Source organism: Protofrankia sp. Cas3 (assembly GCF_963555955.1).
In the GTDB taxonomy this organism is placed as follows: domain Bacteria; phylum Actinomycetota; class Actinomycetes; order Frankiales; family Frankiaceae; genus Protofrankia.
The window spans coordinates 1,158-48,698 of sequence record NZ_CAUVXP010000024.1 but is presented as its reverse complement, the minus strand read 5'-3'; the positions used below and the strand labels follow the sequence as shown (position 1 = coordinate 48,698).

General features: G+C 67.4%; 37 protein-coding genes and 2 pseudogenes. 29 read left to right on the top strand and 10 right to left on the bottom strand.

The window, feature by feature from the left end; genetic code table 11:
• Both U9983_RS07240 and U9983_RS07235 read left to right on the top strand, forming a co-directional pair.
• Positions 1–1,924: RHS repeat-associated core domain-containing protein (locus U9983_RS07240; RefSeq protein ID WP_322753279.1), on the top strand; the 1,924-nt coding region annotated here is incomplete at its 5' end.
• A complete protein-coding gene (locus U9983_RS07235) occupies positions 1,924–2,376 on the top strand; it encodes a hypothetical protein (RefSeq protein ID WP_322753278.1) in 453 nt (150 codons plus the stop codon). The genes U9983_RS07240 and U9983_RS07235, both read left to right, overlap by 1 nt.
• A gap of 463 nt (positions 2,377–2,839) precedes the next feature.
• On the opposite strand, the gene U9983_RS07230 is transcribed toward U9983_RS07235, so the two are convergent.
• Positions 2,840–3,118: a hypothetical protein gene (locus U9983_RS07230; RefSeq protein ID WP_322753277.1), complete on the bottom strand. Its 279-nt coding sequence runs from the start codon at positions 3,116–3,118 to the stop codon at positions 2,840–2,842.
• 714 nt (positions 3,119–3,832) lie between these two features.
• Positions 3,833–5,311, bottom strand: coding sequence for an ATP-binding protein (locus U9983_RS07225; protein WP_322753276.1), 1,479 nt, complete (start codon positions 5,309–5,311; stop codon positions 3,833–3,835).
• A 193-nt stretch (positions 5,312–5,504) separates the two neighbouring features.
• On the opposite strand from U9983_RS07225, the gene U9983_RS07220 reads away from it, so the two are divergent.
• From U9983_RS07220 to U9983_RS07170, 11 genes are all read left to right on the top strand, one after another.
• On the top strand, positions 5,505–7,112 hold the full coding sequence (locus U9983_RS07220; protein ID WP_322753275.1) for a phage tail sheath family protein: 1,608 nt from the start codon (positions 5,505–5,507) through the stop codon (positions 7,110–7,112).
• 114 nt (positions 7,113–7,226) lie between these two features.
• Entirely contained in the window at positions 7,227–7,667 is a 441-nt protein-coding gene (locus tag U9983_RS07215) for a phage tail protein (protein ID WP_322749273.1), read from the top strand.
• The gene (locus U9983_RS07210; RefSeq protein WP_322749274.1) at positions 7,664–8,068 is read left to right on the top strand and encodes a hypothetical protein; all 405 of its coding nucleotides are present in this window, start codon (positions 7,664–7,666) and stop codon (positions 8,066–8,068) included. Before U9983_RS07215 ends, U9983_RS07210 begins: the two co-directional genes overlap by 4 nt.
• Before the next feature lie 161 nt (positions 8,069–8,229).
• Complete coding sequence (locus U9983_RS07205; protein ID WP_322753274.1) at positions 8,230–10,329, top strand: hypothetical protein; 2,100 nt, start codon at positions 8,230–8,232, stop codon at positions 10,327–10,329.
• Positions 10,330–10,361: 32 nt separating this feature from the next.
• The gene (locus U9983_RS07200) at positions 10,362–10,787 is read left to right on the top strand and encodes a phage tail protein (protein WP_322753273.1); all 426 of its coding nucleotides are present in this window, start codon (positions 10,362–10,364) and stop codon (positions 10,785–10,787) included.
• A 29-nt stretch (positions 10,788–10,816) separates the two neighbouring features.
• Positions 10,817–11,491 (top strand): LysM peptidoglycan-binding domain-containing protein, encoded by a 675-nt coding sequence (locus tag U9983_RS07195; protein WP_322749278.1) that lies wholly within the window; start codon positions 10,817–10,819, stop codon positions 11,489–11,491.
• 4 nt (positions 11,492–11,495) lie between these two features.
• A complete protein-coding gene (locus U9983_RS07190; protein WP_322753272.1) occupies positions 11,496–13,253 on the top strand; it encodes a VgrG-related protein in 1,758 nt (585 codons plus the stop codon).
• Between the two features lie 58 nt (positions 13,254–13,311).
• A complete protein-coding gene (locus U9983_RS07185) occupies positions 13,312–13,704 on the top strand; it encodes a PAAR domain-containing protein (protein WP_322753271.1) in 393 nt (130 codons plus the stop codon).
• A complete protein-coding gene (locus U9983_RS07180) occupies positions 13,701–14,144 on the top strand; it encodes a GPW/gp25 family protein (protein ID WP_322749281.1) in 444 nt (147 codons plus the stop codon). Before U9983_RS07185 ends, U9983_RS07180 begins: the two co-directional genes overlap by 4 nt.
• 7 nt (positions 14,145–14,151) lie before the next feature.
• A complete protein-coding gene (locus tag U9983_RS07175) occupies positions 14,152–16,149 on the top strand; it encodes a putative baseplate assembly protein (protein WP_322753270.1) in 1,998 nt (665 codons plus the stop codon).
• Between the two features lie 9 nt (positions 16,150–16,158).
• Positions 16,159–16,704: a phage tail protein gene (locus tag U9983_RS07170; RefSeq protein ID WP_322753269.1), complete on the top strand. Its 546-nt coding sequence runs from the start codon at positions 16,159–16,161 to the stop codon at positions 16,702–16,704.
• Here U9983_RS07170 and U9983_RS07165 read toward each other — a convergent pair whose 3' ends face one another.
• On the bottom strand, positions 16,705–19,629 hold the full coding sequence (locus U9983_RS07165) for a winged helix-turn-helix domain-containing protein (RefSeq protein ID WP_322753268.1): 2,925 nt from the start codon (positions 19,627–19,629) through the stop codon (positions 16,705–16,707). It abuts the gene before it with no gap.
• 841 nt (positions 19,630–20,470) lie between these two features.
• Between U9983_RS07165 and U9983_RS07160 the strand changes: the two genes are divergently transcribed.
• The gene (locus U9983_RS07160; protein ID WP_322753267.1) at positions 20,471–20,812 is read left to right on the top strand and encodes a hypothetical protein; all 342 of its coding nucleotides are present in this window, start codon (positions 20,471–20,473) and stop codon (positions 20,810–20,812) included.
• A gap of 29 nt (positions 20,813–20,841) precedes the next feature.
• Here the strand turns inward: U9983_RS07160 and U9983_RS07155 are convergent, their stop codons facing one another.
• Both U9983_RS07155 and U9983_RS07150 read right to left on the bottom strand, forming a co-directional pair.
• Positions 20,842–23,196 (bottom strand): HelD family protein, encoded by a 2,355-nt coding sequence (locus U9983_RS07155; RefSeq protein WP_322753266.1) that lies wholly within the window; start codon positions 23,194–23,196, stop codon positions 20,842–20,844.
• Between the two features lie 135 nt (positions 23,197–23,331).
• A complete protein-coding gene (locus U9983_RS07150; RefSeq protein ID WP_322753265.1) occupies positions 23,332–24,765 on the bottom strand; it encodes an ATP-binding protein in 1,434 nt (477 codons plus the stop codon).
• 152 nt (positions 24,766–24,917) lie between these two features.
• Here U9983_RS07150 and tyrS point away from each other — a divergent pair, with 152 nt between their 5' ends.
• The 4 genes from tyrS (at position 24,918) to U9983_RS07130 (ending at position 30,434) form a co-directional block, all read left to right on the top strand.
• Positions 24,918–26,315, top strand: a complete 1,398-nt coding sequence (gene tyrS / locus U9983_RS07145; RefSeq protein ID WP_322753264.1) for a tyrosine--tRNA ligase — start codon at positions 24,918–24,920, stop codon at positions 26,313–26,315.
• A 214-nt stretch (positions 26,316–26,529) separates the two neighbouring features.
• Complete coding sequence (locus U9983_RS07140; protein WP_322753263.1) at positions 26,530–29,268, top strand: bifunctional serine/threonine-protein kinase/ABC transporter substrate-binding protein; 2,739 nt, start codon at positions 26,530–26,532, stop codon at positions 29,266–29,268.
• Positions 29,269–29,332: 64 nt separating this feature from the next.
• Entirely contained in the window at positions 29,333–29,554 is a 222-nt protein-coding gene (locus U9983_RS07135; RefSeq protein ID WP_322753262.1) for a hypothetical protein, read from the top strand.
• A gap of 244 nt (positions 29,555–29,798) precedes the next feature.
• Positions 29,799–30,434 (top strand): TIGR04255 family protein, encoded by a 636-nt coding sequence (locus U9983_RS07130; protein ID WP_322753261.1) that lies wholly within the window; start codon positions 29,799–29,801, stop codon positions 30,432–30,434.
• A gap of 1,318 nt (positions 30,435–31,752) precedes the next feature.
• On the opposite strand, the gene U9983_RS07125 is transcribed toward U9983_RS07130, so the two are convergent.
• Together U9983_RS07125 and U9983_RS07120 are read right to left on the bottom strand one after the other, a co-directional pair.
• Positions 31,753–32,670: a prephenate dehydratase gene (locus U9983_RS07125; protein ID WP_322753260.1), complete on the bottom strand. Its 918-nt coding sequence runs from the start codon at positions 32,668–32,670 to the stop codon at positions 31,753–31,755.
• Between the two features lie 115 nt (positions 32,671–32,785).
• Complete coding sequence (locus tag U9983_RS07120) at positions 32,786–33,493, bottom strand: dihydrofolate reductase family protein (RefSeq protein ID WP_322753259.1); 708 nt, start codon at positions 33,491–33,493, stop codon at positions 32,786–32,788.
• Positions 33,494–33,703: 210 nt separating this feature from the next.
• Here U9983_RS07120 and U9983_RS07115 point away from each other — a divergent pair, with 210 nt between their 5' ends.
• On the top strand, positions 33,704–34,264 hold the full coding sequence (locus U9983_RS07115; protein WP_322753258.1) for a Uma2 family endonuclease: 561 nt from the start codon (positions 33,704–33,706) through the stop codon (positions 34,262–34,264).
• 174 nt (positions 34,265–34,438) lie between these two features.
• Positions 34,439–35,203: an SDR family NAD(P)-dependent oxidoreductase gene (locus U9983_RS07110; protein ID WP_322753257.1), complete on the top strand. Its 765-nt coding sequence runs from the start codon at positions 34,439–34,441 to the stop codon at positions 35,201–35,203.
• Positions 35,204–35,311: 108 nt separating this feature from the next.
• On the opposite strand, the gene U9983_RS07105 is transcribed toward U9983_RS07110, so the two are convergent.
• On the bottom strand, positions 35,312–35,734 hold the full coding sequence (locus U9983_RS07105; RefSeq protein ID WP_322753256.1) for an SSI family serine proteinase inhibitor: 423 nt from the start codon (positions 35,732–35,734) through the stop codon (positions 35,312–35,314).
• 104 nt (positions 35,735–35,838) lie between these two features.
• On the opposite strand from U9983_RS07105, the pseudogene U9983_RS07100 reads away from it, so the two are divergent.
• From U9983_RS07100 to U9983_RS07085, 4 genes and pseudogenes are all read left to right on the top strand, one after another.
• Positions 35,839–37,005: pseudogene (locus U9983_RS07100) on the top strand (terpene synthase family protein); the annotation flags it as partial.
• A gap of 305 nt (positions 37,006–37,310) precedes the next feature.
• A complete protein-coding gene (locus U9983_RS07095) occupies positions 37,311–39,065 on the top strand; it encodes a PHP domain-containing protein (protein ID WP_322753254.1) in 1,755 nt (584 codons plus the stop codon).
• Positions 39,062–39,652, top strand: coding sequence for a hypothetical protein (locus U9983_RS07090; RefSeq protein ID WP_322753253.1), 591 nt, complete (start codon positions 39,062–39,064; stop codon positions 39,650–39,652). The genes U9983_RS07095 and U9983_RS07090 overlap by 4 nt, the downstream gene beginning before the upstream one ends.
• Positions 39,653–39,853: 201 nt before the next feature.
• On the top strand, positions 39,854–41,098 hold the full coding sequence (locus U9983_RS07085; RefSeq protein WP_322753252.1) for a hypothetical protein: 1,245 nt from the start codon (positions 39,854–39,856) through the stop codon (positions 41,096–41,098).
• Positions 41,099–41,119: 21 nt separating this feature from the next.
• On the opposite strand, the gene U9983_RS07080 is transcribed toward U9983_RS07085, so the two are convergent.
• Positions 41,120–42,685: a glycosyltransferase family 39 protein gene (locus tag U9983_RS07080; protein WP_322753251.1), complete on the bottom strand. Its 1,566-nt coding sequence runs from the start codon at positions 42,683–42,685 to the stop codon at positions 41,120–41,122.
• Between the two features lie 351 nt (positions 42,686–43,036).
• On the opposite strand from U9983_RS07080, the gene U9983_RS07075 reads away from it, so the two are divergent.
• The 5 genes and pseudogenes from U9983_RS07075 (at position 43,037) to U9983_RS07060 (ending at position 46,729) form a co-directional block, all read left to right on the top strand.
• On the top strand, positions 43,037–43,240 hold the full coding sequence (locus U9983_RS07075) for a hypothetical protein (RefSeq protein WP_322751183.1): 204 nt from the start codon (positions 43,037–43,039) through the stop codon (positions 43,238–43,240).
• A 142-nt stretch (positions 43,241–43,382) separates the two neighbouring features.
• Positions 43,383–44,168: pseudogene (locus tag U9983_RS27765) on the top strand (sterol desaturase family protein); the annotation flags it as partial.
• A 168-nt stretch (positions 44,169–44,336) separates the two neighbouring features.
• Positions 44,337–44,870: a DinB family protein gene (locus tag U9983_RS27760; protein WP_416210317.1), complete on the top strand. Its 534-nt coding sequence runs from the start codon at positions 44,337–44,339 to the stop codon at positions 44,868–44,870.
• A gap of 188 nt (positions 44,871–45,058) precedes the next feature.
• Positions 45,059–45,874, top strand: coding sequence for an SDR family NAD(P)-dependent oxidoreductase (locus U9983_RS07065; RefSeq protein ID WP_322753249.1), 816 nt, complete (start codon positions 45,059–45,061; stop codon positions 45,872–45,874).
• A 39-nt stretch (positions 45,875–45,913) separates the two neighbouring features.
• Positions 45,914–46,729 (top strand): mycofactocin-coupled SDR family oxidoreductase, encoded by an 816-nt coding sequence (locus U9983_RS07060; RefSeq protein WP_322753248.1) that lies wholly within the window; start codon positions 45,914–45,916, stop codon positions 46,727–46,729.
• A 64-nt stretch (positions 46,730–46,793) separates the two neighbouring features.
• Here the strand turns inward: U9983_RS07060 and U9983_RS07055 are convergent, their stop codons facing one another.
• The gene (locus tag U9983_RS07055) at positions 46,794–47,468 is read right to left on the bottom strand and encodes a DUF402 domain-containing protein (protein WP_322753280.1); all 675 of its coding nucleotides are present in this window, start codon (positions 47,466–47,468) and stop codon (positions 46,794–46,796) included.
• Positions 47,469–47,541: the final 73 nt, after the last annotated feature.

The window sequence follows — 47,541 nt, the reverse complement described above, 5'->3', positions numbered from 1 at the left end:
CGCTGCCGGGCAGCTCGTCGCGTCGACCAACGGTGCGGGGCAGACCCTGCGGTTCACCCGCGATCCGCTCGGGAACGTGACCGAGAAACATGACGACGATGCGGTGACGACCTTCGCCTACGACGCCGTCGGCCGTGTCGTGCGTGCTACCAGTTCCGATGCGGACTGTCTGTTCGAGCGGGATCCTCTCGGCCGGGTACTGGCCGAGACCTGTAACGGCCGGACGGTCGCCTCGACCTACGACGTGTTGGGTCGGCGGGTGCGGCGGGTGACGCCGTCCGGGGCGGCGAGTGTCTGGACATATGACTCGAACGATCTCCCGACCTCTCTGGAGACCGCCGGTCGAACCCTGCGCTTCGCCCACGACGAGGCGGGCCGGGAGGTCGCGCGCAGCCTGGACAGCGGGGTGGTGCTGGGGCAGGTGTGGGATGCCAACCACCAGCTGCTGTCGCAGACTGTGACCGCGGGGCACGCACGGGTGTTGCAGCGTCGGGACTACTCCTACAGCCGCGATGGGTATGTCACCGAGATTGATGACATGCTCGCCGGCCTGCGCCGGTTCGACCTCGACTCGGTGCGGCGGGTCACCGCGGCCCACGGCTCGGACTGGTCCGAGCGCTACGCCTACGACGCGGCGGGCAATATCACCGACGCGTCCTGGCCGGTGCCCGCACAGCCTCTGCCGGCGCAGGATCTACTTACACAACGTGACGGACTGGATGATGTCGCGCAGGGCGGTCGGGAGTACGCCGGCACGCTGATCCGCCGGGCCGGCCGGGTCCGCTTTGAGCATGACGGGCAGGGCCGGGTGACGCTGCGCCAGCACAAGCGGCTGTCGGCGAAACCGCGGACCTGGCGCTACAGCTGGGATGCCGACGATCGGCTGACCGGTGTGACCACGCCGGACGGCCGGCGCTGGCGGTATTCCTATGATCCGTTCGGCCGGCGGATTGCCAAGCAGCGCCTTGCCGGCGATAGCGCTGATGGTGACAGCGGTGCTGATGGCGGGGTGGCCGAACAGGTCGACTTCGCCTGGGACGGCGTCGTCCTCGCCGAACAGCACCACGTCTCCGGGGACGACCCGGCACCGCGGGTCACCAGCTGGGACTGGGAGCCCGGCGGGTTCCGGCCGCTCACCCAGTCCGAGCGTCGCCCGTCCGACACGGCTGCCGGCGGTAAGTCCGGCGACGACACCGCCGAGCAGGCGTGGTTTGACGCCCGGTTCCACGCGATCGTCACCGATCTGGTCGGCACGCCTACCGAGCTCGTCGACCCCGACGGGGACCTTTCCTGGCGGGCCCGGACCACGCTGTGGGGCGCCGGCCCGCCATCGTCCTCCGCCGGCGGTGCCGTCGACTGCCCGCTGCGTTTCCCCGGCCAATATCACGACCCCGAAACCGGCGCGAACTACAACGTCCACCGCTACTACGACCCCGAGACCGCCCGGTACGGATCCACCGACCCCCTTGGCCTGGCCCCCGCACCCAACCCCCACACCTACGTCCACAACCCATTGGGCTGGTTCGACCCCCTCGGCCTTGCCCCGTACGATATATCTTTCAGGTCACGTCAGGAAGCATTGAATGCTGCCTACGATCGTGCGGGAATCCCTCGGGGCGCTCCGCCCGACTTGCAGTGGGAAGTTGGAGGCGAACCTTTGCGTCGCGGAACACCCGATTACCGATACTCGGAGGACGTTGGTGCACAGGGTCGTTACATGCAGTTTGAGACAGAGAGTGGCTCACGGGTTCTTGCCGAGCACACGAATGATCCTAGTAGGGGACCACACTTCCATGCTGGACAACCTAAAGGTGGTGATCCAAATCGGACCAGCGTAGACTTTGGATGGGGCGGTAACAGGGATTTTGAGAGATATCAACAAATTGGAGGCAAGCACCATCTCTTGTACCCGAAGGGAAAGTAATGTCAACCACTAGCGAGGCATCCCGCGAGCGGATACTTCGGGCGGCGGGACTGATTCCACTTGGTTTCGCTCCTTCGGGTGGCGGAATTAAGCCGTTCCAGGCGTGGAAGTACGTAATAAGTGGTGCCGTTGTACCGGACGCTGTAGTAGAGGACGGTAAAGACGATAACCTCGAAGAGGTCGATAGGCAATGGTGGAAGCTGGCCAAATCTCACGGTGTTGTCTCTGACGATGGCTCATTCTTGATTAGTGTCACCGGAGAAGGCGCTTCGTTGCCATGGGCGATTGTCCGTGCCTCGTCAGATTCTCGTCTTGCGCAAACACTCACCGCATATCCTGGCGAACCAGAATTTGTTGCGATGGCCCGCGATGGTCATGTGGTGTTGGGTGTGACCTCAGAAGAAGACTGTACTTGGCTGGTTTGCATTGTCCCCAAGCAGACAATGGTCTAAACCAGGACGACTCCTTGCATGATGGTGGTCCTCAGTTCTCCCGCAAGACCCTGAAATGGTTGAGAGAACACGGATGGGATGCCTGATGGATCTTCATCCAAGGTTTCGAGCCGAGTACCGTCTCGGCCAACCGGCTCACCGGTCGCAGTCCGCTCTACCGGCTGAACGTCGAGCAGATAGCCGAGGTAGGCACTGTACTGGTCCAGATGATCGACTTCTGAACCGGGTTCTCGGTGCGAGGCCCTTCATGGAGGTGATGATCGGCGTTTGTTTGTTGTTAGGTACGGTTTTCGGCCGGATATGCGTACCTGACGACAAACTCGTGCCGATCTTGTCCGCGGACGGTACTCGCCGATGCGCGCCATCGGCTGCCAGCGAAGGGTCGATAGTCGTCACGTAGTCAATTGTTACGTAGTTCGGCGCAGGGCTGCGCGAAGGTTGTGCCCTGTCGCGATCTGTTACTCTAGGTTGCGAGATATGGAAGGACCCGGTTGCGGTCGCGGGCGATGTGTTTGACGGTCTCCTTGATCTTTGTGATGCGTTGGAGGCGTAGGAGACCGAGAGCGAGATTGCGGAGAATGGCGAGGTTTCGTAGGCCGTCTCCGAGGTGAGCGCGACAGGCGTCCTCGTGCCAGGCGGTGTCGCGGACGTAGTGCACGCGGTTGTCCGGTAGCTCCGGCGCATTGCTGCGCCGGAGCCCCGTCAGAACCGTGCTTGCCGCTCGTCGCGGCACACGGCTCAAGCACGCCTCACGGGCGCGCGGGTTCCTGTTCCGCTGGTCCGGGCTGGCCGCGTTCCGTCTCCATGCCGACGGGCACAGCTGGTGTGAACAAGGCGGTGTTGTGTCCGGTTCTCGCTGTCGGTGACGGCCGTGTAGGTCATCACCCTGCCGACGGCGGCGTACCATTTCTCCCACTGGTTGGGGGAGTCCGGTGGATCGCCGACGAACAGCAGCGGCAGACCGCACAGCGGGCAGCTCCCCTCCTGGCCGCGCAAGGCGCGCAGGAGGGATTTCGCCAGCTGGGGCGGCTTTCGTCTGCGCCGCCGGTCGGCCCAGTAGAGGGCGAGGTCAGGATCATCGGGTGAGTTCCTGCCGGGTACCGGGGCATGGCGGACGATAGGCGTCCAGGCGTACCGGTGTATGTAGGCGCCGCTCGTTCGGTCGCCGAAGACCCACCGGTCGTTCCCAGGGCTGCGCGAAGGTAGGCGGGTTCAGGCTGTCGGCGACCTCGTCAACGTTCGGTCAAGAGCGGCGTGTCGCGTAGGCAACGGGCCGCCGGGGGAGAAGGGCATGCCACCTTGGATAACGCCCCACCATGCTGGTGTCCAGAGATTCCCCCGGTCGAGCGTCAACTCCGTGGAAAACCCCTGGGGCAGGCAGCGGATTACCCGGTGGGAACCGTCGCGGGCAGCCGGTATTGCGGCTGGTATTGCGACGCCCGGACCGGCCTGGAGTTCAGGAGCCGGTGTAGAGGCGGTCGAGGTCGACCAGCTCGACGTCGGGGGCGGCGGCAGCGTCCGCGGTGAGGGTGGCGGTAAAGCCGGCACGGGAGAACAACAGGAGCTTCACGTTCGCGGGTGAGCCGGGCAGTACCGAGCGGATGTGTCGCAGCCGGGCCAACTCGTCGACGTCAACCGGGGTGGCCCGCCACTTCGCCTCGCCGATGGCCAGCACCCGGTCCGGCTCGTTCGGCCGGACCTCGATGACGACCGTGTCGATCTCGTGCTCGCGGGCCGGGCATGCGGTGTCAGGGCACCGTAGGGCCGCCGGTTGGACGCGGCTCGCCCGTCCCCCGAGGGTTTCGGCGGAGGCATAGGCCAGCGACCAGGTGCGGGCGATGCCCTCGAAGTGCGGTCCGTAGATACGGGCGGACACAGTGTCTGCGAGTTCGGCCCACACCTCGGCGCCACGGCGCAGTGACAGGCGGGTCTCCTGGGGTCGGATCACCAGCTGGTGCAGGCGCAGCACCGGTTCGGCGAGGGTGAAGCTCGTTCGGCGGGCATGGAAGGCGTCCTGGTGGCCGGTGACCAGATGCGCGTCGGTGAGCACGGTCAGGGCGTGGTGGATGCCACCGGTGTCCCGGCCGAGTTCGTTCGCGATCTCTCCGCGTCGGGTGCGTCCGCGGGCTATGGCGGCGAGCACGGCGTAGTAGGGCGCCGGGTTGGTGAGACCGGCTTCCTCGGCGAGCAGCACCCGGCCTTCGCGGAACATCGCCCCGGCGGGGTTGAGTAGGCGGCGCACCACCCACGGGTCGACGTCGCCGGCGTCCTCGGGCGCGTCGCGGGCACAGAAGTCCCGGTAGGCCGGGGTGCCGCCGACGAGAGCGTGGACGCGCAGAGCAACGTCCGGCTGCTCGGTCAGGCCCCACAGGCCGGCGGCGTCGCGGAAGTCGAACGGGTGGAGCATGAGCTCGGTGATGGCCCGGCCGCGCAGTGGGGCGGATGCGGCGAGTAGCCCCCGCATGAGAGTCAGGGCGCTTCCGCACAGGATCAGTCGGGCGCGGGAGTGTTGACGGGCCCGCCCGCGTGGGCTGAGCGCGTTCTGGATCAGCGATGGGATGGCGCTGTTCTGGGCGACGAGGTAGGGGAACTCGTCGAGCACGACGGGGAGCGGGGTGTCGCGCTGTTCGCCCAGCCGGAACAGCGCGTCGACCGCCTGTCCCCAGTCGGTGAAGGCCACCGGGTAGGGGGAGCCGGTGAACCGGGTGAAGGCGGCGGCCAGATCGGCGAGGTTCTGGGCGTCGGACTGCTCGACGCCGGTGACCATGAACCCGCCGACTGCTTCACAGAGCAGTTCGAGGATGAGGGTCTTGCCCTGACGGCGGCGCCCGTACACGAGTGCGAGGGTCGCGCCCGGCGTCGGGTCGCCGGCGAACGCGGTGAGCTCAAACCACTCGGCGTCGCGGCCGAACAACTCGGGTGGCTTGGCAGGCATGATCTCCTCCAGAGACCCTTGGTCAGTTAAGGATCGCTGACTTATCATAAGTCTGCGATCCTTAACTACCACATCGCCGGCTGCCCGTTCGGGCCGGGTTGTGTGCCCGGCGGACGGCGCTGACGGACGTTGGCGCGACGGTGGCCGCAGGCCACGCTTGATCCGGACCCTTCCCAGGCGAGGAGAGCGCGTCATGCCGAACTACCGGTCGCCCGGTGTGTATGTCGAGGAGGTCGAGGCCGGGGCACGCCCGATCGAGGGGGTGGGAACGGCGATCGCCGCGTTCGTCGGCTTCACCGCCCGCGGCCCCCGCAACGAGCCTGTCCGGCTTGCCAACTGGGGCCAGTTCACCCGCGTGTTCGGTGACTTCGTTCCTGGCGCGTACCTGCCGCTGTCGGTCTTCCACTACTTCAACAACGGCGGCGGTGCCTGCTACGTGGTCAGCGTCGGCTCCGGCGCTGCCGATCCGGCGGGTGTGCCGTTGGCCGAACTCACCAGTGCCACCCGGCCAGGTGTGATCGCCTACCGGGTCGAGGCGGCCGACCCCGGCACACACGCGAATCTTGCGGTCGAGGTGACCTCCGCCGAGCGGACGGCCGGGGACGGTTCGTCGACGGCGGCTGGCGCGGCGGGTGGCGCAGCAGGTGGTGAACCGGCTGCTGAGCCGGAGGCGCCCGGCGGCATGTTCACCGTGGTGGTCAAGCAGGACGGCCGGCCGGTGGAGAGCTTCGAGAACCTCACCGCACGACGCGGCCGACGCAACGTCGTGACCGTCGTGAACGAACAGTCACAGTTTGTCCGGGTGCGGGAGGTCGACGTAGTACCCGTGGCCGACCGGGTGCCGGTTGTTGGTGAGGTCGTACTACGCGCGGCCGAGCCGGCGGCGACGCCGAGCGCCGGCTCGGAGGACTACGTCGGCGATGTCAGCGCCCGCACAGGTCTGGGTGGCCTCACTGCATGTGACGACGTCACCATCGTGGCGGCGCCGGACCTGATGTTCTGTTACGAGCAGGGCCAACTTGACCTGAACACCGTCCAGGCGGTCCAGCAGGCCATGATCGACCACTGTGAGAACATGGCCGATCGGATGGCGATCCTCGACCCGCCGCCCGGTTTCAATGCCCAGCAGATCAGGGACTGGGTGCGGGAGAAAGCCCGATACGACTCGAAGTTCGCCACCATCTACTGGCCGTGGGTAGCAGTTTTCGACCCGGTGGAGGGCCGTAACCGGTTCATTCCGCCGAGCGGTTCGGTCGCGGGTATCTGGGGGCGCAGTGACGACAGCCGGGGCGTGCACAAGGCGCCCGCGAACGAGATCGTCCGTGGCGCGCTCGATCTGGAATCGAACATCACCCGGGCCGAGCACGACGCACTGAACCCGGCCGGCATCAACGTCATCCGAGCTTTCTCGGGCCGCGGTATCAGGGTCTGGGGAGCCCGTACCCTTTCTTCCGATCCGGCCTGGCGTTATGTCAACGTCCGCCGCCTTTTCAACTACCTTGAGGCGTCGATTCTCGGTGGCACCCAGTGGGCGGTCTTCGAACCGAACGACCTGGAGCTCTGGCAGCGACTGCGGCGCACCGTGGGGTCGTTCCTACTGCGGATGTGGCGCGACGGCGCACTGTTCGGAGCAACCGCGGACCAGGCCTTCTACGTGAAATGCGACGAGGAGACCAACCCGCCGGAGGTCGTCGACGCCGGGCAGGTCGTCATCGAAATCGGGGTGGCCCCGGTCAAGCCTGCTGAGTTCGTCGTGTTCCGCATCGCCCAGCTGAGCGGTGGCGGCGGCGCCGACGAATAGCGGCTCGAAGAATAGCCGGTCGACGAAATCAGGATAATGCTCCAGCAGGACGATGCTCCAGCAGGACGAGGCTCCAGCAGGACGAGGCTCCAGTAAGACGACAAGGAGACGCCGATGCCCATCGGTGAGGACGCGCTCGGTAATTACGCCTATCAGATCGAGATCCAAGGTGTGGCGATCGCCCAGTTCAAGGAGGTCTCCGGGCTGAGTGCGGAGATCCAGGTGATCGAGCACAAGGAGAACAAGAAGGGCGGCATCCCGGTCATCAAGAAACTGCCCGGAGCCCGCAAGTGGGGTGACATCCAGCTCAAACGGGGTAAGACCGATGATCCGGCCTGGTGGAAATGGATCAAACTCGTCCAGGAAGGAAAGATCGACGATGCCCGTAAGGATGGGTCGGTCGTCCTTTATGACTATCAGCGCGGCGAGAAGGTCCGGTTCAACTTCCGCAACGCCTGGCCGTCCAAGGTGAGCATCAGCAATCTTCAGGCCGGCGGGAGCGAGATCGCCATCGAGGAGGTCACGCTCGTCCACGAAGGGCTTGAGCTGGCATGACCACGGTGGCACCCACGGAGTCACCGCGCGGGCTGACGACCGAGTTCGCCTTCGAGCTTCCGCGTGGCTACGTGGACGACTCCGGTCAGCGCCACCGCGATGGAGTGATGCGGCTGGCGACCGCCCGTGATGAGATCATGCCGTTGCGCGACCCCAGGGTCCGGGACAACGAGGCATACCTGACCGTCCTGCTGCTGGCCCGGGTCATCACCCGGCTCGGCTCGGTCGGGGCCGTCACCCCGGCCGTGATCGAAGGACTGTTCGCCCCGGACCTCGCTTTCCTCCAGGACCTGTACCGGCGGATCAATCAGGAGGGCCACACCCACGCCGCCGTGACCTGCCCGTCGTGCAGCCACGCCTTCACCGTCGATGTGGCCGGTGATGCTCCGGGGGGATCCTGACGTACGCGGCCGACCGCCTGCTCGACGAGGTCGCGTACGTCGCCGCCTGCTTCCACTGGTCGCTGGCGGAAATCCTCGACCTCGAGCACCCCGACCGTCAGCACTTTCTCGCTGCGGCCCGGACCATGACCGACCAGCCGGTATCCGGAGAGGAGTAGCTGATGTGGGGACGTCCGTGGCGCCCACGGCAGCGCAGCGCCGCCGGGTCCGCGCAGCGGGCACCCGTGGCTGCCACGCCGGTCACGGCGACCTCGGGATGGGAGGGGCTTGCGCCGATCACCCGCTCTGCCGGGCCGCATCCGGTCACGGCCGATCCGGTCGGTTTCGCGCGTGGCCTGGGCAGCCGTGTGCCCGCGCCGGTAGTCCTGCAGAGACTCACCCATGAGGTCAGTCCGATGGCCGCCGCTGGCTCCTTTCGGGCGATTACGACCATCCCCGTGCCGAGCGTCATCCCGGTGCGTGCCGGGACGGCACCGTTGCGCCGGAAGGTTGCCGACCGCCGGAAGGCCGTGGACGCTGGTTCGTCGCCGTTGCGGATGTTCGCCTGGCCGCGTCAGGCTCTGGTTCGTCAATCCTCTGACGCGGGGGAGACGGTTGCCCGTGGGCCAGGCGGTGTAGGTGCGGCGCCGACGGTCGAGATCCCGGCCACGGCTGTGGCGGTCGATCCCGGGCCCGAGATGATGCCTGCGTCCGACATGATCTCTGTGCCCGACATGACGACCGGCATCGACGGTTTGCTCCCGGCGGCATCTGCCGGCGACGCATCCGCTGACGAGCATCACGGCGGGGTTGGTACCGCCTTCCCCGTCCGGCCGCTACCGACGGTGCGCGCCCGTCCCGCAGGCGAAAGCGGTGTTGCCGGTGTTGCCGGTGTCACGAGCGTGGCGCGGGCGGCTGCATCGCTGCCTGCTCCGCTGGTCCGCAGTCTCGGGCCCCGTCCCGTCAGGAATGATGGAGGGCCAGCTGCTGTCGATCCTGCCGCGCCGGGGGTGCATCCGTCGGTGGCTTCCGTGTCCGAGGAGTCCCCGGCCGGACTATCGATCATGCGTTCCGCGGAGCACAACCGTTCCGCGGAGCACAACCGTTCCGCGGAGCACAACCGTTCCGCGGTGCACAACCGTTCCGCGGAGCACAACAGAGTAGAACGTGACGGAAGCGAGCCCAACGGACAGCCTGGCTCCGGAGTTCCTCGGGTCGGATCCGGGCGTCCCCGGCGTGGCCGTGTGATCGAGGTTGCTACCGGCGGCGTGTCTCCCGCCCCGAGCGTCGCGCCGGTGCTCCGGCGGGGTCTCGGGCTACCTGTCACGGTCCGGCCTGACACCGGCTCGCGCGGATCACACGACACCGCCCGCACCCAACCAGGATCCAGCTCCGAGCGATCCACTCCCGTGTCGCGTGCGGCGGCATCCACCCGGCCGGACGCCCTTGTGCATCGCCCTGACGTCCATATTGACGACGACCACATCGATACGGTGCTGTCCGGGCCGACCGGCGAGACGGACGATGTTGTCGTGGAGCAAACCGCTCCATCTCCGCGGACCGTCGCCGGTGATGCCCAGCCGCCTACGGTGGCACAGCCGTCCGTCTCCGCAGTGGCGCGTAGCGCCGGGAGGCTGCTGGATGACGGCGCTCGATCAGCGGGCGCAGGGTTCGTTGTGGATCGACGGAGTAGATCTGCAGGACCGGCATCCGCACCCGGACGGCAAGGCGGGGAAAGCTCGGACAGCACCGGCCAGGTGATGCCGGCCGCGGATCATGCCGATGGCCCGGCTGAAGCGAGCGTGGAGAGCCGCGGCCCACGTCTGCTCGTCGAGCTGCCGACGCTGCCGACGCTGCCGGAAACACCGCGAGACCGGCGGCTGGTCGGCCTCGGTCCGATCGTCCGGGACGGGGCGATTCCAACTATCGCGCGGAGTCCGACTGCCGCGCGGAGTCCGACTGCCGCCCGAACCGCCACGTCCGTCCCCGCAGTCCCCGCAGTCCCCGGCGTGACTGCGGCGCCACATCGTGGGCAGCCGATCGTCAGGTCCAGCGACGTGGTTGTCGCACGGCAGGTGGATGTTGCCGTGCCACCGGCACCGGCACCGCCACCGCCACCGCCACCGGCCACCCTCTCCGCAGCGGGGAGCGGCGAGTCCGCGTCACCGCAGATCGATCTGCCCGCCCTGGTGGACGAGCTGTACGAACGCATTACCCGTCGGCTCCGGGCCGACCTACTTGCCGACCGCGAGCGTCGCGGTCTGCTTGCCGATCCCGCCTGACCAGCCTGATCTCGCATACCAGGAGCCAACCCGTGTCCGAGCCCGCGAACAGCCTCCGCTTCGATGTCGTGATTGATGGTGTCGATCTCGGCGCGTTCACCGCGATCGAGGGGCTGGAGGCCAGTTACGAGGTGAAAACCTACGACGAGGGCGGCGAGAACGGATTCCAGCACCAGCTGCTCGGGCGCGTCCACTATCAGAACCTCAAACTCACCCGTCCGGTCGACGGGTCGACCAAGGGTCTGAGCGGGTGGTTCAGCTCGTTCCGGCGGGAGGGCAGCGGTCGGCCGGCGGTCGCGACGATCGTAGCCTTCAACGACAACCGGGAGCCGGTCGCGGAGTGGACGATGATGGGTGTGTGCCCCGTTCGCTACAGCGGACCCCACCTGTCAACGGACCAGGCAAAGGTCGCCACCGAAACGCTCGAACTCGCCCACCAGGGGTTTCTGGCCCAGTGATTACCAACTGGTAACCTAAGGGGGTCGCGATGGAGTTTGCAAAGGCATATCTGTGTGAGCGTGACCACCCGGGGACGAGGGTCACCTTCCACTTCAACCCGTCGACGGTACGGATGGCCAAACGCGCGGAGTTCCACCGCGAGCCGGTCCAGGCGGCCCGGGATTCGGCCCGCCCGCACTATCGCGGCCCAGGTGAGGTGGAGATGCAGTTCAGCCTGCTGCTGGACGCGAGCGCACGGCCGGGGCACAGCGTCATGGTCGAGATACAGCAGTTCATGGACTGGACGAACCCGACCGAGGACTCCCGCAACGGGCCGTCGCCGAGCCCACCCGAGCTGCTGTTCAACTGGGGTGGTTTCGCGGTCGGCCTGGACCGTAAGTTCGTCGGCCATCTCACCAGCGTCGAGGCCAATTGCGTGCTGTTCAGCCGGTCCGGGGCACCGATCCGGGCCGAGGTGTCGCTAGGGATGAAGGCGACCCCGCAGCCGGTAGCCGGGACCAACCCGACGTCCGGGGCGCGCGCCGCCCGGCGTTCCCATGAGATAACGCTGGGCGACACACTTGCCGGCATCGCGTACCGGACCTACGGCGACGCCGCATGTTGGCGGGCGCTGGCCGAGGTCAACGGCGTTGATGATCCGATGCGGCTGCCGATCGGGCGACATCTGCTGCTGCCCTCCCGGGCCGACCTGGACGGGCGGTGAGACGGTGCCACCCGAGAACACCTACGGGGCACTGCCCGCCCTCTACCTCGATGGTCGCCGGGTACCCCTTGAGGTCGCCGAGTGTGTCCGTACTGTGGTGGTGAACAGTGATCTGGCCGCGCCGGACTCCTGTCGGCTCGTTCTCGACGACCCGGGGCGGGAGATGCTCACCCGGGCCGGTTTCGAATTCCGGGCGGCACTGCGGGTCGCTGCGGTCCGTCCTGGTGATACCGCGGAGCAGACCCTGTTCGAGGGCACGATCTACAGCCTCGGCTTCGAGTATGACGAGCGGGGCGCCACCGCCACCGCGGTCGGCTATGACAGCTCGTACGCGTTGTTCAACGGTGTGCACACGGCAACCTACGCCAATGTCACCGATTCCGATCTGGTCCGACGGATAGCCACCGAGGTGGGGATCGCGACCGGGACGATCCAGGCGACGTCCGTCGTACACGATCATGTAGGTCAGGTGAACGAGACCCACTGGGAGTTCCTTGGCCGGCGTGCCCGCGAGATCGACCGCCAGCTGCTCATCCGCGCGGGCAGGCTGGATTTCGTCCGGCCGACCGACGCGGCCGACGGGCCGCAGCCGGGCAATTATGACAGCCAGGACAGGCTCGCGCTGACGCCGGGTGGCAACCTGGAGGTGTTCTCCGCTCGGGTCACGGCAGCCCAGCAGGTCGCCGAGGTGGAGGTTCGCGGCTGGGACGACCGCAACAAGCGGGAACTGGTGGCCACGGCACCGGCGTGCACCCGCGCGGCGCAGGTCCGCGACGCGCCGGGCGACCTCGCCTCGGACGGGTCCGGCGCCGGCGGTTTCGGCGCTGGTGGTTCCGGTGGTACGGCGGCCCGGCACGTCACCGTGTCGCTGCCTCTGGCGACCCAGGCGGAATGCGACGCGGCGGCGCAGGCCGCGGCGGAACGGATCGCGAGCACCAGCCTGGCTGCCGAGGGAGTCGCGCACGGCGACCCACGGCTGCTGGCCGGGGTGGCGGTGAGTGTCGGCCAGACCGGCGGTCGCCTCGACGGCAGGTTCACCCTCTCCCATGCCGAGCACGTGTTCGGGAGATCGGGTTACCGGACCCGGTTCACCGCGAGCGGATCACACGACCGTTCGCTGCTGGGGCTCACCTCGGCGCCGCGGCCACGCCGTCCGGGCATCGCCGGTGCCGTGCCCGCCGTCGTCACGAACATCACCGATCCCGAGCACCGGGGCCGGGTGCGGGTGAAGTTGCCGTGGCTGTCCGGGGATTATGAGTCCGACTGGGCGCGGGTGGCGATGCCCGGCGCCGGTCCCGATCGTGGGTTGCTGGTGCTGCCGGAGGTCGACGACGAGGTTCTCGTCATCTTCGAGCAGGGTGACCCGCGCCGCCCGTTCGTCATCGGTGGCCTGTACAACGGGGTGGACGCGCCGCCGTTCGACGGCGGCGTCGACGGCGCGGCCGGCCAGGTGGTCCGCCGGGGGCTGCGCAGCCGCAAGGGTCACGAGATCGTCGTGAGCGACGTCGACGGCGCCGAGCGGATCGAGATTGCGACCAGCGGCGGCCGGGTCCGGATTCTGCTCGACCACGACGGGGGTGGCCTGACGGTGGAGACCGAGGCGGATGTGACCGTTCGGGCCAAGGGAAAGCTGAGTGTGTCCGCCGACGGCGATCTGGACATCTCCGCGCGCGGCAAGGGCTCGATCTCCGCGGATGCGGGCCTGACGCTGCGTAGCAGTGCGGATGTGACCGTGCAGGGTGCTGTGATCAAACTTAACTGACCGGAACTGTCCGGGTGGGAACTGCTCGCAGATTGATCGGATGGAAGGGAGACCGCAGGTGGGAGCCGCGGCCGTCATCGCCGGTGACCAGGTCATCGGTTTCTGTGCGATTCACCAGGTTCCGAGCCCGTCCGGCGCTCCGATGCCCTCGCCTGCACCGCTGCCGTTCGCCGCGCCGCTGACCGAGGGTCTCGCGACCCGTGTTCTCGTCGGCGGGCAGCCGGTCGCGGTGGTGGGCTGTGCCGGGACCAACACCCCGCCGCACGTCGGTCTGCATGCCAGCGACCCGTTCATGGTGCCCACGATGCAGCGCGGCCAGGTGATCGTGGGCAGCACGACGGTACTGGCCCAGGGGCAGCCGATGGCCTACACGGGCTGTTCGGTGACCCAGTGTGGCCAACTGCCGGCGAACGTCATCGGGTCGGGTGTTCGCGTGCTGGTCGGGCCATGAGCGGCATGAGCATGAGCGGGAGCGGTGCCGAGCGAGCGGGTGTGGCGCCCACCGACTTCCTCGGCGTCGGATGGAGCTGGCCGGTACGCGTCGATGTCACCGGCAGCTTCGCGATGACCACCGGCGTCACCGAGATCGAGCAGGCGATGTACCTGATCCTGGGGACGACGCCGGGCGAGCGGCCGATGCGGCCCGAGTTCGGCTGCCGGCTCGCCGACTACACCTTCGCCCCGGCGGACGCGACCACCGCCGGGTTGCTCGCCTATGAGGTCCTCACCGCGCTGCGTCGCTGGGAGCCGCGGGTGGACGTCCAGGATGTCGATGTCACACCCGACCAGGCTTCCTCGACGCTGTGGATCGACATCAGCTACCGCCTGCGGGGTCGCTACGACCGGCGCAACCTGGTCGTCCCGTTCTATGTGATCCCCGACCAGGAGTGAGTCCACGGTGAGTCTGCCTGCCCCGAACCTCGACGACCGAACGTTTCAACAGCTCGTCGACGACGCCAAACGGTTCATCCGGGACCGCTGCCCGGACTGGACGAACCACAACGTCAGCGATCCCGGTGTGACCCTGATCGAGACATTCGCGTGGATGACCGACCTGCTGCTCTACCGGCTCAACCGGGTACCGGATCGGAACTACGTGAAGTTTCTCGAACTGCTGGGCGTCGGGCTGTTCCCACCGGTCGCGGCGCGCGCCGAGGTGTCGTTCCGCCTTGCCGCACAGCAGGAGTCGTCCGTGGGCATAGCACGCGGGACGGTGGTCTCCACCCGGCGTACCGCGGCCGAGCCGGCGGTCGACTTCACCACGGTCGATGATCTGGCGATCGTGCCGGCGAGGTCGGTCGTGGTCGCGTCCATGGTGGAACCCGACTCCTTGCGTGATCATACGTCCATGCTCGGTCGTGGCAATGGCTTTGCGTGCTTCGACCCGCGTCCCAAACCGGGTGACGCCCTCTACCTCGGATTCGACCGGACGGCTCCGGCCACCATCGTGCTGCTGCGTTTCACCTGTGAGGTCGCCGGCCACGGAATCGATCCGCGGCGACCACCGCTGGCCTGGGAGGCGTGGGACGGCGATGCGTGGTGCCCGTGCGAGGTCGAGCAGGACACCACCAACGGTCTGAACACAACCGGGGTCGTGGAGCTGCACCTGCCGCGCACCCATTCCGTGCGCAGCGTCGGCGGTCGATCCTCGGCATGGGTGCGCTGCCGGGTGGTGGAGCTGTCAGATGACGATCTGCGCAGGGGAGTGAAGCCCTACCGTGAGTCACCCCGCATCGTGTCGGTCACCGGCGCAACGGTCGGCGGCGACGTCGACGCCGTCCAGGGCGCGCTTGTCGCCGGCCAGGTGCTGGGTCGTTCGGAGGGGGTCGCCGGCCAGTCGTTCCGGCTTCCGCATGCGCCGGTGCTCACCACGTCCGAACCGGTCGTGATCGAGGTCAGTGCCGGTGACCCCCGTCGGGACGACACGACCAGCGCGACCGGTTGGCAGACGTGGCAGCGGGTGGCGTCGTTCGCCGACAGCGGTCCGACCGACCGGCACTTCACCCTGGATGCGACCAGTGGGGAGGTCCGCTTCGGACCCATGGTGCGCCTTGCCGACGCCACCGTGCGCCAGTACGGGGCCGTGCCCCCCAAGGATGCGGTGATCCGCGTCCGGCCGTTCCGGACAGGTGGCGGTCGCCAGGGCAACGTCACCGCGCGGGCGCTGGTGATGCTGCGGTCGTCGATTCCCTATGTCTCCGCCGTCTACAACCGCCGACCCGCCACCGGCGGCGTCGACGGCGAGAGCGTGGACGAGGCACGGACCCGCGGCCCGCTGGTCCTGCGCTCCCGCGACCGTGCTGTGACGGCAGCGGATTTCGAGGTACTCGCCCGGGAGGCGGCACCCGAGATCGCCCGGGTCCGGTGCGTCGTGGAGACCAGCGGCCGGGACGGCGGCGCGGTGCGGGTGCTGCTCGTCCCGCGGGCACCGTCGGACGCTGACGGGCGGCTCGCACTCACACAGCTCGTCGTACCCGAGCGGACGGGCGCGGCGATCAGGAGCTATCTGGACGACCGCCGCGTCGTCGGCGCCCGGGTCAGCGTGGAGCCGCCGACCTACGTGGGGACCTCCGTCGTCGCCCGGGTCGCCCCGGCGCACCTGGTGACACCCGACGCCGCCGAACGGGCCGCGCTGCGTGCGCTGTACCGGTACCTGCATCCGATCACCGGCGGTCCCGCCGGCACCGGCTGGCCGTTCGGACGTTCGGTGCACGTCGGTGACATTTTCGGGGTCCTGCGCGCGGTGCCCGAGCTGGGGTTTGTCGACGAGGTGGTGTTGTTCCAGCGCAACCCGCTGACCGGCGCGCGGCTGGACCCGGTCGAGCGGATCGATCTGCCGCCGACCAGTCTGGTCTTCAGCTTTGAACACCAGGTCGACATGATGATGCGGGACTGAGGGCCGGCGATGCGCGGAGCCATCGAGGGACTGGGAACTCCCTTTCCGCTGCGCGGCGGGCTTCCCGAGGTGCTGCGCAAGCCCGATGTGCTGCTGGAACCCGGCGTCATCGACGGCATGCTGGCCGCCTTCGACGACGTGCTCGCGCCCATCCTGGCGACCTTGGACAACTTCGACGCCTATCTCGATCCGGCGTTGACGCCCGTGGACTTTCTGCCGTGGCTCGCCGGCTGGCTGGCCGTCGGCATCGACGGCGGCTGGTCGCCCGAATGGTCACGAACGGTCGTCGCCGCCGCGGCCGAGGCACGACGGTGGCGTGGCACTCTGCGCGGGATCGTCGCCGCGGTGCGGGCAGCCGCCGGCGTGGAGGCGGAGGTGTTCGACAACGGTGGGGTCAGCTTTTCCCCACGGCCGCACGGCGCGCTGCCCGGGCGCCCGGAGCCACTCCTGGTGGTGCGGGTACCGCCGGGCACCGACCTGGCCGCCGTCGGCGCGGCGGTTGCGTCCGCGAAGCCGGCGCACGTGCCGCACCGGGTGGAGCATCTACGTTCCTGATCACGCGCGGTGAGTTGGTTGGACGATGCCTGGTTGGACGATGCCGAGATCGGTGAGGACCGCCGCATAGCGCGTCTGCGCGCTGGTCGCGGCGGCGTGGTGCCCATCCCCGCGCAGCGCCGCCATGAGCAGATGCCACAGTCCGTCCCGGTGACGGTCGATCTCCAGGCCGCGTTCGGCCAGGCGCACGGCGTCAGCATGGCGTCGGTCACCAGAGGCGATCTCCGCGGCGCGTTCGCAGGCAGCGGCGACCGCATCCCGCAGCAGCGTGCGCTCCTCGACGACCAGATCGGGCAGGTCGTACTCGGGTAGCAGGTCGCCGGTGTAGAGGTCGACGGCGTCGATCAGGTGCTGGTACTCGGTTGCGGGTCCGGGACCGTCATCCCGGCCCCGCCGGACCGATGCCGCCCGCCGCAGTCCCAGCCTGACCCGGTGGATGTCGAGGTCGCCGTCGTCGTGCAGGACCAGACGGTAGCTGCTGGCGACCCGGCGCAGCAGACCGCGTTGACTCCGGGGCGTGTCGGGTTCCAGTAACCGCCTGATCGCGCTTATCGCCACTTGAAGGCTGTGTCCGGCCTGTGCCGGTCCGGCGTCGGGCCAGATCGCTTCCATCAGCCGGTCGCGCGGCAGGAGACGGTTGGCGTTCACCGCGAGTAGACCGAGCAGCTCCAGGTTGCGTGGCTGAACCGCGCTGAGGTCCACCGGCCGACCGTCGAGCTCGAGCGCGAGACCGCCGAGACAGCGAACGACAAGGCGCGGCACCGGCGGGTGCCCTGTCGCGGCCGGCCCTGTCACGGCCGGCCCTGTCACGCCATCGGACGCATCGGGGTCGGCCATCAGGAGCCGCAGCCACGCTCCTGCCCCGGCATTCGTGGCGAGCGTGACCGCGACCGCGTGCGGATCGGCCGACCCGATGAGGGCCAGTGCGTGGGGCAGCGGGCCGACCGCCGTGGCCGCGCGCAGGACCGTCCGGGCCTGGGAGCTGTCGACGGGTTGGCCGCAGGACCGGAGCGCCACCAGGAGACCGGCTTTCGCCCAGACGACCAGTGCCGGGGCATCCAGGTTGGCGCATTCGCGTTCGGCTGCGACCAGCAGCGTGTGTGCGGCCTGTCGGGCGTTGGGCTCCGCGAGTCCGGTGAGGCCAGCGAGCAGGGTCAGCAGCGCCGCGCCCCACCGGTCGTTGCTGCGGCGGCAGCTTTCGCGCAGATGCTCCACATGCGGGGCCGCGTCGACGGACATCGCAGCCACCCCGGCGCAGAGGCGGAACAGCTGCGGTGAGTCCACCGCCTCCGCGGCCCACAGCGCATCGTTCGCGGTCATGCGTGCGTCGGGTTCGTTGCCGAACACCGCACAGATCGCCCGGCCCAGCAGGGCGGCCGCCTCGATCATCAACGAGGTGTCGCCCGCCTGGACGAGGTGCTCGAAGCGATGCCTCGCGGTGGCGATGTCCCCGGCGACGAGGGCTGCGACAGCCCGGGCGAGACGCAGCTGCGGGGTGTCCGCCGGACCGTGGATGTGAGCGGCCGGATCGTCGAACGCGGCGCGCATGATGTGCAACCATGATGCCGCGCGGTGAGGAGCGGGATTGAGCCACTCGTGCAGGGCGCTCGCTTCGCGTCCGACCTGCACCGGTGGCTGGACGCCGAACCTCCGGCCCGCTTCCCGGTAGGTGTCCAGCGCGGCGTCCAGGGATCCTTCGGCGACCAGACGACGGGCGAGCGCGAGTAGTACCCAGGGGTCGGAGTCGCGGATCGAGGGGGGCAGCAGGTCGGCCCATCCGGTGGGTTCGTCGACGAGGGAACGGCCCTGCTGACCGACCAGACGGTGCACCTGGTCCCAGTCGGCGCTGCGGCAGAAGGCACGCACCGCATCACCGAGCGCGCCGTCGGCTTCACACAGCTGCGCCGCCTTGCGGTGGACAGCGCGCGCCGCGGCTTCACCATGGTCGATCACGAGCCGCTCCAGGAGATGGACCCGCAGTACCTCGTGGTAACGGTAGGTGCGGCCGTCCCCTTCGACGAAGGTGAACAGCCCGCGCCGCTCCAGGTCGGCGAGGCGGTTGGCGCTGTCGGTCCGTTCGAGCAGGACGTCGCAGCGCTGTCCGGTGAGCCGATCGAAGGCGCTGGTCTGCACGAGGAAGGCGCGGTCGTCCGCGCTGACCGCGTTGAGCACGTGCGTTGTCAGGTATTCCCTGGTCAGTCGGGTCCCGCCGAGCCCGGCCAACAGCTTCGCCCGTTCCGAGGCAGGCCTTCCCTGCGTCGCGAGATGAAACAGCTGGAGCCCGGCGGCCCAACCCCCGGTGCTGCGGGCCAGCGCCGCGACCTCCTCAGGCCGTAACCGGACGCCGTGGCAGTCGTGGAACAGTTCCTCGACCTCCCACGTGCGAAACCGCAGCTCATCCGCATCGACCTCGCGTACCTGGCCGGCGAGGCGGAGCCTGTCCAAGGCCAGTGCCGGCCGCACCCGGGACGCGATGAGCAGAACCAGATTCCTCGGGAGGTAGTCGAGGAGTAATTGAAGACAGTTTTCGACGGTATTCCCGTTGATGGTATGCAGGTCGTCGAGAACAAGCAGGAGCGGGTCGTTGAGTCGGGCCTCCAGCTCAGCCAGGGCCCGCTCCATCGTGGCCCATTCGCTGAAGTCGGCCCGCACGGTGTCGCCGACGGCCGTGCGCAGATGAGCCAGGAAGGGCGTGACCTCGTCGAGCCGGGTGTCCAGTGTCAACCAGGCGAGCGGACCGTCATGTCTCTGCGCGACATCCGTGAGAAGTGTCGTCTTGCCCGCGCCGGCCGGCGCGACGACCAGCGCCAACCGGTAGCTTGCGGCGTCGCCCAGCATGTCGGTCAGACGCGGTCGGCGGATACCGCGCAACGGCGGTCGGCGTACCCGCGCGGGCACGACCGGGTGGAAGTCTGCGTCCCCCATTACTCCGCATTCCGCTTGACGTGACGTTGACAGATCACCCGTTGACAGATCTTTCTTTGAAAGATCGCCCGCATCATCATACGGTCATGCTGGTGCGGCGGTGCTAGGCAACGCCGGAACACGGTCCGCCGCGACGCATGTTTGACGTGGATAACCCACCGGTGGATTGTTCTGGTATAACACCAGGCGTCGGATCGGTCGGAGCGTCCCGAACGGGAAGTGAGCGATGAAGGAGTGCCCGCGCTGCCACCACGCCAACGGCGATGACGCGGACTCCTGCGGTGGTTGCGGCCGGTTCCTGTGGTCCAGGTCGGAGCGGCGCGCCGGCGACAGGCGGAACGCCTCCCCGGAGACGGCGGTCCCCGCTCCCGAGGCGGTCCCGATCCCGGAACCGGACGACGACGACGACGCGCAGCCGCAGCCGCAGCCGGCCGTGATACCACCGGCCGTGACACCACCGGCCTCAGCGCGCCCGGACTCGGGGATGAGGGTCCGAATCCGGCCCGACAACCGTCCCGATCGACTCCGCGCGGTCCCGTTGGCGCCCGCCACAGATGACCGGACGCCGGGAGCGGGCGGCATGGACGGCCGGGACGGCGGTGCTGGCCGCGACGGCGGTACTCGCCGCGAAGCGTTGCGTCCGGTGCGTCCCGATGAACGGTCGCTGTTGCCCGGGCCGGGAGAATCGGCTGGCGGTCAGTCCGCCGCGACGCCCGCCAGGGCGACGCCCCTGTCTGGGTCGGCATCATCTTCGGGGTCGGCACCTGCACGAGACAGTCTGATCTGTGCATGCGGCGTCCGAAATCCGCCGGATCGGCGGTTCTGCCGGTGCGGGTTGACCTTGCCAGGTGCTCGGCCCGCAGCGCAACCGGACCCGGACCACACCACTGAGCGTGTTGCCAGCTGGCGCCTGCTGGCGTCCGGGTTCGGTGAACGCCGTGAATTCGAACGCCGGATCCGCACCGCGAACGGCGCAGGGCGAGTCCAGTACAGCCGCGGCCTGGGCGCCCGGGTGCTGGGCGTGCGTCTGGCTGTCGTCGCTGTCACCACCGGCCTTGTGCTGGGGTTCGTCTGGCCATGGGGCACGAGCTCGCGTGGCTGGGTCGGCGACCAGGTCGGGCGGGTGGTCCGCTCCGTCCAGAATTCTGAGACCGGGACGTCACAGCCCACTCGGAGCGGGTAGCGACGACGCGGCTTCAGTGCGCAACGGAGTCAGTGCGCAACGGGCGGGGCCGGTGGGGTGCGGGGAGTCAGGCGGTTGAGAGCGGGCGGTGGTGCACCGATGTGGATGACGCCGAGGCGTCGGGTGGTGCGGGTCAGGGCGACGTAGAGGTCACTGTGCCCACGCGGCGACTCGGCCAGGATCATGTCCGGGTCCGCGACGAGCACGACGTCGAATTCCAGCCCCTTTGCCTGCCGCACCGTCAATACCACGACCGGGTTCTCCAGGTCCGGATTCGTCTGGACCGCATCGGTGGCGACAGCCGCGTCCGGCACGGCGATCCGCACGGCCGGGCCCAGCTCGTCGAGGCGGGCGACCGGGACGATCACGGCCAGCCGGCCGCCGCCGAGTTCGCCCGCCTCCTGCGCGACGATCTGTGTCAGCCCGTCGGCGAGCCCGTCGGCGCTGACCTGCAGCCGCCACGGTGCGATGCCCGACTCCCGGACCGAGCGGGGTGGTTCGAGGGACGGGTCGATGTCCGCCAGCACGTCCGCAGCGACGGCCATGATCTCAATCGGAGTTCGATAGTTGACAGTCAGTTGCTCCAGGCGCCACCAACCGGCGACGTACGGCGTGAGCATGTGCTCCCAGGACGACGTCCCGGCCAGCTCGCCGGTCTGGGCGACGTCGCCGACGACCGTCATCGACCGGCTGGGGCAGCGTCGCATCAGCATCCGCCATGCCATCTCGGACAGTTCCTGGGCCTCGTCGACGATGACGTGCCCGAACACCCAGGTCCGGTCCGCAGCCGCCCGCTCGGCGGCCAGGCGCCCGTCGACCTCCGCGTGCCGCGCCGCCAACTGGGCGGCGTCGAGCAGGTCGTAGGCGGTCAGCGTGTCGGGTTCGGCGTCGTCCTCGAGGTCACGGGACAGGATGTCAAGGACACCCTGGGCGTAGGCGCGTTCCGCCCGCCGCTGCTGTTCGGCGAGTGCTCGGCTGGCCCGGTCGTCCTCGCCCAGCAGTTCGGCCGTTTCGTCGAGAAGCGCAATGTCCGCGACCGACCAACCGTCTGACGTGCCGTCGTCACGATCGGCAGCAGGGTCAGTGCCGTCGTCACGCGCCAGCAGGTTGCGTTCGGCGTCGGTCAGCCCCGGGGCCGCGCGAGCGAGCAGCTCCGGTATCGAGAACAGGTCGCGCAGCAGCCGTTGTGGCGTCAGCGTCGGCCACAGTTTCTCGACGACGGCCGCTACATCAAGGTTGCCGCGTAGTTCCTTGCGGATGTCGTCGACCTCGGCCTCGTCGAACAGGTTGGTGCCGTCATGGACGTCGAGTCCGAGGATGTCGGCGAGTTGCCGGGCGAAGGCGTCGACGACCAGCCGGGCGAAGATCGGGCGGGCGGCGTTGTGCAGCAGGCCGCTGCGGCGGGCCCGCTCGCGCGCCCGCAGGCACGTCTGGCGGTCCAGCCGCAGCGGGTGATGGTCGACGACGATCTCGATGACGTCGTCGGGCACCCGCTGTCGATCCCGCACGGCCGCGGCCAGTATCTCCGCCATCATCAGCCGTCCTTTGACCTCGGCGATCTCGGGCGCCTCCGTTCGGCTGGCGCTGATGCCGGGGTAGAGGTCGCCGATGGTCGACAGCAGGACCCCGGTCTCACCGAGCGAGGGCAGCACCTGCCCGATGTACCGCATGAAGGTCGGGTTCGGGCCGACGATCAACACGACCTGCTTGGACAGCCGCTCCCGGTAGGTGTAAAGCAGATACGCGGCGCGGTGCAGGGCCACCGCGGACTTGCCGGTGCCCGGTCCACCCTGGACGACCAGGACACCCCGATGATCGGAACGGATGATCCGGTCCTGTTCGCCCTGGATGGTCTCGACGATGTCGCGCATGCGCCCGGTCCGTTCGGCGCCGAGCGCGGCCAGTAGCGCGGCTTCGCCGGTCAGCCCCTGGTGCACGGTGTCGCCGGCCGACCCCGTGGCACCCACCACCTCCGCGTCACCGACCGCGTTGAGATCGAACACGTCGTCGGTGAGGCCGACCACCGTGCGCCGGCGGGTTCGGATGTGCCGGCGCCGGCGCACCCCCTGCGGCGAGACGGCCGTGGCGAGGTAGAACGGTCGTGCCACCGGTGCACGCCAGTCAATCAGCACCGGTGTGTAGTCGGTGGTCTCATCCAGAATGCCCATCCGGCCGATGTAGTGGCATTCGGCGTCATGGAGGTCGATCCGGCCGAAACACAGCCCGTTTGCCGCGGCGTCCACCTGGGCGATCCGCCGGGCGTACATGAGGCTCGCCGCGTCCCGTTCACCGCGCGCCTGATGATTGCCGCCGGCCTGCCGCCACGCCCGAGCGAGCTGGTTCGAGGTTTCTTCCCGGATGTCGTCCAGTCGTCCGTACAGCATAGAAATGTAATCCTGCTCGTGCCGCATGTCATCGTTGGACAATCAAAACCCCTTGCCGGTATACCGCCGTCGCATCATCGAGATGGCATCAAGTATATCCCATCCGCAGGAAGGCCCGGTGTGATGGGTTCGATATCATTGCCAGGCGCGGACCAGATCGTCTGGCCCCCAATGAGCCGCGAGTGGGACGTTGTCGGCTATGCCGCGGCGGGAGACCGCTATCAGCGGTGTCCCGGGTTCGGCGCCGGGGACGGCGAGCATGTCACGTACGAGGCTGTCGTAGTCACGCCGTCCGAAGGGCTGGTTCTCCAGCCACTTGATGGAACCCAGAAAGTGGACTTTCCCGGCGACGGGTTCGCGGTCGGCGCCGACGATATCGATCTCGGGGTTGTTCTGACGGTTCCACCAGCCGCCGATCGCCTCGGTGTCGGGCCGGTCCTCGTCCGGCAACAGGCGAAGAAGGGCTTCTCGGACGACAGGTTCGACAGCTCGGCCGCGCCAGGTGGTCCACGAGCGTTCGATGCGTCCCAGCACAATGTCACCGCGGCCCCGCTCCACCAGCGGAATGCCACGGGCCAGAAAAGCCAACCAGAACCGAAGGTAGGAGTCCGCGACCCGGTAACGCTTGTTCTTCGTGTCAGGCCGGGTGGAAAGTGGGCTGTCAGCCGCGACAACCTGTTTGTCCAACAGCGTGGTCAGGATGGGGGAAAGCGTGCCCGACGCCAGGGGGTTTGCTCCACCGGCCGCCGTGGCGATGGCGGTGAAACCACGTTCTCCGCTGCCGACGGCCGCCAGTACGGCGCGGGACTGGGAGGCTTCTGGAAACTCGCCGAGCATTGTGAGCTCACCAGCCATGAGCAGCGGGGACAGCGGGTTGGTGAGTGCCTCGCGGAGGTAGTCCTCCCGGCTCATCCCGACCTGCCACGCCGCGACGACCTCCGGAAAGCCGCCAGTGATCAACAAAGCATCCACTGCCTCGTCGGCCGACAATCCGGTGATGGACCCGACGTCGGCCAGATGCAGTGGCCGGACGGTCATTTTCGGTGCCCGGCCGAAGAACGGACGGCCATAGTGTCCCAGCGCCTCCATGACGGACATGTCACTTCCCACGAGGACGAGCAGCACGGGCTTTGCGGACAGCTGGCGGTCCCACACCGTCTGCAGTGCACCCTCGAACTCGCGGTCCTGCTCGACCAGCCACGGCACCTCGTCGATCACCGCGATGCTGGGCGTGGTATCGGGAACGGCGATCGCGAGGGCGCGTAGGGCGTGGTTCCAGTCCGCCGTGCCCATGCCTGCGGCGAGTTCCGCTCCGGGCAGGGTGGACTGGGCCAGCGTCTCACTGAAATCGGCCCGTTCCGCGGCCGGATTGCGACCTCGGGTCGCCTGGAAGATCACGTACGGCGCGCCCGAACGGTCGCAGAACTCCTGCGCCAGCCGGGATTTTCCCACCCGACGTCGTCCAGTCATGATCAGTGCGCGTCCGCGGGTGCCGCCCTGGCCGGTGCTCACCTGCCGTAGCTGCCCACGCAGGAGGTCGATGTCGGACATCCTGCCGCTGAAGCTCACCGCCGTACTCCCCGCCAAACATAGATCTCGTCTTACGTTGATCGCATCTTACCTGGACCGGAGTTTACGTCGACCAGGGCGACACCGGCGTTCGGAGGCGACCTCGGGTTCTCCATAGGATGACGGTGCCACCCACGCCCCGGAGAGTTCTGATGACCCGATTGAGCCAGTCCGTTGACCGCGTTACCGCCCTGCTGACCGGTGCGGACCTCGCGACCGACGCCACCGTGCGCGAGCTGCTGGAACTGACCACGCAGCGCCGCGGTCTGGACCTGTCGGATCTCGCCCCGGCCGAGCAGGCCGCGCTGGTCGCCGAGCGCTCCCAGGAGCTACAGCCCTCGGTCGCAGCCCTGGCCGAGCGCATCGTCGAAGCCGGGAAGAAGGACCGGCCGTTCATCGCCAAGTTCGGCATCGACCCGACCGGCCGCGACGTCCACCTGGGGCACGCGGTACCGATGCTCATCCTGAGCCGGTTCCAGCGCATGGGCCATCAGGTGGTCTTCATCGTCGGCGACGTGACCGCCAAGATCGGTGATCCGTCCGGCCGCTCGGATGAGCGCCCCGAGCTGACCGACGAGGATATCGCCGGCAATCTCGTCACCTACCGTGACCAGGTCAGCCCCTTCTTCGACTTCGAACACGCCCAGTTCCGCCACAACGGCGACTGGCTGCGTGCGGTCACGCTGCCCGAACTGATCAGAATCACCGCCCAGATCCCGGTCTCGATGCCGCTACAGCGCGAGGACTTCCGCAAGCGGCTGGAGGCCGGCCATGGGTTGTCACTGGCCGAGCTGCTGTACTCCGTGGTCATGGCGCTGGACTCGGTGGAGATCAACAGCGACCTGGAGGTCGGCGGCATCGACCAGTTCCTCAACATGCAGATGTGCCGGCACGTCATGCACATCTGCGGGCAGGTACCGGAGGTGGTGGTCGCCACCTCGCTGATCGAGGGCACCGATGGCACCGGGGCGAAGATGTCCAAGTCAAAGGGCAACTACGTGCCCCTGACCGCTCCCGCCGGTGAGATCTTCGGTAAGATCATGTCGGTGGCGGACCGGCTGGTGGAGCCGTACTTCCAGGCACTGAGCGAGTGGCGCAACGCCGAACTGGCCATCGTCGGCGAACAGCTGGCGGCCGGGTCCCTGCATCCGATGGACCTGAAGAAGATTCTCGCCGGGGAGGTCACCGCGGCCGTCCACGGCGTCGACGCGGCCATGAAGGCACGCGAGGAGTTCGTCGCCCGCTTCTCCAGGCGTGCCTTCGGCGAGGTCGAGGACCTGCCCGTCATCATGGATCTGGGTCAGTCGGTCACCGATGCGGTCAGGGCGCTCGGTTTCGCCAAGAGCAACGGTGACGTCCGTCGGGTCGCCGAGCAGAACGGCCTGCGGCTCGTGGTCGAATCCGACGGCGTCCAGGACCAGATCCCGCTCACCGCCGATGAGGCCCGCGAGCTCCTTGCGGCAGTGGTCACCGACAAGCTCCACGGTCAGACCGGGGAGTACTACCTCAAGGTCGGCCGCAAGCTCGCCCGGATCGTCACCACGTCCTGACCGGCAGCACGACGTCCTGATCGGCTGGCGGGTGGTGCCCCGGGTGCGGTAGCCGATCGGCTGGTTCGATCGGCTGGTGGTGGCGTGTAACCAGCCCATGGCAGACGCGGCTAGAATCGCGGACCGTGGCGGGGGTAATGGGTGGGTTCGCGACGGGGCATGCTCGATATTGGCGCGCGGCTGCCCCGACATCATGATTATTAATGAAGAGTGGGTGGCGGCGGCACTTCCTGGTTACGACCTGGGCGCCACCCTCGGCACGGGCGCGTCCGGGCTGGTGCTGGCGGGCCGGCACCGTGCCCTGCACCGCGATGTTGCCATCAAGATTCTGGCCGCGGGGCGTGACCGGGCGGTTGCCCGTCTCGCCGACGAGGCACGGCTGCTCGCCCTCATGGATCATCCGCATGTGGTTCGGGTCTACGACTACGTCGAAACCGACGACCTGCGTCTGATCGTCATGGAGTTGTTAGCCGGTGGGACCCTGACCGGCCGCCAGGCGGGCATGTCCCCGGCGGATGCCTGCGCGGTGGGGCTGGCGGTGGCCGCGGCACTGGGCTACGCGCATGGCCGGGGAGTGCTGCACCGTGACATCAAACCCGACAACATGCTGTTCGACAGCGCTGGTCTGCTCAAGGTCACCGACTTCGGTATCGCGAAGATCATCGATGGATCGGCGGCCACCGCCAGCGCCATCGTGGGCACCCCGGTCTACATGGCCCCCGAGCAGATCATGGGCGGCCGACTCAGCCCGGCCACCGATCTGTACCCCCTCGGGATCGTGCTCTACCAGTTGCTGAGCGGGGCGCCGCCGTTCGACCCGAAGCTGCCGTTACATGTGCTGGCTCAGCGTCATCTCGACACCGACCCGCCACCGCTGGTGGGGGTTCCCACGCCGGTGGCGATGGTGGTGACGCAGGCGCTCGCCAAGGACCCGGCAGCCCGCCAGCCCTCGGCGCACGCTTTCGCCCTCGACCTGGCCCGCGCCGCCGCCAGCGTCTACGGCCCGGACTGGACCGCCCGCTCCGGGATCGTGCTGCGCCTTGACGACGAGATCCGCGCCGCCGCCGCCGACCGCCCGTCGCAGCGCACCCGGATGTCGCCCGCACCGACCGGCCCACCACCGACCGGCCCACCACCGACGAGCCACCCGGGTTCGTCACCCTGGAAAGCGTGGGCGGGCCGGCGGGTGCTTGGTCCGCTCGCGCTCGTGGTGGTGGCCGTGCTGGTGGTCGTGGGGGTCGTTCACGCAACCCGGTCCGGTTCGGTGCACCCGGCGGTGCTGACGGACAGCGCACCCCCTGATTGCCATTCGCAGGTGGATGGCTCGGTCTCGCTGTCCTGGATCGATGGCCAGTGTGTCGGCTACAGTGACGGCAGCTACCGGTTCAACAGCGGGGGAACGTCGCCACACGCTGTTGACCTGCGCACCGTGCAAGAAAAAATCTACGATCAGAACCGGTGCGCGGCGGAACTCCACGACCGTTCACGGGCGGAGTTCCCGTACCGGCTTGTTACGCTGGTCTATTTCGCCGGCCTCACCGGGGAGACCGACGGTGACTGGACAGCCGCGCAGGTCGCGGAACTTGAAGGGCTGCTGACCTGGCAGCGGGCACTGAACCAGGTGAAAGGCTCCTCGAACGGTTGCGCGAGCACGTCGGAGAACCCGTCCCGGGTGGCACTGCGTGTCCTGATCGCCAACGGCGGCAACGCGATGGCGGACGCGGACCAGGTGGCCCGGGAGCATCTCGTGCCGCTGGCCTCCCGGCCCGAGCAGAACGTGCTCGGCGTCATCGGCATGGACCGCAGCACCCAGCAGACCAGCCTGGCCATCACCACGCTGGGGAACGCCGGGGTGTCCGTGGTCGCCACGACCCTGTCCGGGGATGGCATGGCCGACCACTCGCCGCTGTACTTCCAGATGGTGCCGGACAACCGCCGGGAGGCGCTGCTGGTCGCCAGCTACGCACGGAAGAACGCGAAGAAGCGGATCAGTCTGTACTATCCGCAATCGTCTAGTGATCCCACCGGCCAGGGGCCGCCGGCGGTGGACGACCTCTACATCTCCACCCTGGTACGCGACATTCAGGACGAGGTCCGCCAGGGGGCTCGGGCGAACCCCCCCACCGGGCTCACCTACGACCCGCATGGCTGGGCACCTGGAGGGAACACAGCGGACTGGTACCGCGCGCAGTGCGCGGCGCAGCGCCCGGACGATCTGATCTTCTACGCCGGCCGGTACAATGACTTCCCCGCATTTGTGGACAGCATGCTTCCCTGCCTGAGCGGTGCCCCCCTGGTCCTCGCCGATGACTCGGTGTCGCGGTATGTGGTCCAGGCTGCGGGCCATCCCAGCGCGGCCGTGTTCCGGTTCGTCTCCAAGGGTGCTTCCGTGCTGCTCGCCGGCAAGCCCTGTTTCCAGGGAAACCTGACGGACGGCGCCGGACCGTTCACGACCGAATCCCTGCGGGAATTCTGCTCCAATCTGGCCGACATGTACAAGGCAACCGGGATGACCGTGCCCGACACGTTGTGGCCGGACGAGCGGATCGGTCTGGCCTACGACGCGGTAAAGCTGTTCGTCGACATCGTCAAGAAGCGGCGTGATGCCACGACGGCGGATATCGGGGGGCTGCTTCGAGGGCCTTTCCCGGGCGAAGAGCGGTGCACTGACACAGCCAGCCCGACGGCCGGGGCGTGGCCGGGAGCGACCGGATGCGTCGACTTCGGCACCTCCCAGGTCGCGGTGTCCAAACGGCTGGCGGTCATCCGCATCGCTCTTGCCCCGACGGACCTGCCGGCCGCTCCCGGCCCGGCGGCCACGCCGAAACAGGACGTGGAAGCCATCGACGGATACCCGTGCAAGTACGTCATCAGCGGCCAGGATCCGAGGACGACCGACTGCCTCGGCAACCCCCTCAAACCGTTGGGCGCGGTCCGACCCGCGCAGCACTGAGGGCGAGACACGAGGGCGAAGCCGGTTCGCCCGGAGGCTCCAAGGGACGCTACAGGGGGTTTCGATGGACGATCGGCGCTGGAAGCAGTGCACGCCACCCGGTTTCCGCACGCCGCCGCACTGCCCGGCCGGCCCGACCTCGACGCTCTGCTGGAGGCGGCCGGAGTGCCGCTGCGGTGCCGGCGGTGGTGCCCTGGTACCTCAGTTCGGCAACCAGTGGTTGGCGCTGTCCGAGGAGCGGATCGCCAGGCACGAGTCCCGCCTCGCCGAGGGCGGAGCAGCCTGACCGGGACTCGCTTTCTCCTGTCAGGTGCGACGACACGCACCAACTGCAAACTGTGGTCGCCGAGCGTGTGCACACCACCTTTGCTGATCTTCTCGATGGCCCTGCCGGCGCCGCGGGCCGGCACCAGGCTGTCGGAACGCAGGAACGACACGCATCGTAATCTTGAGGGCCGCCGGCAGAAGTGTGAAGTACGCTGTGAAGTGTAGGCGGGTTCGCGATCAGGTCGCCATTCAGTGACGAGCCATTGGAAGAGATCCATCTAAGATCGGCTCCGCTGGTTCGTGTCATCGCTCAACTGCGCTTTCCGCAGCTGGCGTCGATGGCCGATGGCGGCGTCGCACACGCTCTTGCCAGCGAGATGAGCAGAGACTATCCGTTGTTCGAGAAGGCCCGAGAGATTAATCCGATCATCGCGGGCTCTACGATCAGCCAACAGGAGCAGGTGGCCAGCCCCGTGTGGCGGCTTCAGACTGCTGACGGGACGTGGCTCGTGACGCTTGAACGGAGTTCCCTGTCGCTGGAGGCATTGGCGTACGCTGGCCGTCGTGACTTCCGCGACCGGCTGATCCAACTTGCGAGGGTCTTCATAAACAGGGCGGAGCCGCCACGCTTCGATCGATTCGGCATCAGATATATCAACAGAGTCACAGACCCCGAAATATTGACGAACCTGGCCACGCTGGTCAGGTCGGAGATGATGGCTGCCGCGACGCTGGAGCTTCCCGAGCAGACGACGCTTCATCACAGCTTGTTGGAGATTCAGCTTGACCAGGGCCGACACTCAATGCTGGCCCGCTGCGGGATTTTCCCCGCCGGAACAACAATCGATCCTGCAATTCAATTCCAGCGACGAATCTCAGAAGTTGGATTCTTGACATAGACTCGACGGTAAATGGATCGGACGCCGTACCTGTCGACAAGGTCGAAGAGATTTCCGCAATCCTCATGGAGCGAGCCTATAGATTCTTCCGTTATGCGGTAAGCGATGACTTTCTCAAGATTTTCGGGGCTCCAGGATGACAGGTCGGATATTTTTTACCGAGTCCGTCCAGCTAAGCCGAATGTCTCCTATTTCGGTCCACGCAGATCCACGGCAGACTTTGGCAACGGGCGTCTTCGTTCGACTGTCCAGCGTCGCAGTCACCGCTGTATTGCTGACGAATGCAACAGGCGACATCCGGTCAATGTCAGAATGGACATGCCCGCCGTTGATCCGGTCAGCGATTCCCTCCGTTGCGGTCGCGAAGCCGGTAGAGGCGAAGCCGGTAGAAAGGCGCACGGCACGCGGCACATCGGACATCGTGCGTGAACTTCACGCGAAATCAGGTCTGACTTGGGAACAGCTTGGCAAGCTAATCGGTGTTAGCCGTCGAGCGGTACACCTATGGGCTGCGGGTGGGCGTATCAATGCCCGACACCTCGAACTCCTCACGCACCTGCGGAGCATCGTTGACAACCTGCCGGCAGCGGATGCCGCAGGGCGCCGCATCCTGATGTTTGAGCCCCGAAATGCCCAGCCCTGCATCTTTGATGCATTCCTTTGGCAACATTCCCGAAACGAAGGAACTGTCGCTGGAACACCATTTTCTCCAGACCGGTTGCTTGGCGCACGTCCCTACGAGGATGGAAGCGACTAAATCGGTGCTGGAACGCTTCTCACATGTGGTCGGTTCGCTAACGCGTGCCAGGCCCAGCCGGGGCGCGAGCGAACCAAACACACGTACTGAAGCCCAAGGTGGGGATCACCGTCCTCCACTGACCGACGAACAGCTTGAGGTCATTGACTCGATACGCCAGGGTGACATCGTTGCAGCCGACAATGTACCGATCTTGGGTTATGACGGGGTGCGTTTCCATCCCACCCCTGATGGGGCAGTCCTGATCACACAGACCTGCGACGCCGTCCGTCCTGAAAAGCCGACGGTCGCCGTCGCTCCCATCGCTCGACTTGATGGCTTCGGCTGCCCATCCGAGGACGTCGTCACCAGGATGCATTCGGCCGGGAGCGAGGTGTGGGCTACCGTAGATACATCATGTGACCTCGCCGCTGCGCCAGGCGGGTCGAGACGCCCGCGATCCTGAGGTGGTCAACCTCTGGGCTGGGCAGACCCACCCTCTCGCGCAGGCACGTCCCGCCGGCGAGATCGTGCGTGCGCCGGCCGGGCGGTGGTGAGAGCAGAGCAGACCGCAGTCCTGACTCAACCTGCTGTGAGGTCGCGCGCTTGGGTCAACGTGGCCGGCCCCGGGTAGCTGGCCGCGCGGCTGTCGATGTCCTTGATCTGTTCACGGAACGGGTTGGCTCGGTAGACGCCGAGGATGCGGTATTCGGCGAAGTAACCGAGCTCGGTGAACGCGCGTCCCACGTGCGGCTCGTCCGGATGACCTTCGATGTCGGCGAGAAACTGTGTCGCGATGAACTGGCCACCGACCATGTAGCTCTCAAGTTTGGTCATGTTGACACCGTTGGTCGCGAACCCCCCGAGCGCCTTGTAGAGGGCGGCCGGCAGGTTGGATACCTTGAAGACGAAAGTGGAGACGATCGGGCCGATCCCGGCCGCAGCCCGCAGTTCCTTTGATGACAAGATCATGAACCGGGTGGTGTTGTGTTCCTCGTCTTTCAGGTCGGCTTTGAGGATCTGCAGGCCGTAGGCTTCGGCCGCCAGCTCGGATGCGATCGCTCCTCGGGTCCGATCGCCCACCTCCGCGATTTCTCGGGCGCAACCCGCAGTGTCGGCGCCGGCTACCGCGGGTAGCCCGAGTTCGCGCAGAGCGACCCGGCACTGGGCCAGCGCCTGAGGATGGCTGTGCACAGTCCGAAGATCGGCCAGGGTGGCTCCTGGTAGCCCCAGCAGCTGATGGTGGACCGGCAGAAAATACTCGCCGATGATATACACCGACGAGTCGGGCAGCAGATAGTGGATGTCGGCGACGCGACCTGCCGTCGAGTTCTCGACCGGGATCATTCCGAGGTCTGCGCTGCCGTTCTCAATTGCCGCGAAGCACTCTTCAAAGGTCTGAAACGGCACCGGTTCGTAGTCCGGATACACGTTTTGGCACGCCAGGTGTGAGTTGGCCCCCAACTCACCCTGGAAAGCGATCTTCTTGCGCCCTGTCATCGCTGAAGCGGTCCATTTCTCATGATCAATGGTCTGGCGGTCGCGGTCGGCCCGGCGGTGATGATACCCGGGCGGGCGCGACAGTGGCGATCTTCGTCCCGTCCTGCCCACCCGCTCACCCGTCGGGCCCGGCAGTCTGAGCCTGGATGGAGGGATCCGGCGTGGCTGGTGGCAGTGGGGGTGTCCGGGAGAGGTGGACGTGTGCGACCGAGGAGGATGTGACGAATTCGACGCACTGGTAGCCCTCGGAATCGCCGTCGAGATGGTCGAACAGCCGTTCGCCGCGGTGGAGCAGGATGGGCACGATCACCAGGTGCAGGTCGTCGATCAGGCCGGCGCGGAGGTATTGCTGAATGGTGGCGACACCACCGCCGAGTCTGACGTCCTGTCCGTCGGCGGCCTCGCGTGCTCGTTCGAGTACTGTGTCGATACTGTCATCGACGAAGTGGAACGTCGTCCCGCCCTGCATGGTGATGGACGGACGGGCGTGGTGGGTGAGGACGAACACCGGATGGTGGAAGGGTGGATTATCGCCCCACCAGCCGGTCCATTCGTTCTCACCCCACGGTCCCCGGATCGGACCGAACATGTTCCGTCCCATGACGGTGGCACCGATACCGACATCGCCCCGCGCGACGAAGCGATCGTCGACGCCCTCGTCACCGCCGTCCATGCCGATCATCTGAGCACCGGTGCGGGTAGCGAACACCCATTCGTGCAGTCCGTGACCACCTACGCCGAGCGGGTTGTCGACGCTCTGCGCCTGCCCGGCCGCGTATCCGTCAAGCGAGATCGAGAAGTTGTGCACGCGTAGCTTTGTCATCCACGACCTTCTTTGTGGTGACTGGCACCTGGTGTCTGCCCCCGAACATGTAGCAGGATGTCACGCCCGGCCTGGACCTCGCCGTACCGGGCCAGTTGACGGGCGACCGCGGCTATCCTTGATTCTGCCCAGGCACCCCGGCCCCGAACTCCGGCCGACCCCGCATCGGACCGCACCGGACCGCACCGGACCGCACTCTGGAGGACCGGCATGGCGACGAACCTCCTGCTCGACAAGCGGACGCCGTGGACGGCGCAGGACTGGCTTGAGCTTCCCGATGACGGCCGCCGGTATGAGATCACGGCCGGAGCCCTGCTCATGGCCCCACCGCCGTCGCCCCTCCATCAGGCCGTCACCGACGAGATCAGGCAGCTTCTTCGCCCTGCGCTACCGAAGCATCTGCGCGTTCAGGAGAACACCGGCGTCCGGCTCGGTGACAACCTGCGTATCCCGGATCTGGTCGTGCTGCGCGCGGAGGCGGTCTGGCGCCCGGGTGCGCTGCTCGCCGAGGACGTGCTGCTCGTCGTCGAGGTCGTGAGTCCGTCGAGCGCGCAGGAAGATCGGGTGGCGAAGCCTGCGCAGTTCGCGCGGGCGGGCGTTGCGCATTACTGGATGGTCGATCCCGCGGACGGCCCCTGTGTGCACGTGCTGCGCCTGACCGGGACGGTGTACGAGCGGAGTCATCTCGGTCGCGGCGAGGACGTGCTGGCACTGCGGGAGCCGGTGGAGGTGCGCTTCACGCCGGCGTCGTTGCTTCCGCCGGCGCCGTAGCGGTCGCGGCCACGCTCGCCCACCGCATATGACCGGCGGCAACTCCGGCGTCGGATTGCGGGCTCCGTGGCGCACGTATCCTCGGTGCGCTGATCAATAGGTGCCGTAGCGCTGCCTGCCACGACCACCTTGGACACGTCCCACCTGGACACGATCACGATGGAGCGGTAACTGATGGCAGAACGGCTGGACGGCACGGTGGCCCTGGTGACCGGGGCGAGCAGCGGCATCGGGGCGGTGAGCGGCCGGGAACTGGCCCGGCACGGTGCGGCGGTCGCGCTGGTTGCCCGGCGCAAGGACAGGTTGGAACAGCTCGCCGCCGAGATCACCGCCGACGGCGGCCGGGCGCTCGTCCTCGCCCACGATGTGACCGATCAGGCCCAGGCCGTCGACGCCGTCGAACGCACCGTCGCCGAGCTGGGTCGGTTGGACACAGTGGTCAACAACGCCGGCGTGATGCTGCTCGGCCCGATCGTCGGCGCGCCGACCCAGGAGTGGGATCGGATGGTGTCGCTGAACCTCCAGGGTCTGCTGTACGTCGCTCATGCGGCGCTGCCGTACCTGCTCGCCGCCGCAGACACCGGTCCCAGGCGGGTCGCCGACCTGGTCAACATCAGTTCGGTCGCGGGTCGGCGGGCGATGGCGAACGCCGGAGTCTACAACCTGACGAAGTTCGGGGTGAACGCCTTCACCGAATCCCTGCGCCAGGAGGTCACCGCCCGGCACGTGCGGGTATCGGTCGTCGAGCCGGGCGCGGTCGACACGGAGCTGACCGACCATCTGCGCGAGGAGATCCGCGAAGCGTCCGCACGGCGCTTCGCCGGGGTCGAGAAGCTGGTGGCCGACGACATCGCGGATGCGGTGGCATACATCGTCACCCGCCCCCGCCGGGTCGCGGTCAACGAGATGCTCATCCGACCTACCGGACAGGTTGGGTAGCCGGCGGCCTGGATGCTCACGCTGGCGTACGTCTCCCGGCGAGGCGAGGGGACCCCGGGTGCGGCCCCCTCGCCTACCCCGTTCAGGATGATCTACGGCAGGAGCCGGTCAGAAGACCGGTGTCGTGGCCACATTCAGGAAGCATGCGTTCGAGAAGGTCTTCTGCCAGTGGACGACCCGGCCGGCCCAGTAGCCGTCCGCGGCGGCCGTCACCGGCATGTAGATCTCCGGACACAGCGTCCCCGGGTCGCCCGCGAGGTTGTCGAGATTACCGCCGGCAGCCGCGATGGCCTTGCACGCCGCGACCGGGTTGGGGTGCGTCGTCGCGCCGTTCGGCGGGCAGAACAGGGTGACCGGTGTCGCGCCGACATAGGGGGCTTCGCCCTGCGCCACCGTGAGAATCAGTGCTCCCGTTGGCCGGGCCGCCGAGCTGGTTGTGGCCGCCGACGCCGGAATGGCAGCCACGCCGGCAGCCAGTAACGGTGCCAGGGCGAGTGTGCCCCAACGGGCGAGAATCCTTCTCCTTGCCATCGCAACCTCCTGTTTCATGTTTCGTCAACCCGACTGAGAAGCCTGTCTTCACGATGGTCGGGCACATCCACGATTGTCATGATATGCCATGTCATGGCGGGTCCGCACTTGTCTCGACGGCACCGCAGCGATTGCGGAGCTTCACCCACATCCCGTATCAGGTCGTCGGCCGGCTTCAACGTCCCGATTTCTACATGCCGTATTCCACTCGGTGCAGCCCGCACCTGTCCGCTGCACGTCGCCACATCGTGGAGTGGGCCGGCCAGATCGGGATGCTCGACCCGGTGCCCGGAATCTGGGACGAACACAAGCTCAGGGCGTATGATTTTTCGTTGTGTTCGGCAGGGATCCATCCGGATGCGACGGCGGACCAACTGAACCTGACCACGGGCTGGCTCACCTGGGGAACCTACGCCGACGACTACTATCCGGTGATCTTCGGCCGGACGGGTGATCTAGCCGCCGCGAAGGCGTGCACCAGGCGGCTGTCGGAATTCATGCCGGTGGAGTCCGCCGTCATTCCGGTCCCCGTCAACGCGCTGGAACGCGGTCTGGCCGATCTGTGGTCCCGTACCGCGGGACCCATGGCCGTGAGCGCGCGTCGCATGTTCCGCGGCGCGATCGAGGATATGACCGGTAGCTGGTTGTGGGAACTCGCCAATCAGCGACAGAACCGGATCCCCGACCCGATCGACTATATCGAGATGCGCCGCAAGACCTTCGGTTCCGATCTCACCATGAGCCTGTGCCGGCTGGCCGCGGGGCCGACGGTGCCACCGGCGATTTACCAGACCCGACCGATGAGGGCACTGGAGCACGCGGCCGCGGACTACGCCTGCCTGCTCAACGACGTGTTCTCCTACCAGAAGGAAATTCAGTTCGAAGGTGAGATCCACAACTGCGTTCTCGTCGTCCAGAATTTCTTCGACTGTGATCGTGAACGCGCTGTCGGGGTCGTCAATGATCTGATGACGTCCCGGATGCGCCAGTTCGAACATGTTGTCGCCGTCGAACTGCCCGCGCTCTGTGACAGTTTCAACCTGGACGCCGACGCACGGGGCGCGGTGCGGGGATATGCCGAGGAACTGCAGAACTGGCTGGCCGGAATCCTCCGTTGGCATCAGGGAACCCGTCGATACGAGGAAGCTGAACTGCGACACCATCCGGCAGCCGGGACACCTCCGTTCGGCGGCCCCACCGGACGAGGCATCTCGGCGGCCCATAGCGGCTGGATCCGCTCGTCGGACGGCCTGGGTGTGGCCAATCGGTAGAAATACCCTGGAACATCAGAAATATGAGTTAATGTGGATAAAATACCGCCCGGGCTCGAGCCCGAGCCCGGGCGGTCCATGCTGGCGGAATATTGCGACCAAATAGTAGCTGCAAATTATTTGCAATAGGTGCAGCGTATCTGAACAGAAATTCACCGGAGAATGGATAATCAAAGCTAAAGTTGCCTGACCTCTGCACAATCGCAACCCGTTGTTTACTGATCCGAGGAATGCGGGCCATCTCGGCAAATCAGAGTCCATCGCGTAGACCCGCCAGGGGGGCGGGCCGTCGCGAGGGAGACTCCATGTCGGGCGTCCACGGTCCACATGACCACGACCATCACCACCATGACCGACCGGCCGCTGAGGGGCTCGACCTGTCGGTACCAGACGCCGCGCTGTCGCCGTCCGAGCTGAACCGGCGCAGCCTGCTGCGCAGCGCCGGCCTGTTGGGCGCTGGGGTCGCCGCGGGGAGCGTCCTTGGCGGACAGGGTGTCGCACTCGCCGGGTCATCCGACGGGTCCGACCGGCGGGAGCCCGCTGGCGGCTTCCGGTGGCTCGCCGGCGACCACCACATCCACACCCAGTACAGCCCGGACGCAATGTACCGGGTGAGCGACCAGGTTCGGCACGCGTCGCAGAACGGCCTGGACTGGATGGTCATCACCGACCACGGCAGCGTCGCACACGCCAAGTTCGGTGTCGACAAGGTCAACCCGGACATCCTCGCCGCCCGCGAGGACTACCCGCGGACGTTGCTGTTCCAGGGACTGGAGTGGAACATCCCCGCCGCCGAGCACGCGACCGTGTTCGTGGCTCCCGGTCCGAACGAGGTGGCCGTTCTCAAGCAGTTCGAGAACGCCTATGACGGCGTCGTGATGGGCGCGACGGCCGGCACCGCCGCGAACGAGGCGTTGGCGATCTCCGGGCTGTCATATCTCAGTGACGCCGTCCGCCAGGGCCAGGTCTCGGACGCACTGATGCTCGCCAACCACCCGGCCCGCCGGGGTCTCGACTCGCCACACGAGTTCCGCGGCTGGCGCGACAGCGCACCCGACATCGCGATCGGCATGGAGGGGGCGCCCGGGCACCAGGCGCTCGGGATTGCGGCGCCAAACGGTGCCGCCAGCGGCCGCGGGGCATACGATTTCGCGCCGCTGCCCGACTCGTTCCCGGGCTTTCCGATCGAGTACTACCGCACGTTCGGTGGGTTCGACGCCTTCACCGCTACGGTCGGTGGCCTGTGGGACTCCATGCTCGCCGAGGGTCGGCCGTGGTGGATCACCGCGAACTCCGACTCCCACAAGGTGTACGCCGACTGGGCCAAGAACCCCGTCAACAACAACGCCAACGCGCCCTGGGACGCGGCCGGCGACACGTTCAACAACTTCGGCCGCTACGGGGACCCCGTGTACGCGGGCGGAATCGCGTTCAACGGAGACTTCTGGCCGGGCTACTACAGCCGTACCCACGTCGGCGCGGCCCGGTTCGACTACGGCGCGGTGATGGCCGGGATGCGGGCGGGGCGGGTCTGGGTGGATCATGGTGCCCTGATCGACGGCCTCGACCTGCGGGTCCGGCCGTTGGGCTCGGGTCAGCCGGGCACGACCCTCGGCGGCACGCTCAGGGTGCGCAAGGGTGCCGACGTCGAGGTCGTCATCACGATCACGCTCGCGAGCCGGCCGAACTTCGCACAGTTCCTGCCGAAGCTGGCCCGGGTTGACCTCATCGCGGGTGACGTGCTCGGCCCGGTGCAGGATCGCGACAGCTTCACCACCCCGAACACCAAGGTCGTGAAGTCGTTCGACATCAGCGCAGCGACCGGCAGCGTCACCCTCACCTACACCTTCACCGACGTTGCGGCACCGTTCTACCTGCGGGTTCGCGGGACCGACGGCAACCGCACCGCGCCGGGCCTGCTCGGGGCGGCGGTCGACCCCAACGGCCCGCCGATCGACATGGTCGGCAACGCCGACCCGTGGGCGGACCTCTGGTTCTACTCGAACCCGATCTTCGTCACCGCGCCGGGCCCGCTTTCGCCCCCCCACGGGCGGCGATGACGGTCGTCGGCGTCGACACCGACATCCGGTCGCTGTCAGAGATCGACCATCTGGTGCTCGACCTCTGGCGGCGGATCGGCCCGCCGGCCGACGCCTACGCGTGCACGCACATCGTCCGGGTGGGCGTACCGCACTTCGCCGTCTCGTTGACCCTCCCGCCAGGTCTCGTCGACACGGCCGTCGACGGCGTACGCAGCGTCCTGCCGGCCGCCGCCGTCGCCGTTGTCGAGCCGGGAACCCCGACGCCGGCCCTGGGAACGGACAACCCGGACCCGGCGACCGGGGCCATGCTCGCGGCCTGTGATGCCGCCGCGCGCACGGGTGGCCGGGCGGTGCGCTTCCCGGGTGTTGAACGGCTGGTGGGGGATGTCCCGGTGAGCAGCGTGCTCGCCGGGACGGCGATCGACCGGTTCGCGGTCCTCGGCGGTGGTGAGCTGCCGGAAGCGGCGGTGCTGCGGACCCGCGACTTCGTCCGGCCCGAGTGGCGGGGCGAGGAGCTCGTCCTTGCTGTCGGCGCCACCGGACCAGGTCTGGTTGCGCCGTTCGAGGTACCGAACCCGACCCCGTGCTGCGCCTACCACGCCTGAGTCCTGATCCCTGCGTGCCATAACCGGCCGATCAAGGCCCCTGCTGCCATCCGGTGGCAGGGGCCTTGATCGTACTGTCCGTGCACGTCGATACCCGGATCGCAGGAGGGTATCGAAGGAGGGGTATGAATAGTCGGTGCGGCGCAGGCCAGCCGTGCCAGATACGGGAACGCGATCAATCGAACGCGACAGGTGGTGCCCATGGCTCATAAATCAATCGATATCCCGACGGGTTCGGGAGCATCGCCTTCGGGTCTGTCGCCTTCGGGTCGGTCGGTCACGGAACTGGTGGCCCGCAGCGGAGGGCTCAAGGGTGAACTCGTCCATTTTGCGCAGAGTTCGCGATTCGAACGCCAGCTGACGGCCCGGCTGCTGGAAGCTGCCGACCGGCACGGCGGTGCACTCGACGAGAACATGGCGGTCCTCATCATCGACCACTTCGCACTCCAGCAGCGCCTGAGTGATGGTCGTACCGTCGTCGAGCGTTTTGTCGCCCAGCGCCGTCCCCCGCTATCCGAGGATGAGAAGGTGATGGTTCTCGGCTGGCGCAATGTGGTCGAGGGGAGCTTCGAGGTGCAGCAGCCCGACGGTGATGCGTTGGTCGTGCACAACCTCGTCGACGATCTCGTCTACCAGCTGTACTCCAACATGGGCCGCGGTGCCTTCGCCGAGCTGCAACCCGGCATGTTCGTGGTCGGCCGGATCGTCCCTGTCCATCCGGTGCTGGACGCCTGGCTGGTCAGTGGGCATCTCGCCGCGTATCCCCGGTCAGCGGGTCCCCAGCTTGCGCAGGCCGTGGCCGAGGCGGTCGCTACCGTCCCCGAGGTGGCCTTCCGTAATCCGGAAAACCTGGAGCGGGCCTGGGAACTGCAGGCCGAGGATCGGGCCGACTTCATCGCGTACTTCGGCTGCGATCTGGTCATTCTGCCGCCGGATGAAGCCGAGCGCGGTCTGCGGGAATACTGGCGGCGCCGTCAGGAGAAGCTTCTGGAGGGCTTGGAGGGGAAGGCAGCCGAAGGCGCCCGGTCGCTGGCGCTCGCTCCCGAGCAGCTGTTTCAGTTGCCTGACGATCTGCGCTCTGCCGACACCGTCGCCATCGTCTATGACGAGACCGAAGGACTCAGCTTCTATGGTGATTATGGCCATCTCGATGCCCTTTTCGCAGATCCCTCCCTCGCTCGAGACCGAGACCACGCGGCGCGGCTGCGTGCATACCTGCGGGACGACAGCGTGTCGCCGTCGGCCATCCGGCGTCTTGTGGCGCGTCATCCAGCGGAGGTGAATCGGGTCTTTCGTGCCGTCCTCGGTAAGTCGCAGTTCAGCTGGGAGCGGGACGGGGAGGCGTTGTTGCGTCGCCGGAAGAAGGAGTTCTTCGAACGGGAGCCGCGTCCCGGCTTCGCGCCAGTCGGCGACCGCGTGGCCGAACTGCTCCGCGCGGGCCGTTGATCTCTTCGACAGGGGCATCCGTCACTGGCAGCCGTGGTCGGTCTTCCTCCGGAGGTAGCTGCGCACTGTGACTCCTGGGACGGTCTCGGTGCTGTCCAGGCGGAAGCCGTCGGCATTCACGGCCCGGATGAAGTCCGCCTGCACAGCGCCGACCCAGGCGGTGCGGTCATGGCTGCTCACCAGCCATATCCGGCGGTAGCCACACAGCTCCGAGGCTGCCTGCCTGACCTCGGCCGCGGGTCCGCCGGGGGTGGGCCTGTCGTAGAGGGAACGGCCGCCGTCGACGCGCGGAACCAGGGAGCGCGGCAGCGGGTCGCTGTGGTCTCTGGCGTAGAAGGTGAACGGCGCATAGCCGGCCGGGTTGAAGAAGGCGATTGCGTCCTTTCGGTCTGACCGGTCTGACCGGTCTGACCGGTCGACGACGAGCCGTGCGGCAGCGCGGAAGTCCTCCGGCGGGGGCGTGCCGTAATACGCGCGTACGGATATCAGCGCAAAGGCGACGGTCACGGCCAGGATCGGGCCTCGCGCGACGAAGCGGGGGAGCCGCGCCATACCGAATGCGGCCAGCAGGGTCAGGCCGGGAACGGTGACGATCAGGTAGCGCGGGAGAAACAGGGGAGCGAGAAACACGGATGCGATGACGTTGGCGAGAAGCGAGCCGAATCCCACGACAAGTGTGAACCACATCGGCCGGGAGCGCCATCCCAGCAGTACGCCGAGGGCCATGCATGCGCAGTAGAGCCAGAGCAACGGCGAGGTCCCGACGGCTCCGACTGTTTCCGCAACGGTTGGTGTGAGACGGGAAGCGCGTAGCGGCGGCACCCATGACAGCCGGGTCGAACCCTGGCGGTGCAGCACCCAGAACAAGGGTGCGCACCCGATGGCCTGGAGCACAACGCCGGGCGACAGGCATGCGGCTTTCGTCCGGAACAGAAGCGTGACCGCGACGATCTCGCAGGCCACGGTGAAAGTAGCGACGACGTGCGAGTAGATGGCGGCTGAGCAGGCCAGTCCCCACATGACGGACAGGCCCGGGCGGGACGTGTCGAGCAGCCTGCACACCAGGTAGAGCGTCAGCGTGACGAGAAAGAGAGTCAGGCCGTAGGATCGATCCTCCTGACCGTAGTGAATGGCAAAGGCATTGACCGCGATCAATAGCCCGGCAATAATCCCGGTTGTTTCACCGAGGAGACGTCGTCCCGTCGCAGCGAGCAGCGGTATCGTCGCAACGACTGCTATACCGGAAAAAGCCCTCGACCATGTTACGTCGTCGCCGGCGGTGGTCCACAGCTTCAACAGGACGGTATACAGACCCATGTTGGTCTCGTGGTCCCGGACGAAAGCCCACATCGGCCCCCAGCTGGTGGAGACCAGCCCGACCGTGACCCCCTCGTCGAACCAGAGACTTTTCCGGCCTGTGTTGTGGAAGACGAGGAGCGAGGATATAACCGTTGTCAGCAGCACGCAGACCTGGAATCGTGCGGTCGCCGGGCCGGGCGGATCCTTCATGATCGCCAGGGGCCACCCGCGCCCCCGCGCATTCGCCACGACCAACGGATCGTCGGGCACGGCGAAAGGGCTTCTCATCGGGTCCGACGATAGGGCTCCGGAAAACCCGAACCAGTCTCAACGCGCCGACACGACAAAACCTCCGGTGGTGGACCGCGGGACGGACAGGGCACGGGCGCAGTTGCTTGTCAGCAGGTTAGTTGCTTGTCGGCAGGCCATGAGGGCGCGTAACGCCCGGGTGGGACGACTGGTGTGGTGTTGTCATCGAATAGTTTACACGATCAATACCTTCTGTACATGCTCTGGCTACCGACTGGCAATCTGGCGATGTGAAGTTTTTTTCGCTACAGATGCACCATTTGGTGCGTTGCCGGAAGTAGATCGCATCTCACCGAGCCGGGGAGCTCTTCGGCCGCGGAAAGGACGCACATGATCGCCATCCAGCACGTGACCCGGCAGGCTGCTGCCCGCCTGCTCATGATCGCCGTTCTCGCTCTCGGGGTCGCCGGCGCCACGCTTTCGGTCACCCATCCCAACTGGTTCAGCGGATCCACCGCCGACGCCGGGGTCATGCAGATCGGCCCGGTCAAGCCGGGCACTCCCACCGGCCCCATCATCGTCAGCACGAAGTGACCTTTCCGGGTCGCTGATCGGCCGGGAGTCCGGGAGTCCGGGAGCCGGGGAGACGAAATACTCCCCGACTCCCGGACAAGCCGCGGCGGGAACGGCGGGAACAGAATCGACGGACGTTCGGGGGCAGCTGGTGGGGGCAGTCATGGCGGAGGCGGTCATGGTGGCGCCAGCCGAAGCCAGCTCCCGACACCCGACGAGCACCGACCCCGAAGGTGTTCCGCCTCGCCGTCGGCAACGAATCCCGGCCGCCGTTTTCACCGTGCTGGCCGTGCTGGTGGGCGTTGTGGAACGGCCGCAGCTCCTGGCCGGTTTCTTCATCTGCGCGCTGCTGTTCATTCCGCTTGAACAACTGCTGCCTCTTGTCCGTCGGCGCCGGCGGGAGGACTGGTATGTGGACGTCGCGCATACCTTCGCGAACCGGCTGCCGATCACCGTCGTCTCCACCGCTGTTCTCACCGTCCTCGCGCCCGCCGTGCACCACGCCTGCCCGCAAGCCGTGCGAGAACTGCTGCTGCGCCAACCCGGCTGGTGTCAGTTCATCATCATCCTGCTGCTGGCGGACCTGGCGAATTACGCCGCACACCGGGCACTGCACGAGCTGCCCCCGCTGTGGCGGCTGCACGCGGTTCATCACTCCAGCCGCGAGCTCGACTGGCTGTCCACGAGCAGAGGTCATCCGCTGGATCAGATCGTCAACCTGACGGCAATCGTCCTACCGCTGTACGCGGTCGGTTTTGATCTGACCTTCTCATCCCTGTTCGTCGCCTTCCAGTTCTACTTTCCGTTCCTCGCCCATGCCAACACGCGGCTCACCCTGCGTCCGCTCAGCGTCGTCTTTGTCACGCCGGCCTTCCATCACTGGCACCATGCCGATACTCCCGAGGCGGTCAACCGCAACTACGGCGCCGTCTTCTCCTTCTGGGACACCCTGCTGGGCACCCGCTACCTGCCCGCGGGGACACCGCCGGCCTACGGGATACCGCAGGACATGGCGCCATCCTGGGCCGGCCAACTTGTTGCACCGTTCCGACCACGCCGAACAGGCGTATCGAAGTTGTCGGACGTCGTCGCTACGGTGCCCTGTGTCGTCACACCGATGGAAGGGGACACCGTGACCCGAACCGACAGGGCCGTGACCAGCGAGCGCGCCGACCTGCTGGAGACGTTGGCCAAGCACCGGTACTTCCTGCGCTACACGGTCCGCGACCTGACCGACGATCAGGCCGCGCAGCGCACCACCGTGAGTGAGTTGTGCCTGGGCGGTCTGATCAAACACGTCGCGTTCACCGAACGGGGTTGGATCGCCTTCATCATCGAGGGCCCGTCGGCGATGGAGCAGTCGCCCGCGAAGCTGACGGAGCGGTCCGAGGCGTTTCGCATGCTGGCCGGGGAGAGCCTGCCAGGGCTGCTCGACGAGTACGAGCAGGTGGCGCGCCGGACCGATGAGCTCGTGGTGGCGTTGCCTGATCTCGATGTCTCCCAGCCGCTGCCCGAGGCTCCGTGGTTCGAACCGGGCGCGCGCTGGTCGGCCCGCCGGGTGTTGCTCCACGTGATCGCGGAGACTGCCCAGCACGCTGGTCACGCCGACATCATCCGCGAGGCCCTGGACGGCGCCACATCGATGGGGTAGTTGGATCGGGTAACAGTTCGGGTCCCGCGGATCAGCGGGCGGATCAGCCGCGAGGTAGCCGGTCCCGGCCGGTGGGTCGCTGCGTCCTAGAGTGCACCCAAAGAGCCCAGGGGTGGGATTCGATGTTGGTTTCGATGTTGGTACAGACAGGCGGCGGAGGTCTCCCGCTCCAGGGACGAGTCGCACTCGTGACGGGCGCAGGGCGGGGGCTGGGCGCAGCCCACGCCCGGGCACTCGCGGCGGCCGGCGCCGCGGTGGTCGTCAACGATGTCGGTGCCAGTATGGACGGCAGCGAGCGCGGTATGGCCGTCGCTGACGGCGTCGCCGCGGACGTGCTCGCACAGGGTGGACAGGCTGTCGTCGACCATTCGGACATCTCCACGTTCGCGGGAGCGGCCGCCGCCGTTGCGTGCGCGGTGGACGCCTTCGGCCGGATCGACATCGTGGTGAACAACGCCGGGATCGTGTCACCCGGCACGGTCGAGGACATCGAGGAGGCAGCGCTGCAGCGGCTGCTGGCCGTACATCTCACCGGCAGCGTCGGTACGATCAGGGCTGCGTTCCCGACGATGCGCGCCCAGCGGTACGGCCGGATCGTGAACACCATTTCGGAGGCCGCGCTCGACACCCGCATGGCCGACAGCGTCGGGTACAGCTCCGCGAAGGCCGCGATCTGGGGACTGACCATGGCCACCGCCAAACAGGGCGCGCCGTACGGGATCACCGCCAACGCTGTCTCGCCGGGGGCGCTGACCAGGATGTCGGAGAACTTCCTCGCGTCGGCCGGACCGCAGGGCAGTGGTGCTGCCGTACTCGACCTCTCCCCGGAACATGTCTCCCGCGTCGTCGTGCGACTCGTCGCGCCGGACGCGGCCGACGTTACCGGACGGGTGGTGCACGCCGCCGGCGGTCAGGTACGCGAGTATGTGCTTCGCCGGACCGGCGACACCGACCTGGTCCGCCGTCTCACCACCCCCTGGCCGCAGCCCAGCTCCTCGGGCTGAGCCGACTTCGGACGAACTGAACAAGGCGGGATCACGATCATGGGATTACTGGACGGCAAGGTCGCTTTCGTCACCGGCGCAGCTCGCGGTCAGGGCCGCAGCCACGCGGTGCGGCTCGCCCGCGAAGGCGCGAGGATCATCGCGGTGGACATCGCGGGCCCGGTGTCGCCCGCCAACGTCTACCCAGCCGCGACATCAAAGGATCTTGACGAGACCGTACGTCTGGTCGAAGCCGAGGACCAGCCAATTCACGCCCGGCAGGCCGACGTCCGCGACTCGGCCGCGCTGGTGGCTGTGCTCGCAGACGGTGTCGCCGAGTTCGGCGGCCGACTTGACGTCGTCGTCGCCAACGCCGGGATCAGCAACTGGAGCCGGTTCTGGGAAATGCCTGACGAGCAGTGGCAGACCGTGATCGACGTTAACCTCACCGGAGTGTGGCGGACCCTCAAGGCCGCGGTTCCGTACATGATCGAGGCGGGCAACGGCGGGTCGATCATCACAGTCAGTTCGGTGGCGGGGATCAAGTCGTTACCGGCTCAGGCGCACTACAGCGCGGCCAAGCACGGCGTCGTCGGACTGACCAAGGCTGCGGCCATCGAGCTGGGGGAGTTCCGCATCCGCGTGAACTCGGTGCATCCCTGGGGAGTCGCGACTCCGATGAGCGAGGATCCGACGATTCACAAGGTCCTGGCCGACCACCCCTCGTACGCGGCGTCGTTCGCCAGCCTCTTGCCCGACCTGCCCATCGCAGACTCCGATGACATCTCGGATGCGGTCGTCTGGCTCGCCTCGGATCTGTCCCGGTCGGTCACCGCAACGCAGCTCACCCTCGACATGGGGGCGACCAAGGTCTGACCAAGGTCCGATCAAGATCGGTTGATGATCACATCAGGCACCGTGCCGGAGCCAGGAGCGGATGTCAGGTTCCGGTGCGCCGGATTCGCGGCCGGTCCCAGCCGGCGGGCAGGGCGGTCGGCGTCTGCCAGGACGGTTCGGGGCGGAAATCGCACCAGGTGCCGTCGAACGGAAACCGTCCCTCCTCGACGCGTCCGACCACCTTTTCGCCCTCGGCCCGTACCGCTGCTGCGTCGGTCACCCAGTAGTGCTCGGGGAAGGCGAGGCGCTCGTCGAGTTCGTCCTCGTCCTTCCACTCCCAGTTGCGGTCCGGATAGACCCAGATGTCGAGGTCGTGGTCACAGCCGTCGACTCCGGCGAGCGCACTGTCGCCGTCGCGCCAGCGGGCGACGGGTTCTTCGAGGTTCACGTACCAGGCTGCAAAGGCGCTGCGAGCGTCCCAGAACCACCACACCGAATGCGCCTGCCGCGGTGGGATCAGCATGAAGATGTTCGGACCGTGCCATCCGGTCGTGGTCAGTTCGGTGGGTTGACGCACCCATTCGGCGAAGGGCATGTCGCGGATGCCACGGCCGTCCTGACTCATCCTGATCGCGATGGGACCACCGTGGGGAATCCACAGCCGCAGGCCACGCTCGTCATCGCCGACGACGATAGCCGAGCGGACGAGAACCAGGGCGTCTCCGGTGAACATCCGGTGCAGGATCGGCTGTCCGGGCTCAAATGCGACATCCACCATGGTCACGGCCTAGACCATATCTAAGGGCTTCACACCCGCTTCCCGCTACCGGTTGGTGTCAGGGAATGCCGCC

Excerpts from the sequence above, each read along its gene's own strand:
- U9983_RS07095 (WP_322753254.1), top strand. The coding sequence starts at position 37,311 with ATGTCGGGCGTCCACGGTCCACATGACCACGACCATCACCACCATGAC.
- U9983_RS07205 (WP_322753274.1), top strand. The coding sequence starts at position 8,230 with ATGTGGGGACGTCCGTGGCGCCCACGGCAGCGCAGCGCCGCCGGGTCC.
- U9983_RS07220 (WP_322753275.1), top strand. The coding sequence starts at position 5,505 with ATGCCGAACTACCGGTCGCCCGGTGTGTATGTCGAGGAGGTCGAGGCC.
- U9983_RS07110 (WP_322753257.1), top strand. The coding sequence starts at position 34,439 with ATGGCAGAACGGCTGGACGGCACGGTGGCCCTGGTGACCGGGGCGAGC.
- U9983_RS07085 (WP_322753252.1), top strand. The coding sequence starts at position 39,854 with ATGGCTCATAAATCAATCGATATCCCGACGGGTTCGGGAGCATCGCCT.
- tyrS (WP_322753264.1), top strand. The coding sequence starts at position 24,918 with ATGACCCGATTGAGCCAGTCCGTTGACCGCGTTACCGCCCTGCTGACC.
- U9983_RS07225 (WP_322753276.1), bottom strand. The coding sequence starts at position 5,311 with ATGCCTGCCAAGCCACCCGAGTTGTTCGGCCGCGACGCCGAGTGGTTT.
- U9983_RS07155 (WP_322753266.1), bottom strand. The coding sequence starts at position 23,196 with ATGCTGTACGGACGACTGGACGACATCCGGGAAGAAACCTCGAACCAG.
- U9983_RS07075 (WP_322751183.1), top strand. The coding sequence starts at position 43,037 with ATGATCGCCATCCAGCACGTGACCCGGCAGGCTGCTGCCCGCCTGCTC.
- U9983_RS07105 (WP_322753256.1), bottom strand. The coding sequence starts at position 35,734 with ATGGCAAGGAGAAGGATTCTCGCCCGTTGGGGCACACTCGCCCTGGCA.
- U9983_RS07215 (WP_322749273.1), top strand. The coding sequence starts at position 7,227 with ATGCCCATCGGTGAGGACGCGCTCGGTAATTACGCCTATCAGATCGAG.
- U9983_RS07090 (WP_322753253.1), top strand. The coding sequence starts at position 39,062 with ATGACGGTCGTCGGCGTCGACACCGACATCCGGTCGCTGTCAGAGATC.
- U9983_RS07125 (WP_322753260.1), bottom strand. The coding sequence starts at position 32,670 with ATGACAGGGCGCAAGAAGATCGCTTTCCAGGGTGAGTTGGGGGCCAAC.
- U9983_RS07055 (WP_322753280.1), bottom strand. The coding sequence starts at position 47,468 with ATGGTGGATGTCGCATTTGAGCCCGGACAGCCGATCCTGCACCGGATG.
- U9983_RS27760 (WP_416210317.1), top strand. The coding sequence starts at position 44,337 with ATGGAAGGGGACACCGTGACCCGAACCGACAGGGCCGTGACCAGCGAG.
- U9983_RS07180 (WP_322749281.1), top strand. The coding sequence starts at position 13,701 with ATGAGCGGCATGAGCATGAGCGGGAGCGGTGCCGAGCGAGCGGGTGTG.
- U9983_RS07170 (WP_322753269.1), top strand. The coding sequence starts at position 16,159 with ATGCGCGGAGCCATCGAGGGACTGGGAACTCCCTTTCCGCTGCGCGGC.
- U9983_RS07060 (WP_322753248.1), top strand. The coding sequence starts at position 45,914 with ATGGGATTACTGGACGGCAAGGTCGCTTTCGTCACCGGCGCAGCTCGC.
- U9983_RS07195 (WP_322749278.1), top strand. The coding sequence starts at position 10,817 with ATGGAGTTTGCAAAGGCATATCTGTGTGAGCGTGACCACCCGGGGACG.
- U9983_RS07115 (WP_322753258.1), top strand. The coding sequence starts at position 33,704 with ATGGCGACGAACCTCCTGCTCGACAAGCGGACGCCGTGGACGGCGCAG.
- U9983_RS07235 (WP_322753278.1), top strand. The coding sequence starts at position 1,924 with ATGTCAACCACTAGCGAGGCATCCCGCGAGCGGATACTTCGGGCGGCG.
- U9983_RS07210 (WP_322749274.1), top strand. The coding sequence starts at position 7,664 with ATGACCACGGTGGCACCCACGGAGTCACCGCGCGGGCTGACGACCGAG.
- U9983_RS07135 (WP_322753262.1), top strand. The coding sequence starts at position 29,333 with ATGGACGATCGGCGCTGGAAGCAGTGCACGCCACCCGGTTTCCGCACG.
- U9983_RS07080 (WP_322753251.1), bottom strand. The coding sequence starts at position 42,685 with ATGAGAAGCCCTTTCGCCGTGCCCGACGATCCGTTGGTCGTGGCGAAT.
- U9983_RS07120 (WP_322753259.1), bottom strand. The coding sequence starts at position 33,493 with ATGACAAAGCTACGCGTGCACAACTTCTCGATCTCGCTTGACGGATAC.
- U9983_RS07165 (WP_322753268.1), bottom strand. The coding sequence starts at position 19,629 with ATGGGGGACGCAGACTTCCACCCGGTCGTGCCCGCGCGGGTACGCCGA.